Origin of the sequence: Thermophagus xiamenensis (assembly GCF_900112795.1) — a bacterium.
Lineage (GTDB): Bacteria > Bacteroidota > Bacteroidia > Bacteroidales > Marinilabiliaceae > Thermophagus > Thermophagus xiamenensis.
Map to the genome: position 1 here is coordinate 173,014 of NZ_FONA01000002.1, position 57,671 is coordinate 230,684.

Sequence of the window (57,671 nt, forward strand, 5' to 3'; positions counted from 1 at the left end):
GCCGGCTCATTTTATAAAGCCAAATCCCTGATTGACAAGGAATATTTCGATTTAATTTTATCTGATCATCGATTGCCAGACGGAAGCGGACTGGATGTTTTGAGTTATTCCAAAAGCAAAAATCCGGATATTCCGGTTGTGCTAATTACTGCCTATTCTGATATCCGGGTGGCGGTAAATGCCATCAAAAAAGGGGCTTATGAATATATCACCAAGCCGGTAAATGCGACGGAATTGCTTCATATTGTTCAACGGGCGTTAAAAAGCAATTCCCATTCCACATCTTTATCCAACGACTACATCGTTAGTGTAGGGAGCCAATCAAAAGAGATGGACGAACATATTCGTTTAGTAGCCCCAACCGAAGTTGCTGTACTTATCCAGGGTGAAAGTGGAACGGGAAAAGAATATGTTGCCCGTCGGATTCATGAACTCAGCCATCATCGGCAAGATCCCTTTGTAGCAGTAGATTGTGGGGCACTAACCACTGAAATAGCCTCGAGCGAACTATTCGGCCATGAAAAAGGAAGTTTTACGGGTGCAGTTGATGATAAAATAGGTCATTTTGAAAGTGTAGGTAAAGGGACCATCTTTTTGGACGAAGTAGGGAATTTAAGCTACAATGTACAAATTAAATTGCTACGAGCCATACAAGAACGCAGGGCACATCGGGTTGGTAGTAACAAAGAATTTCCCATAAAAGCACGCATTATAGCCGCCTCCAATGACGATTTGAGACAAAAAGCTAAAGAAGGCGGTTTTAGAGAAGATCTATTTCACCGGCTCAATGAATTTACAATACATGTTCCGCCGTTAAGGAATCGCTCAGATGAATTGCCCACGTTTATCAATCATTTTTGTAACGAGGCGGCCAAAGAATTTGGCAAAAATATCCATGGATTTTCGGATGAAGTGATGGAAGTATTTCAGCACTATGACTGGCCCGGAAATCTTCGCGAACTAAGAAATGTGGTTCGAAGGTCGGTCCTCCTCAGTAAAAATGAATGGATTGGCATAGAGGCCATTCCCCCCGAAATAGCCGAACCTCTATCAATGCAGCCTTCTACTCTTATTAAATATACCGAAGCAAAAGAAATAGCTGAGAAAAAACTCATTGAAGAAACGCTTCGAAAGGTTAAACACAACAAAAGCAAGGCCGCCCGCTTGTTAGGCATTGACCGAAAAACGCTATACAATAAGCTTCAAAAACTAAACATCGACTATTAAATTAACACCCTTGTTTTAATACAATTAAAACCAGTAAAATTGATAGTGCATAGAATGAAACGAGCATAACCAAAAGGGTTTGTCACAACAAGAACTTGTGAAAAAAATAAATGCAAAAGTGAACAGGTAAATGGGAGAAGAAGCTTTTTATTGATTAGTGGTCAGCCAATAGTATTCGTTTCTCTGGCAACGATTAACTAACCCCCAAAAAATATTTTTAAGATTCGGCCAATAGGCTAAATAAATTTCATACGAACAAAAGCTTTACCGATTCAAAAAAACACGTGAAACCTGATAAAGCTTTTTGCAACTAAAAAAATGGAACGATAAATCCATCTGAGAACCACTTCTACCTACAACTCACACAAGCATAAGCTATTCCATCCCCTCCAAAACATTTACCAAATCTTTTTCCACCTGCTTCCAAAGTGTTTTCAACCGTTTTAAGCTCTTTTTTAATTGAGCATAATCACAATGTTTGCCCATCACTTCTATCCCTTTTAAAATTGATATTCCCTCATCAATAGAATATTGACGAAATCCGGTAAGCATTTTATGGGCCAGGTCGGGAATAGGCTCATACTCCTTTTTTCGAACCAAACCAGAAAGCTTTGCTATATTTTCATTGGTCTCGTTAACAAAAACCATCACCACAGAGGCAAAGAAAGCTTTGTCATTTCCGGTAAAGTTAAGAACACTCGTCAAATCGAAAAGAGAAGAAGCTATATTAGGATTTTGATAATCAAATTCATTGACAGCAATATTTTTATTCCTTAACCGGCCCAAGGAATTTATGAGATCACTTTTTGAAAATGGTTTTGGCAAAAATGCAACATTTTTTATTCTTTCTATTTCATCCAAAAGATATTGATTAGCGGCAGCCGAAAGCAACAACATCGGAACATTATTTTTTTCCCGTATCATTTTAATAAAATCAATTCCACTTATTTCCGGCATTCGATAATCGGTAATTATTAGATCAAAAGCTTCTTCTTCGATTATCTTAGCAGCCTCTTTGGGTGAAGAAACTCCCCTAACGTTTGAATGATGCTGAAGAAATCCCTGCAATAATTGCAGAATAAGTGGATCATCATCCACCACCAGGATATTATTAAATCCCAATTCTTCGAGATTTGGAGATTTGGTCTTGGGTTGATTTATTTCCGGCAATTGCAACGGAATACGAAACCAGAAAGTACAACCTTTATCTTTGTTATTTTGATAGCCAATGGCCCCCTCCATTGCTTCCACCAGTTTTTTGCTAATAGAGAGGCCTAAACCGGAACCGCCGGCACTTGCAATAGTTTCGGAATGGAGTCGAGTAAATTCTTCAAATATGTCAGCAGAATCAGATTCGGAAATTCCCGGACCGGTATCGCCCACCTCGAAAAGAAGCGAATTATCCTCTTTACGAAGACATATCCACACCTCCCCTTCATCGGTAAATTTAACGGCGTTACCTACCAAATTAATAAGTATTTGTTGTAAACGGGTTTTGTCGCCTCGGAAAACCGGAACTTCATTTATTACAGAGTAGGTGAAATGAAGATTCTTTTGCCGAGCTTTTCGAATAAAGAATTGCCAAACCTCTTTAATCAGTTCTTCGGGGAAAATGGTTTCTTGCTGAAGCGTCAGTTTCCCTTCATTCATTTGTGACATATCCAGTATATCATTCACTAAAGCTAAAAGATGATGGGCTGAATTATGAATAATTTCTGCATTGGCATTATCAGTTTTTAACAGTTCAGAAAACCCAATGATAGAGGTAAGCGGGGTTCGAATTTCGTGACTCATATTGGCCAAAAAGCGCTCTTTGATTTTCATTAAAGACTCAACCTTTTCTTTTGATTTTACCAGCTGCTCTTTAAGGTTTCGACTTTTTTTCAAATCACGATTAATCCATATAACAAACCCGAAAATGATAATTAGTGCCGATATTCCCAGAAAGATCAACTCATGCAGTAAATCTTTTCGCATAAGCCCCAATCTACTTTGGTATCGATCGGATTCGGCAAGAGCCTCCTGTTGCAGTTGATACAATATTTGGCGGATTGTTTGGGTTAATTGATCATCCAGTTGAGACAAAGCTCTTTCTCTGGTAAGCAACAGGTTAGAGAAATGACGATCCTGTTTAATTAAAACCTGGAGCTGTTCTTTTACTTTTTCAATGGCGGGATCTTTTCTTACCTGCGTAATCAAGGAAGAATCAACTATTTGCCTGATTTTTGGTGTGGGTGCTATCCGCACCGTGTCCTCCTCTTCTTTTGAACCACTTAAAAATCGCGCTATTCGCCCTAAAAAAGAGTTTTTTTCCTCGCCTGATTTGGATTGTTCTGTGGTTTCAACCGAATCGACTCTAAGATGCATATAGGTAATATGACTTATCTGATAGTTAAAACTATCCGGCAGAAGAATTAAAATATCTTCATACCGTTGACGATAACGATTAATATCACTTAACTCAAAAAGTTGCTCTATATGTTGGCATTTTTGATCGTACAATTCTTTAAGGGTATCTACTTTTAATTGGAATACAGAATCTGGGAAATACCAGCCAAGCCTGTTGAGCAAGAGTTGAACCGAATCGTTTAAAGCATGGAAATTGCTACGGTCCCGTTGCCTGCCGGTAAGCACATAAATTCTGGTAGCCCGGTCAACTTCCTGCATTTTAAGAATTAGTTCATTTAGCAATAAAAGCCTTTGCCCCACCGGATCATTTTGCGGATGGCTTTTCAGATGTCTAACCACTCCAAAATAATTGATTCCAAAAGCAAGAACAGCAACTATTAATAACAAAATAAATCCTGCAGTTACTTTAGTATTGATGTATTGGTCTGGCCAATTTTTTCTCATTTTTATTGAATAAATTTTATTCGCATCGAAATTAGTTGTTTATGGTATTGTAAATCTATCATTCACACCTTTAACACTCAAACTAGTGACCTTATCCAGCAACCTAAAAATACATTGTAACGATGTCAATTTGTCAAACCTACACCACTGTATATGTGACCTTTAAGTCATTTTGACGCCAACTCAACCAGTCATTTCTGATGGTCTAAACTTTGTATTGAGGCGTGAAAAATAGATTTAAAAATGCAATATAAAGATTATTACAAAATATTAGGGGTATCCAGGCAAGCTAGTCAAGAGGAAATAAAAAAAGCGTACCGAAAACTGGCAATACAATATCATCCTGATAAAAATCCGGGTGATAAAAGTGTCGAAGAACGCTTTAAGGAAATCAACGAGGCCTATGAAGTACTAAAAGACCCTGAAAAACGGGCAAAGTATGACCAATTAGGAGCAAACTGGGAACAATATGAGCAAGCAGGCTTCGGCGCCAATGAGCATTATGGTTTTGGCGGTTTTAACTGGTCACAATTTGGCTCACAAAACCAAGGTCATAGCACAACTTTCCATTTCGAAGAAGATTTAAAGGATTGGTTTGGTGATAGAGATAGCGGTTTTTCCGATTTCTTCAATATGTTTTTTGGCAATTTTGGAGGTTCTCGATCTCAACGATATGGGAACCGCCACACTACCAAAGGAAAGGACTTGCATGCCGAAATAGAACTATCAATTTACGAAGCTTATCATGGTACAACAAAAATATTGAACGTTGATGGCCATAAACTGAAAATACACACCAAACCAGGGGCCTACGAAGGACAGGAATTAAGGGTTAAAGGAAACGGGCGGAAAGGTATAGGCGGCGGACCTAATGGCGATCTATACCTCAAAATCAGAATTCGCCCTCAATCAGACTTTAAAGTACAGGGACATAACATCCTAAAGGAAGTTCCTATAGATCTTTATACCGCCATTTTGGGCGGGAAAGTTACCATACAGACTCTAGATGGTAGAATTAATATTAACATACCTAAAGCTTCTCAACCAGATAAAGTATTAAGAATTAAAGGAAAGGGAATGCCAATTTATAATGAACCCGGGAAATATGGTGATTTATTGCTCAAATTGAAAGTAAATATACCGGATAATCTCACCGAACAAGAAGAAAGGCTATTTCAACAACTGAGAGATTTACATCGTTACAATAATTAAACAAACGTTACAACATTCGGTCTGTGAAACAATTAAGAAATATCAATTCGAAAAATGGAAAATTTCCCCCGTTTTTAATTGGAGAATATTCGTAAAAGCCCTACATTTGCAACCGCAAAAACAGAAATGGCGAGGTAGCTCAGCTGGTTAGAGCGCATGATTCATAATCATGAGGTCGGCGGTTCAAGCCCGCCTCTCGCTACAAAAAAAGAGTTATAACCTTTGAGGTTGTAACTCTTTTTTTATTGTAGCAAATTACACGAAATCCAATACTAACTTCTTCAAAAAATTCAAAACGCTTAAATTCCCTGAAGAAACATCTTTGAGAAAAAGAAATAAAAAAAGAGGCTGCCTAAAACAACCTCTTTCCCTTTAAATCAGCATTTGCTAACCAAATCCAAGTCTATGAAAAAAATCTACTGTGCAAATATGAGCATTATTATTATTAAGAACAGCAAAACTGCCTTAAAGCTTGTTAACTTCACTAATTTTAGAGCGTAATTTAGCTTTCAACAACAAAAAAAGGACAGCTACTATGAAGCACTGTCCTTTCCCCTTAAATCAGCTTTGTTAACCAAATCCAAATCTATGAAAAAAAATCTGTTACAAAGATATGCTTAAATCCCCTTAAAAAGACACAAAGGCGGTTAAACGAGGTTAAAAATACAACTGGAAAAAGGAACCACTTAAATCAGGTTCCTTTACCCAGTTATTTTAAATCTAAGTTTTATGAAAAAATCCCATTTACAAATATGACTAATAATTAAACAAAACCCCCAACAAAATAAGTTAATTAATGTTAACCCCAAACATAGAAATAACAGAAATTCAACAGTTACCCTTCGTCAGACAAATTTAGAAATCAATGATTTTATGTAATAAAACAAATCAATAAATATCCATTAATGCTCTTCTACCAAGGATTTTTTTCGTCTAACCAAGAAATAAAATATTAAGAGAGAAAAACCACCAAAGAACAAAACCATAGAAATATATGCCACTGCATCAGAAAGATAACCATTAACAGCCAATAAATCACCCACTATAAATCCTATAGCCAATCCCAATAAAAATATGCCATATTTCAAAGAATTAATCATATTCTTTTTCCCTTCTTCCTTAAAAATAGAGGCATCTCTTCCTGACGCTATAAGTGCCGTTCGTTCAATACGCCTGTTTCGAAAATAGGATACCAAAACTGTTATTCCGAAAATCATACTAAAAAATGCAACCGGTACTATTACTTCAACTCCCATAATTTCTTATTTTTAAATTGTTCATAAATCTTTATTTGTTTTGCCTATTGGACGCGTCCAATTTTCCATTGGTTACAAAAAATTCCTAAAAAAATTATCGGATAATCTGTAACCAGAACCCTTGTTAACACGTCTCACTTTCACGATGCGCACAAAAGATGACAAAATTATTATTAAACAAGTTTTAAAAGGAGATGTAGCCGCTTTTTCGGTACTTATCGATCGGTATCGGCATATGGTTTACACTTTAGCATTTCAAATAACCAAAAATAAATCTGATGCTGAAGAGGTGGCCCAGGATGCATTTCTAAAAGCCTTTCAGGCATTAGCTAGTTTTGAAGGAAGAGCGTCCTTTTCCACATGGATTTATCAAATTACATTTCATCAGGCTATATCTAAAATCAGACAAAACAAAAAACATAATCTTTCATATAAAGAAAATATATCAAACGAAAATAGTCCGTTAACTGATGATAACATTACAGGTCAATTATTAGAAAGAGAAGACCGAAAACGCTTTTTGAATGAAGCACTCTCCCGTTTAAAAGGAGAAGAATCTTTTATTTTAATATTGTACTATTACGAAGATCTTAATATAGAAGAAATTGCTAAAATTACGGGATATTCAGCAACCAACGTAAAGGTAAGACTGTTTAGAGCTCGGCTTAAACTACATAACGAATTAAAAATATTACTCAAATTAGAGACCAATTCGCTTTTGTAGGCTCCTAAAATAGCAATCGAGAACATTTTTCTTAAGGTTTAAATTGTAGACAAACAGAAAAGACTATGTCTAAAAAAGAATTAATACAAGAGGATCAAAAGTGGAAACAGTTATTCCAAAATAGTTTTCAACCCGAGAAAATACCTTCACCCGACTTCAACAAAAAAGTTATGGATCGAGTATTACACGAATGGATTTCTCAATCAGAATATTTTACACCGGTAGTCAATAAACGGAATCGTTTTTGGATCATTTCAGGAATTGTTGTTGTTTTCATAATCGGTTTTTTCATGGATGCGGGAGTTTTTCGTCAGGATGGTTTACAGCTGTTGAATAACCTCAATGATTCTTTTCGCTTTCTATTTTCATGGATAAAACCGGTCCATTTAATATTTGTAGGTACATTTCTGGCGGTGGGATTATTATTGGCATTGGATTATTTCTTCAGGAAACTCTCCAACATATAATTTGCAAACATTCATCAAGCACATTTAAGCAGGGTGGCAAAGTAAAATTCTCCCAATCAAGATATCACCAATCTTTTGGTTAATTTTGCAAAAAACAAAAGAGACGTGATTTATCCGGAAACATTTGAAACCAAGCTTTATTTTCATAAGATTCGTGAATACATTCGTCAGGGCTGCTTAAGCCCTATGGGGAAAGAGCGCATCGACAAGATGACCTTTTCCAACCATTTCAGCAATGTTGAGTTATGGCTCCGTCAGACACATGAAATGCTTCATATTGAAGATGACGGACAAGCCATGCCTGCCGAACACTTCTTTGATCTTCGAGAACCATTAAAAAAACTAAAAGTAGAAGGTCTTTTTCTGGAAGCTCACGAACTCTTTGATTTGAGAAGATCGTTAGGTACGATACGAAATATTGTACGCTTCATACAATCAAAAGACAAAGAACTATATCCTTCCTTACATGAGCTATCGGCCACCGTTAAGGTTTATCCTGCCGTACTTGAAAGAATTGATTCAATCATTAATAAAAAAGGTGAGGTTAGGGACAATGCCAGTGCAGAGTTGTACCGCATCCGCCAAGAGATACGACACAAGCAAAAGAGTATTTCGGGCAAAATGCAGGAAGTATTGCGTAAAGCTCGTCAGTCGGGTATAGTTGACGCCGATGCCTCGGTTACTATCCGTGACGGAAGAGCAGTTATTCCGGTAAACTCAGCTAACAAAAGAAAAATACAGGGCATTGTACATGATGAATCGGCAACAGGGAAAACAGCCTATATCGAACCTGCCGAAATTGTTGAAATCAATAACGAAATAAGGGAGTTGGAATACGCTGAACGACGAGAGCTCACGAAAATTCTTTCTGAACTATCCAACTTTTTGCGTCCCTATTTGGAAGAGATGTTGCACGCCTTCAATTTTTTGGGGATTATCGATTTTATTCGTGCCAAAGCCCGATTTGCCAAAAGCATAAATGCTGTTGTACCACCAATGCGACATGAAACCTCCTTTCGCTGGGAAAAGGCAGTACACCCTCTTCTATATCTTCAGCACCAATCATCCGGGAAGCCGGTAGTTCCGCTCGATATAGAACTAACTCAACAAAACCGAATTCTACTTATTTCGGGGCCCAATGCCGGTGGAAAATCGGTATGTCTTCAAACTGTAGGACTACTCCAATATATGTTGCAGTGCGGTCTTCCGGTTCCGGTAGGTGAAAATTCTCAGATGGGCTTCTTCGATCGAATTTTCATGGACATTGGCGACGAACAATCTATAGAGAACGACTTGAGTACTTACAGTTCCCACCTTATGAACATGAAATATTTTTTACGTCATTCTAATAACCGCACTCTATTACTTATTGATGAATTTGGTACCGGCACAGAGCCAATGCTGGGGGGCGCCATTGCCGAAGCGGTATTGGCTCAGTTAAACAAACAAAAAGTTTTTGGAGTCATTACCACCCATTATACTAACCTCAAACATTTTGCTTCCGAAAACAAAGGCATCATTAACGGCGCCATGCTTTTCGATACTCATAAAATAGAACCGCTCTTTAAATTAGAAATAGGCCAACCTGGTAGCTCTTTTGCCTTTGAAATTGCCAGAAAAACAGGATTGCCTGAGGAAATCCTTCAATCGGCGAAGAACCAGTTGGGAGAAGAACATATAAATTTTGACAAACACTTACGTGAAATCATTCGCGACAAACGCTACTGGGAGAAAAAACGCGAAATGGTCCGCGAACGCGAAAAAAAATTGGAAAAAGTTCTGGCCAAATACGAAAAAGAACTTGAAAAGTTAAAAAACGAGAGAGACCAAATTATAGAAACTGCCCGAAAAGAAGCAGGTGATTTACTGGCTTCGGCTAACAAAGAAATTGAAAAAACCATACGCGAGATCAGGGAGGCTCAGGCCGAAAAAGAAAAAACCCGAACCATAAGAAAAAATATTGACCAAATTAAGGAGGAAATTAAACATGCCTCTATCGATAATGACACCCAAAAACAATTAGAGAAAAAAATCCAAAAAATCAAGGAACGGCAGAACAGGAAAAAACAAAAAAAACCAGATGAGCAAGTAAGCAATAAACCAATTAACGATACAGAAAACACCCAAAATGAAATCAGGCAACTGGCACCCGGCGATCCCGTAAAACTAGAAGGACAATCGATTCCCGGAGAAATTATTGAAATTAATAAAAAAGAAGCTGTTGTGGCTTTTGGCCAGCTCATAACAACTGTTAAAGCCTCTCGGCTCGAACGTATTAGTAAAAATGAATTTAAAAAAGCTATTCGGCAAAACAACGTTGTTAGCAGTAATATTTCCGAAAAAATACGAAGCAAAAAAATAAATTTCTCGCCCGACATCGATGTCCGGGGGTTGCGAGCAGACGAGGCCGTAGCCAAAGTTCTCGAACATCTCGATGAAGCACTTTTATGCGATATTCAAACGGTAAAGATCCTTCATGGAAAAGGCAACGGTATTTTGCGGGAACAAATTCGACAACATTTAGCTACCTTACCATTTGTTTCTAATTTTAGAGATGAACATGTTCAATACGGTGGTGCCGGAATCACTATTGTAGAATTGGGTTAATTACCTGGAAATCTGTTAAAAGACAAAGCATACCAAAGGCTTGATAAAACCAGTCTGGAAAATATGACATGCCATAATGGGATGCTGCACATAACGTTAACAGATAGTATTCCTATTTCAGCTATAACAAGCATTCCTGGTCAAGATCGGTCCTTACGGTTTATACAGAAAAAATTGACACAAAAATAAATAAGGAACATTTTTTTATTCCAACCGTTAACAAAAAGCATATATTTAACTAAAATAAATTAGAAAGAACAAGTTTATTTTAATACCCTGCCAAACATTAAACATTATGGGGAATTTTTATTCAATAAAAGCAACTATTCGTCTTCACTTTTTATGGAGTATCTTTTTCCTGATGTTTTATTCACAACCGGCCAGTTCTGTCGGTGCTCTCCCCTTTCCACAAAAGATCATACAGCCCGACGGATCAGTAATTACCATAAGAATTCATGGCGATGAATGGTTTAACTGGCTCACGACCATTGATGGCTACAGAATCATTAAAAATAAAATTGGTTTTTTTGAATATGCCTCTCAATTAAAATCAGGTGTTATTACGCCCTCAGGAATTCGTGCTTCCGATCCGGAGCAACGTGATGATGATGAAAAACAATTTCTTTCCACAATAACCAAAAACATCGGAGTTACCAAAGATAAAATATTGGAAAAACGACAGTTACGCTACAACAAACTGCTCAAAAGTTCAATAATGACCACTTTTTTCCCTTCAAAGGGGGAGCCTTCGTTATTGCTTATCCTTGCCAATTTTCAGGATACCAACCCTTCCTACTCTACATCCGACTTTAACGCATTTATGAACGAAGAAGGTTATAGCAACACAGGAAGTTTTAAAGATTATTACAAAGAAGTAAGCGGTGGATTATTAAACGTTCATACAACGGTTACAGAGTGGGTTAACGTCCCTGGAACCCACGACTATTACGGCCCTGAAGACAAATGGAAAGAATTTGCTCTACATGCCATTCAGGCAGCCGCTGATGCAGGTATTGACTTTTCCGCTTTTGACAACGACGGCGATGGCGTGGTTGAAGGAGTGGCCATCATTCACCAAGGGCCTGGACAGGAGGTAACCGGCGACACAAGCGATATATGGTCACATTCTTTTTCCTTTTCATCATGGGGAGTTCCCGAAGCACAACGAACTTTTAACGGAGTAGTTGTTGACCAATACACCATCCAGCCTGAATTGCTAGGTTATACGGAGAAAATGAACAGCATAGGTGTAATTTGTCACGAATTTGGGCATAATCTCGGACTGCCTGATTTCTATGATGTAGATGAAGAATTGAATGGTCAATATACCGGAACAGGCGATTGGGATATTATGGCCAGCGGAACTTACAACGGATCGCCCATTGGCTCATCACCGGCACATCATAATCCCTTTTCAAAAGCAGAATTAGGCTGGATTGATGTATCTATCATCAACCAGCCGGCAACCATTCAACTCGCACCCATATACTCCTCCAAACAGGCATTGCGTATTAATAGTCCCGTAGAGGGTGAATATTTGCTACTTGAGAACAGACGTCGAATCGGATTTGATGCTTTCATACCGGGAAGCGGCCTTTTGGTTTACCATGTTGATGAAAACCTAATAAATCAAAGACGTTATGTCAACACAATCAATATAGATAACCATCAAGGCTTCTATCCTATTGCAGCCAATGGGACAATTAACGATCCCTCCTGCCCGTTCCCCGGAACCGCTCAAGTTACTGAACTTACCGACTACAGTACCCCCTCCACCCAAACCTGGGATGGACAAAGTTTTAACAGAAGCTTAACCAATATTTCTCTTACCGACAGCGTTATCTCTTTTGACTTCATGTTTATACAGGACGGGACACCGCTCTATTTCAATGCTTCTGCCCGAAATCATCAGTCTATTGAACTTATGTGGACACCCTCTTCCGAGAATCATCCTGTATTGATAGCCTGGAGTGAAGATGGTTTATTTGGTAACCCTATTGATGGACAAGAATACAATATTGGAGAGACCATTGATGGGGGCGGAACTGTACTATTTTACGGCAGTAGTGACACCAGTTACGTTCATTTCGGCCTTTCTTCATCAACTCAGTACTATTATGCGGCCTGGAGTAATAAAGGCACGGGTTATTCCCAGAGCTTAAAAGATAGTAGTGTTACCGATCCCCCACCAATCACCTCTCTTCCATGGTCTGATGGCTTTGAATATGGGCTCACTGAATGGGTACAGGAATTTATTTCGGGCGAAATAGCATGGTCGAACAAACAACTATATGTTAATGAGATAATTGTTGATCCATGGAGTGGTGAAAGTTATGCCTCTTTTTTTTCAAATAGTTATATTCCTCAAACAACAAGACTTGTCTCGCCCACTCTTGAATTGGAAAGCAACAAAACCTATTTTCTTCGTTTCCGTCACTTAATGCCTGTATGGGAAGGCGACCAGGATGAATTGAAAGTTTTAATAAAAAAAGAATCAGAAACACAATGGGAAGAAATTGCCTACTTTAACAATCATACCCCTGAATGGACCGAACGAAGACTAGAAATACCCTATTCCGAACCATTGAAAATAGCCTTTGAAGGAACTAGTAATTACGGACATGGAATAGGAATTGACAGTGTGGAGGTTTTTTTGGCTTCCGATTGCAATATTATTCCTAATATTTCCACTTCAAACGTTGCGGCGGATAATATTACAAAAAGTTCTATGCATTTAACATGGACCAGAGGTAATGGCGATGCTGTATTAATACTAGCCAGAAAAGGTGCAGCCATCACAGAAATTCCCCAAAACGGGGTGGCATATACTGCAAACAGTGAATTTGGGGAAGGCGATGCGCTTCCTAACGACACCTATGTTATTTATAACGGAACGGAAACCTCTATGACCCTTACCGGACTCGAACATACATCTGACTATTATTTAAGTTTTTTTGAATACTATACCCCATTTTATTGTTATGAAATCACCGGTTCATCAACCACTTTTAGTACTCAGGCCAATATTTACGAAATCACCGTAACAGTCATTGATTCAGATGGTAATCCGCTCGAAAACGCTTTGATAGAATATGGTGAAGATACATTATATACTAACGTAAATGGCGAAGCCACATTAAAGGCAATTCACAATGAATATCAATATGAACGTTTTAATATCACCAAAGATGGATATATAGCTGTTTCCAGAAGGTTTATTCCAAATCAACCTCAAACCATTACGGCAACTTTACGTAATTTTGTTCCTTTACCTCCCACCCACTTATCCGCAACCAAAAACAATAGAACTATCAGTTTGGAATGGTCGCCGGTCATAAACGAAAATTTTGAACGCTATATTACTTATTCCAAAGAGATAAGCGGATGGCAATTCCTCGACAAAGACGGGGCGGACACCTATGGCATACGAACCATCACCTGGCCGGGTGAAAATGATCCAATGGCATTCATGGTATTTGACGTTTACTCAGATGAGGTATGTCAGATGGATTACGACATCACTGCCTGGTCTGGCAGTAAGGTGTTAATAGCATTTTCTGCCCAGGAAGTTCAGAGTAATGACTGGTTGATTTCCCCACCAACCCTTATACAAGAAGGAGATTACTTTTCACTCATGGCCCGAACGCTGGATGCCGGTGATTGGGGCCGCGAAGTTATCAATATTAAAGTGCGTCCAGAGGGCGAAACGGAATGGACAACATTGTTAGAAAACGAAGAAGTTCCGGAATCCTGGACACACTACCAACTTCCTTTAGGGTCTGATTTTAATGGCCAAAACATAGAAGTAGCTGTTCAAAGTATCGGTTATAACACCTTTGCACTTCTTATCGATGATATCAAAATAGGTCCACCAACAGAAACCCCTGAACTGAAGCAGTTAACTTCTTTAAATCTTTCATCGAAATCAATCACCCCACCCAGAGATTCAGGAAATTATTATTCCTATAAATCCCCAAAAAAAGAAAACAGGACAATTGGTTACCAAACGCCTTCTCTCTATAATGGAAATGTTGAATATATCATTTACAGAAATGAGACTGAAACAGACCGGACTTATGGTTTCACACAAAATTCATTTATCGATGTAGTTCCGGAATGCAGAGAATATGAGTATCAAGTCAGAGCTTATTATCCTGACGTAAAAATGGAATCAGAACCCACAGCATCAATTTGGATCGAACCCTGCCTTTCAGTCCTTTTTATTGTTAAAGATTCGGAAAATAATCCCATAGAAAATGCAGAAATTACCTTCAATAACGAAAGTAAATCAACTGATAGCAACGGCGAAGCCTCTTTTTCAATGGTCGGCAGCGATAGTCTATTGGCATACACCATATCTGCAACCGATTTTCAGGAATTTCAAAATCAATTATTGATCAATTCCGATACTCTGGTTGAGGTAGTTCTAGATTCACTGAGCACCAACATTGAAGAGCCATCTCTTTCTTCCGTTTCTTTTTCCCCCAATCCGGTTACAAACAAGGCCACCCTTAGCAATTTACCAGATCAACCATGCACACTTTTCTTTTACGACATTACAGGTAAACCCGTTAAAACAATGCAAATAAACAGTGGCCCTGCTGTTACTATTAATTTGTCGACCTTTAAACCCGGCATTTATTTACTATTAATAAGAGCCAATAATAATGAAACCCATCGTATAAAGGTAGTTAAGCAGAGCAATTTATAATCATATAGTCAATATTGCTTTGGGCAAACTAACCTTAATTGAACTTAAATTTTACCAGGTAAGCAACAATATACCATTAAAAGATAAAAGAGATTCAAGATTTACTTAAAGAAGAATTCGAATATATTAATAGTCAAAAAATGTATAATCGAGTAGGAAAGGGTGTCTAAAAAGTCCTTGATATTTTTTGTCAATACCGAACAGCGTACTATAAATCTTGTTGTTGCACAGTGTTACACAGAGTAACCTCTGTGTGGCACAGAGCGAAACAAGGATGATCAAGAGGGTATATCACAACAAAAGCATATTTTACCAGGCAGGCACACAACAAAAAAGGCCCTGAACCTAATCAGAGCCTTTAATTTACTTGATTTTCAAGCGAGCCAATGACGGGAGTTGAACCCGTGACCTCTTCCTTACCAAGGAAGCGCTCTACCACTGAGCTACATCGGCAACATTAGAGCGGAAAACGGGACTCGAACCCGCGACCCCGACCTTGGCAAGGTCGTGCTCTACCAACTGAGCTATTTCCGCAATTCTATTATCAGTTCGTTTTTCTGATAAGCGCTGCAAAAGTATAAAAAATTTGGTTTCAACAAAACGGTTTTAGTCAAATTTCTTTCAAAAAAATGGAAAAGCCGCTGCAAACGTTTTTGCAACGACTTTTGCCTATGGAGAGCAGAATTAAAGATTATCAAAATTTTAGCTATTATGACCTGTCAAGGAAATAACCCGAGGCTTCATTAAAAATATTTTTAAATGAACGGTCTACTTTCCAAGAAACAGCATTATTTGCTATGGGAAATGGAGCCTCATGTGAGTAGCTAAAGTCAAAATCTATTACTCTAACATTACTTTTTGGATCTATTTTCAATGTTTTATAAATGGCTTCACCCGGTATTACTAGATCTTTTTTCAATCCAATGGCTTTGATATTTTGAATAACCCTCTGTAGCGTTTTCACCGGTTTTTTTCTGAATCTCTCCAATGAGATCACAGAAGTAAACGCATCCCAGATCATTTCGCCCACAGGCATTAGGAAGCCTGGGAATTTTCTTTTTAACGCGGAAAAATCGGTTTGAAGGAGAAAAGTTTTTAACCGTTCAAAAGCCCGGTCGTCCAATATGGTCCTGGAACGACCATCCATTTGATCAAACGTAGACCCTCCGCAAAAGAAAAAGGCACGACTATCATCATATAAATTAAACGGGTTGGAAAGCAATAAAACTTCAGTTACAAAAGCTCCGATCGAATAGGAAAAGAAATCCACTGCTGTACCAGCATTAAAGAGGGGATGTTTCCCCCTAATTATTTGTTGCGATAATGTAACCAAATCGGCCACTGATTGAATTCCCGAATAAACGAATAACTCGGGGACCAAATCCATTCGTTCACTTAGTGCTGCATTCACAAAAGTACTATTCCTGATTTTCCCATAGCTTTTTTCTCTCAACCCCACAACTTTAATCATCTGCCGTGGAACACTCCATGAAATGGGCGACCTGTTAATATGATTGGCCAGGGGGAACAATATTACAGGAATCCCTGTCTCTAATGCCAAAACATAGGCCCATGACAAATATTTCTCCCATGAACGCTCATTCAACCCATGTAATAATAGTATTGCCCTATTACGGTCTTGTCTCTTTACCGGCTCAAAAACCGAATATCTGAAATATTGATTTTTATTATTATTGATATCAAATAAATCCAGACTGTTAATTGAATCATCAAAATTACTGTTCAACAACACACTAGATTGATCCTTTAATGATTTTGATTCAAAAGGGAAGGTATGAATTACCACATTGTCATCCACAGGATGAACAGGTTCATTTAAATTAAATTGTTTTTTCAGTTGGATATGTAATTCTTGAAATATGAACATGCAATTCCTTCCTTATTAAAATACAACTTCAAAATAGCATTAAAATCTCCAAACAATCATCTACAATGTAGGATACGACACCATTATGGGATAAATGGAGTCCACCGTGGGATAAATGAAATTATTGTGGGGTAAATGGTTTTTATAAAAAAATCACCATATTTGCATGAAACGAATTAAAATAAATGATTCTCATAAATTTGCCAACTCAATGTTAATCAACAATAAAAGAAACCAAAAGCATTTCTTTCTCAATAATTGAAAATACAGCGATGAAATTGCAGTGAATTTATCTTATCGTCCAGAAGAGTAGAAAGTATGGAAATTCCCTAAAATATGATTTAAAAATATGTTTTATTAGTATTTTTTCACAATTGAAACGAGCAGGCGACGGTATCCATTATCATGTATAACAAACGCGCAGACACAAGAAAAAAAGAATTGGTGATTAGGCTACCCAGCATGACTAACAAAATTAAATTAATTGTTTACCTCAATCACAAAAAAATCAAAAATTATTAACTGAGACCTAATTCTTAGGTCCAACCAATCAAGTAAATAATTAAATACTTTATAGAAATGCCATATGCTCATTAAAAAAGATCAGTAGGATAGTAAAATTGATGATTTAATTATAAACAAGTTTTTTCCTATGAGCAAGAGAAAACAAATACCAGCATACTTTGTAACCAGGAAAAATACTATATTACAAATACTTTTCACCTCTTTTTTTGCCTACGTATTTATCAACATCTATAAACCTTTTGGTTCAGGAGAATGGTTCAATATATCGTGGTGGGAATTCTCTTTTTACTCTGGACTACTGGTTATAGTCGGAATGCTTGTAGTCTTGCTAAGCCGTATATTTCTGATGTTTCTAATAAAAAAGAAAAAGCCAGTAACTATACGCTACTACGTGTTAATGGTATTTGGGGAAATTTTCTTTATGGGTATTTTATATGCCTCACTTCAGAAAACAGTGATGCATGATCAGCGTACATTTTTCTATCTTCTTTTACGTGCCCTCGAAAATACATCTCTAATTTTGTTAATTCCATATATAATTAGCCTTTTATATTTTGCCTGGAAAGAAAAGACCATCAGTTTCAACAACTTGCTTCAACAAATCAGAAACAACACCAGTTTTATATCGTTTCATGATGAAAAAGGAATATTGAGAATTTCCTTAAAAATTAATGATCTTCTTTACCTGGAATCATTAGACAACTACGTTTCTATAAAATATACTCAAAACAATCAGCTCAAAAATGCGTTAGTCAGGAACACACTTAAAAATATAGAAAAGGAATTTGGAGATACGATATTATTAAGGTGTCACCGATCTTACATGGTTAATGTCAACAAAGTAACTACGGTAAAAAAGGTGGGAAACAACCTTAAATTACAAATTGAGTGTCCCCATGAAAGCATAAATATTCCTGTATCCAGAGGATATGCACCTACAGTAAAGAGTTTTTTTGAAAGGCGTAAACAATCAAATCATCGACATGTATAAAGTAGTTATTGTAGATGATGAGCCCGGCGCCCTTTCGGTGCTCAGTAAAATGGTAAACAGTTTTTTCAATTATGAAGTGGTTGCTACTTTTTCAACCTCCGATCAATTACTCCAAAATATTTATCAAATTAAACCGCATGTTCTTTTTCTCGACATTCATTTGCGAGAAAAATCAGGATTAGATATTGCCCGAGAGTTATTTTTTCATGAATGTAACACAAAAATTGTTTTTGTATCGGCTTATGACAAATATGCCATAGAAGCCTTTGAATACAATATCATTGACTATATACTAAAGCCGGTCAGCCAGGAACGTTTACATAAATGTTTACAAAAAATAAACAAGTTATTAGAGATTGAACTTAATGCCTCAGCCAAATTATCCCAAAATTCAACACCCCAACCTCATTTGATAAAATTCAATACTTTAAATGGCTTTATTTTGATAGACCCCTCCGATATCATTTATCTCCAAGCCGACCATATGTACACTAAAATTGTTTTTGCAAGTCAGGAAGACCAATATATCACCCAAAATTTAGGAAAAGTATTACCGCTGCTCAACAGAGATTATTTACTACGAATTTCTAGATCTGTTGTTATAAATATTAACTATTTGCGAGAAGTCAATCGAACCCAAAAACAATGCGTCATGTTCGATGGCGAAAAAGATATTGTCCTGAAAATTTCCAAACCGGGAATTAAACGAATGGATGATTATTTCAAATAATCTCTGCTAGCTTGCCATAGGTTAAACAGACTTCCTTTCTTAAAAATATCATTTTCATTATTTTAATCAATTCAAAAATAACTTAAGCCCCTCTTCCACTTTAATCCATACCACTAAAAAATCAATTTTTTATCGTTGACCAGTTTCCGGTAATCCCCAAACAACGATTTCAAAAAAACATTCTACCTTTGCAGCAAAAGTTAGCCTTATGCAATTGGTACCGAAATCTACTTACTGCTTTAAGCCGTTGAAGGGATACGAACATTTCGAAGCCACAACCCAAATCATTATCGAAGAAATACAAAAAAGGTCCCTCCCTTTTGAAATTATTGATCCTGATAATAACCTTATTGCGGTTCAATATAAAAACAAAGAATACATTATTCACGAAGGCACTATCTCGGATGCCAATTCTTTGATTGCTTATTGGATTTCCAACGACAAATGGATGACCAAACAATTTCTGAAAAGAAATAACATCCGACATGCACATGGACTTCTACTAACAAAAGATATTGACACGAAACAACTGCCAGAAATCCAATATCCGGTAGTAGTAAAACCGGCAAATACCGATCATGGCATTGCTGTAAGCACGAATATTCAAACCCAACAAGAGCTTTTGGCAGCACTCTCACATGCCTTCCGATATTCATCCAAAGCGATTATTGAGGAATATTTTCCTGGCCGGGAATATCGTTTTTTAGTCATCGATTTTCAGGTAAGAGCAGTTGCTTTTCGAGAGCCTGCCAATGTGGTAGGTGATGGAAAACAAACCATTGCCCAACTTATCGAAGAAAAGAATAAATATCGTGGTGACGATTATACTCATCCACTTCTAAAAATTAAGATTGACGATGAAGTAAAACGACATTTAGAAGTACAGCAATTAACAACCGATAGTATTCCTAAACGAGGCGAGAAAATTTTCTTACGAAAAAACTCTAACCTCAGTACCGGTGGCGACAGTATTGATGTAACAGATGAAATGCCTAATTTTTACAAACATATAGCAATCAAAGCGGCCAAAGCTGCAGGACTTAAAATCGCCGGTATCGATATTATTATTAAAGATATTGAAGCTGAACCGTCAGAAAATAACTACATCGTTGTAGAGTTAAATGCCCCCGCCATGCTCTCGATGCACAACTATCCATATATCGGAAAAAATCGACATGTAGAAAAATATGTATTGGATTGTATTTTAAATTCTAAATAACCTGTTTTGGGGTCTTCAGATCAAACAATCGTTAATGAAACATGGTGACTATAGCCAAAGCAAAAAAATTTTCAGAAAGAAGAGTGAAAGCCAAAAATGAATCTAGCAGTCACATGCCTTGCAGGAAAAATAGTTTCCCCAATCGATCAGGCTTATGCAAAGCAAAAAATTCGCAATAACCCATTCAAATGCGATGACATTAACTTGGTCGAATGTGAGTCAGGGAAGCCAATATTGACCATTACAAACTATAAAGTAAAACAGCAAATTAACTTTACACGAATAAGCATAAATGGCAATAGCCTTTACCGATATTTATAAACATTTTCTGATATGAAAGATAAGGAAAACATCATCGAGCTATCCAATAAAAATCAGCTCATTGAATATTTTGAGAGAGGGAGTAAACAACCAGAACAGTGGGGAATTGGTACCGAACATGAAAAATTTCTATACAACAAACAAACCCTTAAACGTTTAGGCTATGATACCCATCCGGGCATCCGACAAATTCTGAAACTTTTTCAGGAAAAAGGATGGAAACCTCTTTTCGAAAACGAGAACCTTATTGGATTAACCAAAGATGGAGCATCTATTTCCTTAGAACCCGGAGGGCAATTTGAACTGTCTGGCAAAAATTTTCACAACATACATCAAACCTATTGTGAAACGCGAAGACATTTCGAAGACCTCAGCCTGCTTTGTCGTGAGATGGGTGTTATTTCGGTTGCCCTAGGTTTTGACCCTATCAGCAAATCCGAAGACATTTATTGGATGCCTAAAGAGCGATACAGAATCATGAAAGCTTATATGCCCACTAAAGGGGATCTGGGCCATGACATGATGACACGTACTGCCACTATTCAGGTCAATCTGGATTATAGTTGTGAAAAGGATATGATTCAGAAAATGCGTGTTTCACAAGCCCTTCAACCTGTGGTTACCGCATTGTTTGCCAACTCACCTTTTTCCGAAGGAAAACCCAATGGCTATTTGAGTTATAGAGCTCATATATGGAATCATACCGATCCTGACCGTTGTGGGTTTCTACCCTTCCTGTTTGAAGATGATTTTGGCTTTGAAAGGTGGGTCGATTACTTGCTGGATATCCCCATGTACTTCATCATCCGGGATGGGAAATATCTAAATTGTAACAACATCACTTTTCGGGCATTCCTAAACGGCCAACACAAGTTAAAACCCACGCTGAACGATTGGGAAACACACGTATCAACCGTTTTCCCGGATGTTAGATTAAAAAAATATATAGAAATGCGCGGGGCAGATGCCAGTTGTGTATCACATATCGCTGCCTTATCGGCCTTTTGGGTCGGCCTGTTGTATGATCAGGAGGCTTTGGATGAGGCATATTCCATCATTAAACAATGGGACCTGCTTTCCATTAAAAAATTAAGAGAAATGGTTCCCGTAAAAGCGCTGCATGCTGCTACCAATGAATTGAATGCCAGAAACATTGCCTCTAAAATATTGAAAATATCTGCGGAAGGACTTTCCCGAAGAGCCAGGAAGCTAGATATTGATAACGAAGATCGGTACCTTTGGCCGATAATGGAAATTGCTGATTCGGGGATTACCCAGGCTGAAAAAATTTTACATAAATACAAAAACGAATGGAACGGCGATTTTTCCAAATTAATGGAATGCATGCCACAAGAAGAACCGTCAAGCCACTAGAAATATGATATCTAAACTCGCCTTTTTGTTAAAATATACTTATAGGTACAGATGGTGGTACTTGGGAGGTTTTATTTTCCTTGGCCTCACCATTTGGACATCTGTCACCATTCCAGATTATATTCGCAGAAGTATTGATACCATTAACAAAGGGGCTTTAGCCAATCACCAAGAATTTTACCGCTATATCATTATTCTTTTTGCTCTGGCATTTGTCCTTATCATAGTCCGAACACTTTCGCGCATACTTATCTTTGTTCCGGCTCGCCTAATTGAAAAGCAACTAAAAGGCGAATTATTCCGGAAATTATCCTCATTTGGAAAAGATTATTTTGATCAAAACAGTACCGGATCAATAATCTCAAGAGTCAACAACGACATTAACGGAGTCAGATTAATCACCGGATTTGGATTACTCCAACTGGGAAATATTCTCTTTTCACTTTCGGTAACTCCCTACAAAATGTGGCAATTATCCCCTACTCTAACACTCTATTGTTTTATTCCTATAGTGACTATTTTTATTATTGTCAGAGTTGGACTAGTGATAATGGTTAAGAATACGCATCGACGAATGGACGCTCTCCAAAAACTATCGGGAATGACCATTTCCTTCCTTTCAGGCAATAGTATTATAAAAAGTTATAACGTTTTCAAATGGGCAGAATCAGAACAAAGCAAAGTAAACTTATCGCTATTTAAGTACACCATGAAAATTACCTGGGTTCGCTCATTTATTATGCCTCTTCTGGGCAATTTGGAACAAATCCTCAAAATAGTAATTCTTTTTTCCGGGGGCATTTTTGTTATAAAAGGATCTTTTACCATTGGAGAACTCACTGCCTACATTGCTTATTCAGCTCTTCTGACCCATCCTATCATGGGACTTGGATGGGTATTAACCATTATGCAGCAAGGATTTGTGGGCATATCCAGCCTTCAAACCATTTTGAACCGAAAAGGAGTAGATTCGGATAAAAAACCTTTGCCTCCCTACAAACAAAAAAAATTATTGAATAAAGGCATTACTTTAAAAAATCTAACATATACCTACCCTAACGGTAATCATTCTGAACTAAAAAACATCTCATTTACCATAAAACCCGGCCAAACCATCGGTATTACCGGGAAAGTAGGGTCGGGAAAAACAACTTTGATTAACATTCTTAATGGGTATCTGCGGCCAGATCCGGGCCAAGTTTTCTTTGGAGAAATTGACATTACCGAACTCACTGGTCAAGATATTCGATCCGTGGTTAAGACTGTATCGCAAGACCTCTTTCTTTTTTCCGACACTATCGAAAACAATATTCGCTTTGGTTCCAAATATAAAAATGTAACACTACCACTTAATGAAGTCCTTTTCAGAAGTGCATTGGCAGAAGAACTGACCCGATTTCCCCAACAAGAGAAAACATTGGTCGGCGAAAAAGGCATCATGCTTTCCGGAGGACAAAAACAACGCATCAGCCTGGCCCGAGCGCTCTATTCCCCATCCAAATTGCTAATTTTGGATGATGTGTTTTCTGCGGTTGATACTGACACCGAACGGTTCATGATTCGCGAATTATTCGACCACCGACCGGCAGAGACTTTGATTATCGTATCAAATAGAATTAGTGTTTTGGAAAAAACAGATTTTACTGTAGTGCTCAACAATGGAACCATCGAAGCCATCGGGTCCCATGAAGACCTATTAAAACAATCAGACTTTTACCGAAAAACCTGGGAAATTCAAAAATAGTTCAAGACAAAGAGATTTTTAAAATTGGAGCACCGCAATAATATCATAAACATTAAACTTAAATAAAGCCACCCATTTTTATGTCTAAAATATTGACAAATAAAGACTGGCAACTAATAAAGCAATTTGGACGTTATTTTATCCCACACAAAAAATGGGTTATTCTTAGTTTTTCGTCCATACCGCTTTCAACTGCATCAGGTATAGCATTTCTGTGGCTCGTTGAAAGAATTATTGACGACTATATTGTACCCGGAGATGTTACAGGGTTAAAACTACATGCCATATTTTTGGCCGGCGTATTGTTGCTTAACCTTTTATTAGATGGTTTATATAGTTATTCCTTTTCAAAGGCAGGCGGATTAGCCATTGTCGACATACGAAACGAACTTTTTGGTAAAGCCTTAAGGTTTCCCATGAGCTATTATGACCAAAATCCCATAGGTGTAACACTCAGCCGGCTTACCAGCGATATGGAATCCATTAGTGAATCATTTGCCGCAGGCATCTTAGGCCTTTTATCCGAAAGCATCAAAACCACTGCCTTGGTTAGTTATCTTTTCTATCTCAATTGGCGTCTCACCCTAATTCTTCTTATAGTCACCCCACTAATTATTATCACCATGCGCTATTTACGGCGAAAGATGCGAGCTGCATACAACGATTCAAGGAAATTTCTTGCCAAGTCGGCCGCTTACTTGCAAGAATCACTCACCGGTATGAAGACCATTCAACTATACAATGCCGAAGAAGAAGCATGGGAAAAATACAACCAGCTCAACAAAGATTTCTGTGATGCCCAAAACCGTTCTAATGTATATGATTCGGCACTATTCTCAATTGTTGAAGGCATCACATCAATTGCCACAGCTTTGGTTTTATGGTATGGTGCCATCCAGATTTGGGATTTTGGCTATACCATGGGACTTTTGGTGGTTTTTGTTACCACTCTGGGCCGGCTATTTATTCCTGTTCGGCAATTTGCCCAACAAATTTCTACCATTCAAAGATCTCTGTCGGCCTTTGAACATATTAGCCACCTTTTTCAACAAAAGACTGAAGAACAACAATATAATGAATCCGCCACCATCACCCAGCCCATTTCAATTCGAGAAATTGTTTTTGATAATGTATCGTTTAGCTATTCCCAAAATGGACCGGACGTATTAAAAAACATCTCGTTCCGGATGAAAAAGGGCGACCGAATTGCACTGGTTGGCACAACAGGATCAGGAAAATCTACTATCATTAAAATTCTCAATAAATTTTACACAGGTTACAGAGGATCCATAAAAATAAACGGTATGGAACTTCGCGATATTCCTCTTTCCACTATTCGCCGAACCATATCGCTTATGCAACAAGACCAGTTTTTATTCAATGAAACCATCCGTTTCAATATTTCTTTAGGCAGAGAAGGTATATCAGAACAAGACGTTAAAAATGCCGCCAAATTTGTTTATGCCGACCGATTTATAGAACAATTGCCGGGAAAATATGATTTTGTTATACAAGACAACGGCGACAACCTTTCCCAAGGACAAGCCCAGTTGATTGCCTTTGCCCGCGCAATCTGCGGAAACAACGAACTTATTATCCTTGATGAAGCTACCAGTGCTGTCGATTCGCTAACAGAGCAATATATACAAAAAGCTATCGAAAACATATTCTCAACTCGAACCGTTATTGCTGTTGCACACCGTTTAAGTACCATCAAACATTCGGATGTGATTTTGGTTTTAGAGAATGGGCGTATTATTGAACAAGGAAACCATGAACAATTAATTCTTCAGGGAGGCAAATATGCTCAATTAGTCAATACGTGGAACTCCAATAACTTATAAAGTACTTTATGCCGCTTTAGAAATTTTGGCATGTATTTTTTTTTCTGGATAAATCCACTATATTGTAACCGAAAACATAAAACATTATTAGCAATGGCAGACAATTTAGAAAAAATTGAGCTTGAGTTTTTACTCAACACCTCTCCGGCCATCCTTTTTAACCGACTGGCTACACCCAGTGGTCTTTCAGAGTGGTTTGCCGATAATGTGAACGTTAAGGGAGATATTTTTACCTTTATTTGGGATGGTAGTGAACAAAAAGCTCAGCAAACCCATCGTAAAGAAAACAAAATGGTGCGTTATCAATGGCTCGATGAAGATATGAACGAGTCCTGGTTTCAATTTGAAATCAATATTGACGAATTGACAGGCGACGTGGCCCTCATTGTCACCGACCACGTAGATCCCAATGAAAAAGATGACGCCATTGAGCTTTGGAACCAACAAGTGGAGACTTTAAAACATGGGCTGGGATCAGCATAATCCCGTTTTGCCTGATTAATATTTAAAATCTTTAAAGTAAAAAATATTGCAGATTGAATTTTTCTTATTTCATTGGTTTGTTAATTTCCACACGGATAAAAACATTAAGTCACCATTTGTTTTATATTATAACACAGTCGATACAAACTCTCATATTAAGCTAATTACCTGTATTTATTCACAGACCATTTCCCAAAAGTGGTCATGAATAAAACAAAAAGAACCCATGAGGCTGTCTAAAAACTTTGAGGTACTTTGAAAAGATTTTATTCAGGTGTGTCATTTAACACACTTTTCAACAAGCACTCTTAACCTCTTACTATAAGTTATTTACCCTCTTTAGACAGCCTTTTTACATTCTATACCTTCTAAGAAATCATAGATTTGTACAAAACCTAAACAACTCTATTGCAGCAGCTAATAACTCTTCTTATAGGTATAAGCTTGTTTAGTCATACACGTTTCGCTAACTTTGCCATCAAAATTTGGCCCCTGTTTTGTATGCATTTAAAGTCTCTTCCCTCCTCAAAACATTTATATTCCGATGAAGAAAGTACATCTTTTCATACTAAAGAGTTATCTAGGCCCCTTGATCATGACCTTCTTTATATCCATGTTCATACTGGTCATGCAATTTCTATGGCGATACGTAGATGATTTGGTAGGGAAAGGCTTGGAATGGCATGTTCTTGCTGAATTGCTTTTTTATGCCTCTCTTCAAGTTGTGCCAATGGCTTTACCTTTGGCCATATTGCTAGCAAGCTTAATGACTTTCGGCAATCTGGGAGAAAATTACGAGCTCACCGCCCTCAAATCGGCCGGTATTTCGTTGCCCCGAATTATGCTGCCATTAATAATACTGACGGTTTTAACCGCCATTGGTGCCTACAAATTTTCCAACAACGTTTTGCCTGTTGCCAATCTCAAATTGGTTTCTATTCTTCATGGAGTCAAAGAAACCCGACTTGAGCTAGACATCAAAGAAAATGTTTTTTATCAGGGAGTTGATGATTTCAGTATCAAAGTAAAGAAGAAGAATCCGCAAAAAAATATGCTATATGATGTGATGATCTATGATCATCGAGATCGTAAAGCCCGGAATAGTAATGTTACTTTGGCCGACTCAGGCAAACTGATGATGTCGAATGACAAAAAGTTCCTGAAACTAACTCTTTTTGACGGAGTAAGGTATGATGAAAAGATTGGCTTGCAGGATCAAAAAAATGATTCTCCGGAAGAGATGTTCCGTACCGATTATTTTAAGCAACAAACCGCCATTATACCTTTAAAAGGTTTCGACTTTTCAAAAACCGATGAAAATCTGTTTAAGAACAGCGACCGAATGAAAAATCTTAAACAGATAAGGCACGACTTAGATTCTCTGAGTTCTGAAAAAAATAAATTTGTCAACAATTTAAGGAGCCGGTCCAAGTCTTTTTATTTTACACAAATTACCCTGTTGGCCAACAAGAATCGGAAGAATCTGAAAAATCCCCAAAGTCATCTGACTATAATCGATTCCACGCGAATGATTGAGCCCGACAGCCTCTTCAACTCTTTTTCAGATACCCAAAAACAGATGGTACTGGAAATGGCCATGCAAAAAGCCCGTACCACAAAACAAACCATAGACGAAAGAATGCGTTTGATCGAGCTTAAAGACAGAACCATCAGAAGACATAAAATGGAATTACATCGCAAATTCACGCTTCCTTTTGCCTGCCTTATTTTCTTTTTCATTGGTGCACCACTGGGTGCCATCATTCGAAAAGGCGGATTAGGGATGCCTGTAGTTATCTCGGTCCTCTTTTTTGTGGCCTATTACATTATCGATACAATGGGTGCCAAACTAGCACGCGAGGGAGTATGGCTCGTATATCAGGGCATGTGGTTATCTTCTGCCGTTTTATTGCCTTTGGGTATTTTCCTTACCTACAAGTCTGCGACCGACTCTGCTATTATGAATGCTGATGCTTATATTATTTTCTTTCAAAAATTGCTTGCCAAATTCAAGTCAAAAAAGAAAGATAAAACGTCAACCATTTCTTAGCCATGAAATATCAGAGATTCCATTAAAATTATCATGGTTACTGTATATTATTTATGTAATTTTGTAATCTTTAATTGACAATTTAAACAATAAAATGGATACCCATTCAGAATTTCAACTTAATACCATAGAAGAAGCAATCGAAGCTATCCGAAAAGGCGAACTTGTGATTGTTGTTGATGATGAAGATCGTGAAAATGAAGGAGATTTTATTACCGCCGCCGAACTCATCACTCCCGAGAAAGTAAATTTCATGACTAAATTTGGTCGAGGACTTATTTGTGTTCCATTGATTGAAGACCGATGTGATGAACTGGAACTCGACTTAATGGTGGGCAAAAACACCTCACTACATGGAACTCCGTTTACCGTATCAGTGGATCTACTTGGTCATGGCTGCACCACTGGCATATCCGCATCAGACCGTGCCAAAACCATTAAAGCACTTAGCGATCCTAAAACCAAACCGGAAGATTTAGGTCGACCCGGCCATATCTTTCCTCTTAAGGCTAAAGAAAAAGGGGTATTGCGTCGTTCCGGACATACCGAGGCAGCTGTTGATCTTGCTCGCCTGGCCGGTCTTCAACCCGCCGGAGTTCTGGTTGAAATTATGAATGATGACGGAACCATGGCCCGGCTCCCGCAACTGGTTGAAATAGCACGAAAATTCAACCTTAAAATCATTTCTATAGAAGACCTTATTGCTTACCGGCTCAAACAGGAAAGCTTGATCATTAAGGGAGTACAAGTACACCTACCTACAGCCTATGGCGATTTTCAGTTTATCCCCTTCAAACAAAAATCCAATGGGTTGGAACATATGGCGCTTATTAAGGGAACCTGGGAAAAAGATGAACCCATTCTTGTTAGAGTTCATTCTTCGTGTGCTACCGGTGATATTTTCGGGTCTCTGCGCTGCGAATGTGGAGAACAATTGCATAAGGCCATGCAAATAATTGAAAAAGAAGGGAAAGGTGTTATCGTTTACATGAATCAGGAGGGTCGCGGCATTGGCCTCATGAATAAAATGAAAGCCTACAAATTACAGGAACAAGGTCGTGATACCGTAGATGCCAATACCGAATTGGGGTTTGAAGCGGATGAACGTGATTATGGCGTTGGTGCTCAAATACTGCGAGAATTGGGTGTCACAAAAATGAGACTGATGACCAATAATCCCATTAAACGTATTGGACTGGAAGGTTATGGACTCAAAATCGTTGAAAATGTTCCTATTGAAGTAAAACCCAATCCTTACAATGAATTTTACTTGCTCACTAAAAAAGAAAAAATGGGACATAACCTGAAATTCTTTAAATATCTGGACGACGAAAAATCAAATGGTTCAACGAAAAAAGGTAATAATTAGTGCTGGATTAGTTTAATATATTCCTGATAATTTGACATATGCCAGATACCATATGGATTCTGGCCATCCTCTTTTGTTGCCATTTTTCCTATATTTGTTGAAAACAAGACCACGATGCAAGACTTGAAAATTGTTTTCATGGGTACCCCCAACTTTGCCGTCGAAAGCTTGAAAGCGTTGCTTGAAGCACAAATGAATATTGTAGGCGTAATAACGTCTCCTGATAAACCTGCCGGGAGGGGCCGTAAATTAACCTCATCACCCGTAAAAAACTTTGCAACAGAAAAAGGACTCAAAATACTACAACCCACAAACTTAAAAGATCCTCGCTTTTTAGAGGAATTAAAAGATTTAAAGGCCGACCTTCAGGTAGTAGTCGCCTTTCGTATGTTACCCGAAGTGGTTTGGAATATGCCGCCCTTAGGCACTTTTAACCTTCATGCTTCTCTCCTTCCCGATTACCGTGGTGCCGCCCCCATTAACTGGGCAATTATCAATGGTGAAGAAAAAACCGGAGTAACTACCTTTTTTCTCCAACACGAAATCGACACCGGCGACATATTGTTCCAGGAAGAAACACCTATCCTTCCTGAGGATAATGCCGGAAGCCTGCACGACAAACTAATGGTTCAAGGTGCCAACATGGTTGTAAAAACTGTTAAGGCCATAGCCAATCAAACCATTACTCCCCAACCACAAGCTCACAAACAAGGAAAACCGGCACCCAAAATTTTTAAAGAAGATTGTAAAATTGATTGGTACAGAGAATGTGATACCGTCCATAACAAAATAAGAGGACTTAGCCCTTACCCCGCAGCCTGGACCGAACTATCATATCCAAATGAAGAAAGAAAACAATCAATAAAAATTTTTCGTACCGAAAAATCAGGTTCTGCAGGCCTTAATCCCGGCGAAATATATTGCGACCAAAAAAAAATCATCCTAGTAGGTACCCGTAATGGTGATCTAAAAATTAAAGAGTTACAAATGGCCGGAAAAAAAAGAATGACTACCGAAGAGTTTTTGAAAGGGAACAAAATCCCTGAAGGGGCTTCATTTGGATCCTAACTTTTCCTTTTACAAACTGCTTTTACCCTAACGAACATATTGGGACAATAAATTAAATTCTATTTTTTCTTTTATAGCATTTCGTTGACTGCAGGCAGGCGATTGTGTCGACAAAATTTTTAAATTTCCACAAATGCTAATACACAGTAAAAACGCCTATTTCTCGGAATCGAGTATACCCCCCAAAAGCGATTTAACAAAAAGATTTGTAAAAAGTGCACCGTCCAAAGTCAGGTGAGCCCATAGGGCAATGACTATGAAAACTATAAACCATGTTCTTAAACTCGTCCTATTTACCCAACGAGTTAAGTTTATTTTGAGCAAATAAAATACACCGTTAAAATCACCCGAGACTCACACATGTATTTCATCAAAAATTTAATTTTTTACTTTTTTTCGAAGGCTCAATCGCTCACCGGGTTTGGCTTCCTCACCCTCGTTCATATTATTCAGTTTATACAGCTTTCGAAGTTTAATGCCATAAATTTGCGAAATTTCGAACATCGATTCACCCTCTTTCACCACATGCCACGGATGGTCCGGATGTGCTTTATTTCGTTTAGGCTCAATATACAAATAATTATAATCGGTGGCCTTCCCGGCAGATTTAAGGTCATTATATTTAGGCAATTCCCAATCTCGAAGGTTAAATTCCTGGGCAATAGAAGAAAAAGTATCTTCCGGTTTAACCTTGATATACCGAACCCCATTATTGAATAAAACTTCATGGCGGGTATAAGGGTCAATTACATGCCTCCCCGAAGTGGAAGTTCCTTTAGAACGTTTCCAGGCGCTTCTTCCGGCACCTTCCCTATCGAACTCATAAAGCTTATATCGTTCAATAATATCAATAAGTCGTTTAGCATAGTTGGGGTCAGTGGCATAGCCAGCCTTTTTTAACCCGCGTGCCCAACCCTTGTAATCGGTAATATCCAGGTCAAAAAGAAAAGCGTATCTCGAACGGGTAGACAAAAATTGCGCATGGTCGGCATATGAGTCGTATACTGTATTGTATTTTCTGAAACATTCGTTGCGGCGATCATCATGATGGTAAACTTTTTCACCGGTCCAATCGTGACATTTTATACCAAAATGATTATTGGCCTCTACAGCCAATCTACTATTTCCGTTTCCGGACTCCAACATACCTTGAGCCAGAGTGATACTGGCCGGCACCCCACTCCGCTTCATATTTAAAATTGCCCATTCGTGATATTTATCGATATATTGTTGGGGCGTCAATTCAGATGATATCTGTCCAAAGGTCAAACAAACAATACAATTAATAAAAACAGTCAAGAGTACAAATATCTTTTGCATAACCAATCTATTCAAAAAATGAACAATCTTTGTAAAATTATTTACTAAAAGACCCATGTTCCGACAAATATATAAAACAGAACGACAAAAACGCGACCATCAATAATTATTTCGAATCCTGGTTCCTTATTGTTACTTTCAAAATCCTACCAATAACCAGCATCTTTAATCAGTATCGATTTGTAAAAATCAATTCATGATGCTAAATTGCAGCCGTGATGACCAAAAACGAAAAATATATTCAGTTTCCTTATCGGGAATATACATCGACGGCTCAATTAAACCAACAAGAGGAAAAGCTTATTGAGCTTGCCGTAGAAGCCTCATTCATGGCTTACAATCCCTATTCAAAGTTTAATGTAGGGGCTGCCCTACTCCTGGATAATGGCAAAATAATTACCGGGAACAACCAGGAAAACGCAGCCTACCCATCCGGTCTCTGCGCCGAGCGGGTTGCCCTTTTTTATGCATCTTCTCAATATCCAGAAGCTGCTGTCCGCATTCTGGCTGTTGTGGCCACCAAAAACCGACAGGTTATAGATATGCCCGTGCCCCCTTGTGGCAGTTGTCGGCAGGTATTTATCGAATGGGAAAACCGTTTTAAAAAACCCTTCGCCGTTATTATGGCCGGAAAAGAAAAAATCATAAAAGTAGAAAAAGCCGAATGGTTGATGCCTTTTAGTTTTCAGTCCGATTTTCTATAACATGTTGGAAGGTTACTCCTCTTCCATCTCTTTTAACACTTTTTCCACCTCTTCTTCGGTATTCTTTAATTTATTCCGGCAAAAGCGAACCAGTTCCGAAACCCGTTTCACTTTACCTGCAAGTTCATCCACATCCAACTCCTCATCTTCCATTTGCTGAAGAATTTCCTCTATTTCGGTGATAGCTTCACCGTAGGTTAATTTTTTCCTGGCTGTCATAATTATTTAGATAATTAGATTTAAGATTTTTAGATAACAGAAAAACAACAATTTCAATTTTCCCCTGAAAATTATAAAGATTGCACATTTTTGAATTGACCGACTATTCATTCTTTCTTACCCAATTTTGCGACATGCTCTACTGTACCACTCACCCGGCCGTCAATAAACCTGGTGGTAATAGGATAGCCTTTTTTTATCATACCAATATTTTTCACCAGCTTGCCATCCTGATAAGTGAGTGAATATCCCCGTTTGAGCAATCTTACCGGGTCATTGGCATTTTTTGCCTGCTCAAGATAATCCAATTTTTGCCGCGATGCATTTAACAACCGTATTGGATATCGCCTGAGCGATTGATAGTATTGATTAAGCAACTGCTGACTATTATTAACTTTATGCTTAGATGCCACCACCATTTTCTCCTGAAAACGTTTCAATTGATAAGCAGCACTTCCCAACCGTTTTGTAACGACAACGGGCAAATGAGCGACCATTTGTTCTAAATTGGACCGTCTTCTTTGCAATGTGGTTTTGACCGTTGGAACATATACTTTTGAAAGGTTTTCAATGGTTTGTTGTTCATTTTGAATCTTTTCACGTGCCAAATCGGCCACCTGAGCGGCGGCCTCATCAACCCGCTGCAAAAAAACAGCAGCCCGCTCAATTAAAAAGGCGGCTACTGCTGTAGGCGTTTTTAACATGGTATGGGCAACCATATCGGCTACCGACTCATCTCTTTCGTGACCAATCCCCGTTATTACAGGCAACGGGAACTGGGCAATATGATAAGCAACCCAATAACTGTCGAAGCAGAGTAAATCGATAGTAGCTCCTCCTCCCCGTATTAAAACCACAGCATCAAAAAAAGAGGAATGGTCAAAGATTTTTTCCAGGGCTTCTACAATAGAATTTTCAGCTTTTTCGCCCTGCATAAGGGCAGGAAAAAGATGGAAATAGAACTTGATTCCGTAAGGGTTATTTTCCAGTTGGTGAATAAAATCACCATATCCGGCTGCAGTAGGCGATGAGATGATGGCAATTTTTTGAATTACAGCGGGCAACTCCAGCTCTTTATTCATTTCAAAGACGCCCTCTTCGATAAGCCGATTAACTACCTCTCGCCGCTTTTGGGCCAGGTCGCCCATCGTGTAGGACGGGTCGATATCAGTAATTATTAAACTTAATCCATATACTTCCTGAAACTGTACCGAAGCTTTTACCAAAACTTTTAATCCGGTAGTTAAGGGTCGTCCGGTGGAAGATTCAAAATAGGCTTTGAGTAATCTGAAATTTTGAGCCCATATCATTCCCCGGGAACGTGCAACCAAGCTATCATTCTCAGGATTCTTCTCCACCAGGTCAAGATAGCAATGACCGTTTCGGTTGACACGTAACTCCCCTATTTCAGCCTTTACCCAGACCGAATTTAACCCGGCATCATCAATGATGCCTTTTATTATTTGATTAAGCTGTAAAAGCGTAATGGCTTCCTGACCCATAAAAAATAGTTTAAAAATTCCGGATTAATTCATCGGGATTATTCATGTATTTTTCCGGATCTTCGAACCGCTCTTTATTCTGCTCATAAAGGTTATATTCCTGACGTTGTAGACTATCTAATTTATCTTTATTCACTGCAACTCCATCCTTATACATCAATGAAAATTTTTCGCGCCCCAAAGCATCATAGAAAATCCATAAACTATCTTGTTTCCCGTCCTTATAATAACCGGTAATCTCGTGTTTGCCATCGGGATAATAGACAGTATAAGCCCCGTCAAATTTCCCGTCTTTGTAATTTATGTAAACTCTTGGAGAACCGTCGGGATAATATTGCTTTTCCAGCCCCTGTTTTTTACCTTCCCAGTAGAGGACCTCGGCAGCCAGAGTCCCGCTATCATAAAAAATTTCCGATAGTCCCTGCTGAAGATCGTTCTCAAAGGTTTCACGAGACCTGAGGCGCCCTCGTTCATCAAAGAATTCCCAAATACTATCCTTCTTCATATTGTTATAAAAACCGGTAGCTATCAGCTTCCCCTTTTCAGAAAAAAATCGAGCTCTTCCCAATCGATTATTATTGTCAAAAACAATTTCGACAAATTTCTCTCCGTTTTTGTAATATCTAATAAGGGTGTCAACAGGAATGTCATCTTTAAATCGGGCCCTATATGCAGGATTTCCATTGGGATGAAACCTCATCCAGTATCCTTGACGGCGACCTTGTTCATCCCTAAGATTCTTATATTTGGGATCAGTTTTAACTACTTTTTTAGCTCGACTTTCGGGTTTTTCAAAAAGTTCGCTCTGCGATTTAGCATAAAATGTCAACAATAATAAAACACATAAATTCAATAACCTCAGCTTCATTGGCATTAAAATTTCAATGATAACAATCGTTAAGCCACTTTAAATTAAACCTGTCATTAGTGTAGATAAAAGTGGTAAAATTTTTTTAGAATTCCATCCAAGCATTGGGAACAATTCTTTTCATCTTTAAAATAACACAAAAGTATTCATTTCAGACGAAACGAAAATCACTTACCAAGCTTGTATCAAAAATTAAAAGAACAACAAAAAAGGCTGCCCCAATTGAAAAGGACAGCCTCTTAATAAAATAATAATAAACCTTTTATTTAACCTCTTCAAAGTCTACATCGGTCACTTCATCATCTCCGCTTTTCTTCGATGATGAATCAGAAGCTTGTTGTTGAGCCCCTCCTGTCTGAGCTCCTTGCGCTTGTTGGCTGGCGTTATACATTTCCTGTGAAGCAGCCTGGAACACTGAGTTGAGTTCTTGTGTTGCCTTATCAATGGCATCGATATCCTGTTTCTTATGAGCCTCTTTCAGTTTAGCCAAGGCATCTTCTATAGGCTTTTTCTTGTCGGCAGGTATTTTATCACCAAATTCTTTAAGCTGCTTTTCGGTTTGGAATATCAAACTATCTGCAGCATTAAGTTTGTCGATTCTTTCTTTGGCTTTTCTGTCGGCTTCAGCATTAGCTTCTGCCTCAGCCTTCATCCGTTTGATTTCATCATCCGACAAGCCGGAAGAGGCTTCGATACGAATACTTTGTTCTTTGCCGGTAGCTTTATCTTTGGCGGTTACATGAAGAATTCCGTTGGCATCGATGTCAAAAGTCACTTCAATTTGAGGAACTCCGCGTGGTGCCGGTGGAATACCATCAAGGTGGAATCGACCAATAGTTTTATTATCCTTAGCCATAGGTCGTTCACCCTGCAACACGTGAATCTCAACCGATGGTTGGTTATCGGCCGCAGTGGTAAATGTTTCCGACTTTTTGGTTGGTATGGTCGTGTTGGCTTCAATCAATTTGGTCATCACGCCACCCATGGTTTCAATACCCAATGACAGCGGTGTAACATCCAACAGAAGCACATCCTTAACCTCACCGGTAAGCACACCACCTTGAATAGCGGCACCAAGAGCAACCACCTCATCGGGGTTAACCCCTTTTGAAGCCTTTTTGCCAAAAAAGTCTTCAACTACTTTCTGAATAGCAGGAATACGAGTAGAACCACCTACCAGAATAACTTCATCTACCTCGGAAGCACTAATACCTGCATCTTTCAATGCGGCCTTACAAGGCTCTAAACTTCTTTGAACCAGATCGTAAGTCAACTGATCAAACTGTGCACGCGTAAGTGTTTTCACCAAGTGTTTAGGCACACCGTCAACCGGCATGATATAAGGAAGGTTGATTTCGGTGCTGGTAGAACTGGAAAGTTCAATTTTAGCCTTTTCGGCAGCATCTTTCAGACGCTGCAAGGCCATTGGGTCTTTCTTCAGGTCAACTCCTTCGTCCTTTTTAAATTCATCGACAAGCCAGTTGATAATGGCCTCATCAAAATCATCTCCACCAAGATGGGTATCCCCGTTGGTTGATTTAACTTCAAAAACGCCATCGCCAAGTTCCAGAATACTAATATCAAAAGTACCGCCTCCAAGGTCATAGACGGCCACTTTCATATCTTTACCTTTTTTATCAAGGCCATAAGCCAAAGAAGCAGCGGTGGGTTCGTTAATAATTCTTCTCACCTTTAAACCGGCAATTTCTCCGGCTTCTTTAGTTGCCTGGCGCTGAGAGTCGTTAAAGTAGGCCGGCACAGTAATAACAGCTTCAGTAACTTCTTGCCCTAAATAATCTTCAGCCGTTTTCTTCATTTTTTGAAGAATCATGGCTGAAATTTCTTGAGGGGTATATTGTCTGTCATCTATTTGAACACGAGGAGTATTATTGTCACCTTTCACCACTTTATAAGGTACCCTTTTAACTTCATTGGGGATTTCATCATACATGGTACCCATAAAGCGTTTGATAGAGTATATCGTTTTTTGAGGATTGGTGATAGCCTGGCGTTTGGCAGGATCACCCACCTTGCGTTCACCATTTTCTACAAAAGCAACAATAGATGGCGTGGTACGCTTACCTTCACTGTTTGGAATAACAACAGCATCGTTACCCTCCATTACCGCCACACATGAGTTGGTTGTTCCTAAATCAATTCCAATTATTTTTCCCATTGTTTTTTTTATTTTTCGTTCTCAATAATTTTCTAAAAATCGTGCAACACTTAATTCAAAGGATATGCCAATTTGCTTTTATAACAAAAAGATATAATAAAGATGTAAATATGACATCGACAATAAAAGACAATAAGGGGCATGTCATGATAGTAATGACAAATCGGCAGAAACTTTGACAACAGAATTCAAACTATTGAGAATCATAAAGCTTATTTATTGAATCTTCGAATATCTTGCGTCCTTTTCTTTCATCGGTAAGGGAACAAGGTCCGGAGAGGCAACCTCCCTGGCAGGCCATCACTTCAATAAAGTTTCCGGGTGCTTTCCCTCGAGCATAAGCTTTCAGCATATTCAAAGATTTTTTGTCTAAACCATTTATCACCACCTCTTTAATAAAGACATCGTTGCTGGCTTTTTTCACTGCGTTGACCACACCTGTACTTTTGGCAAATCCTCTGGCTTCAAGTGGCACCTCGGTCAACTCCGCCTCCAACGCCAGGCTTGAAACTGAGATATCCAATCCCTCGAGGATAGCATCCAGTTCTTCAAAAGTGAGCACATAATCTACCAAACCAGAATCGCGCGCTTCTTTTCGTTTTGCCACGCAAGGGCCAACAAATACGGTTTTGGCACCCAGGAACCGTTCTTTTACTTTACGTGCCGTGAAAACCATAGGCGAGGGGGTTTCACTTACAAGTTTCTTCATTGCCGGAATATGCTTATTTACAGCTTCTACATAAGAGGGACAACATGAAGTGGTCATTAAAGTACACCCTTTTTCGAGACGTTCTCTGAATTCGGCTGCCTCTTCACGCGCTGTATCAACGGCTCCTTCTGCCACTTCCATTACATGATGAAAACCAACTTTTTTGACGGCATTAAGAACCTGTCCGGGCTCTGCCTGATATTGCCCATACAATGATGGTGCAACCATAGCCACCAGTTGCTCGCCTTTTTTTATAGCATTCAACACATCTATGGTTTGCGATATTTCGAATATGGACCCAAAAGGGCAAGCGTTAATACACCGACCGCAGAGAATACATTTTTCTTCATCAATCTCCTCAACGCCATCATTATTCTTTTTAATAGCGCCAACCGGACAAGCTTCCTCACATGGCACGGGAACATAAATTATAGCATGGTAAGGGCATGCTTTATGACAGATACCACAACTAACGCAAACCTCTTCACGAATATGGGCTTTACCATCGGCATTAATAATAATGGCATCTTTAGGACAATTCATTTGGCACGAACGCCCCACACATCCGCGGCAAAGGTTACTTACCACATAATTAACCTTCACACAACTGGTACAAGCCTCATCAACCACTGTAAGCATGCTCTTCCCTGTTGGCTGCCGACGACTTAGTGCTACATTGGCATATTCGGATAAAGGGGTCAGTTCATCTTCTTCCTCATCGGGTCGAAAGCCCAACAAAGGCATGGTTTTATATTTAATTACCGCCCGCTCTTTATGTACGCAACACCGACGGCGCGCCCCCTTTTCCTTTGGTGCCATTTCCAGCGGGATACGGTCAATTTTTTCGGGTAGTAGATCTTCTTTCATCAGTCGGGTCAATCGCACGAGCAGCTCCCGGCGAATAACCATAGTGTTTTGGATGTAAGCCATAAAATTTGAAGGGATTACTTTGGTTTAATTTTTCGCCGCAAAAGTAGAGATTATTAAAGAATTTTCTCCGTAATTCCTGTTAAAAAAGAAAAATTTCTTTAATCATATCTCCTCGCAGTGAAAAGCAAACATCACCGGCGATTGTAACAAAAACCACAATACCTATTCATCCATATTTCCCTACTTCCGCCTGGCTATTGGATACATATTTTAATGAATAAGGTGTAGATGCTGCCTCATCCACTCAAACAGGCAAACGGCTGCGGCATGCGACACGTTCATCGACTTTACCGGTCCCAACATGGGAATATGAACGTCCATCTGACCGTGGAAGTTAACCTCATCAGGTATCCCTGACCTTTCGCTACCTACCATTAGGGCCATTTTGTCAGGCAATTGGGTATTCAGAAGATTAGTGGACCCGGGAGCAGTTTCCAGTGCCACAAAAGAATATTGCGGGGGAATGTGTTGAAGAAGGTCTTCTGAACGACAGAAAGACCAGTTAACCATCTCATAGGCTACCCCTGCCACATATTTCATTTTGGCCGTTTTAAAGACCGCTTCCTCCTTATTTTTTACAAACAAAACCAACCGGCACCCCACATTGGCAGCCAGGCGTAAAAGACTGCCTGCATTTTGAGGCGTTTGTAGATGCCAACCTATTAGTATGGGTGCCACCTCCTCAGGAAATGGGCGATAAAGTTTATCCGAAAAGAATTTATTGGCCTGATACAAAATATTAAGTGTTTTAAATTCAGAAATTGGGATTAGAGCAATCTATTTTTAACCCATATTGTTCCAACAACCGGGAACAACGAGCTAAAATTTGTTGGAAAACAGTGAAGTTTTCGACTAAAATATTTATTCCTTCAACACGCTCCTTCAGGTTAGAAGGATATTCATGAGTAATCTCATTTCGGATTTTTCTTAACTCTATCCAGTTTTGTGTTGAATCAATAATATTTAATTTCTCCATCCGGTTTAAAATATCAATAAAAGCTTTATCCTCCACAGGTTCAGCCAGAACTTGAAGTATTAATGGGAAAATTCGGGAACCAATGAGATCTTGTGCTTTTGAAAAGCGAAAAATATATTGATCAAGAAATCCAATGGTATCATCATCTAAAGATAAATAGTTATCAGAGGTAATTGGAAGAAATTTTTTCACTTTAGACAAAGCAAAATTCATTCTTTTGAGGTGTATATAACCGGTATCAAAAGCTTCTGTCAAAGCATCCTTTAAATCCTTATTATTCATAACAATAGTTAAATCATAAAATCACACCTTCTTTTTGGGCTGTTTGGATAATTGGCAGATCCTCATTTTGAGGTGTATGTATAATAGCATCAATTTTTTGTTCTCCCAACAGCATCTCCAATTTGGCCAGAAAAGCAGCCTTTTGACGCACAAGCTCATGAGCAGATTTCATCTCAGACAACCGTATGTACAAATCAATATCACCGCCTTTTTTTGTGTCATCGGCACGTGATCCAAAAAGATAAATAGTAGCACTATTCCCCCAAACTTCTTTAGCTGCTTGCTTAATAGATTTCCTTTCCTTTTCTGACAATCTCATGATTTCCTATTAAAGGAGTCCAAATCAAATATACAAAAATCGACACAATGGATTTATTATGCTGCAATTAGTTTGATTCTATATGCATTAGACATTTGTCGATTACCGTTTCTCCTATCCCCCAAAAATAAAATTCCTTAAACGAAATTTCCTTACAATCAAAACAAACATCAGCCCTTCAATCCCATCTCTTTCCCTTTCTTCAGCATGAATGTTCTGGCTTCTTCATAATCGTTGTGTATTGTACCTTCCAATATAGCTTCTTTAATGGCAGATTTAATTTCACCAACTATTTTACATGGGGGCAAGCCAAAGGTCTCCATAATTTCTTCACCGGAAATTGGCGGCTGAAAGTTTCTGATACGGTCTTTCTCCTCTATTTCCTTTAATTTTTGCCGAACAATTTTGAAGTTACGCAAAAACTTACGCACCTTCACCTCGTTCTTCGAAGTAATATCCGCCTCACAAAGCGTCATTAAACTGTCAATGTCATCCCCTGCATCAAACAATAGCCGTCTGATAGCCGAATCAGTCACCCCTTCTTCGCTCAGCACAATGGGGCGCATGTGAAGTTCCACCATTTTTTGCACAAACTTCATTTTTTCATTTTGGGGCAGACGTAGTCGCTGAAAAATTTTGGGAACCATTTTCATCCCCACATAATTATGAGAGTGAAAAGTCCAACCTACTTTTGGGTCGAACCGTTTAGTTCGGGGCTTGGCAATGTCATGCAACAAAGCAGACCAGCGCAACCACAAGTCATCCGAACGTTCTGCCAATTGGTCCAGGACTTCCAGAGTATGATAAAAATTGTCTTTATGCCCAATCCCATTAATTTTCTCTACTCCCTTTAAAGCCTGTAATTCCGGTAAAATAAGAGGTAACAAACCGGTTTTTTCGAGGAGTTTGAAACCCATTGATGGTCTTGGCGCCATTAACATTTTATTAAGTTCCTCAGTTATTCTTTCTTTCGAAATAATCTCCAATCTTTCCTTTTGAGAAACAATGCCTTCAAATGTCTTTTCTTCAATTCTGAATCCCAGCTGAGTGGCAAATCGGATGGCACGAAGCATTCGCAAAGGGTCGTCTGAAAAAGTAACCACCGGATCCCTCGGAGTACGAATAATGCCAGCTTCAATATCTTTAACCCCCATAAAAGGGTCAATCAACTGCCCAAAACTTTTTTCATTTAATGACAAGGCCAGCGCATTAATTGTAAAATCTCGCCTATTTTGGTCATCCTCAAGAGTCCCATCTTCTACAACCGGTTTTCTGCTATTTCTGTGATATGATTCTTTTCTGGCGCCCACAAATTCTATTTCCATCCCACGGTACTTAAACATGGCTGTACCAAAATTTTTAAACACAGAAACTTTTACTCCGCCCAATTTCTTCGCCACAGCTCTTGCCATCTCTATACCGCTACCAACAACCACTATATCAATGTCCGTAGTTTGTCTTTTCAATATCAAATCCCTTACAAAACCTCCAACAACATATGTCTCCCTCTCAATACTATCGGCTACTTGTGATATGGCCTTAAACACAGGCGTTTGTAAATATTGCTTCATAATATCTTTTCCGCGACTATTTTTCATCTAAGTTATTGATTCATCCGTATAAAATTTACTTACTTCATTGATATATTGTTTCTTAAAAGCAGCCATTAGTGGTTAGTCGTTAGTCACTAGTCCATTAGCACTAATGACTGTTGACTAATGACTATTGACTTCTTCTGCCTTATGCCTGTACATTATTTATATTTATTCTTACCGTGACAACCTTCTTCTGCAACCTCTACCTATTTCCTGAATTTGATAAAGCACCCACGTTGTTTAAACAGGATATAAAAAATAAGCCTTCCCCAAAAACAACATTCAAATGTAAATGTTATAAATTATAATGATATTTTATACTGTAATACTATAAAACAACTTTCTGCACAGACCGTTTCCTTAAAGAAACATATCATCATAATTGTCGATTGCCGGACCAAACACTTAAACAACAATAAAACAGAGCATTCATATTTTTAGCCAATGATAAATAATTACAACCCTAAATTATTACCTGGCCTTATTTTTTATCAAATGAGCGTCAAAATTACAAATATAATCCCAATAGAAAGGGCCGTTGACAAATCTCAGTTTTTTGGCACAATGATTGCATTAACATATTTACAAATTTAGATATTTTGAAATTGAGATAAAAAATCACTATTTTTGAACCAATAAAAAAAGAAACATTATGGTTGAGCATTTAACAAAAGAGACTTTTAAAGAAAAAGTATTTGATTTTGAAAACAACAAAGAATGGAAATTTGAAGGTGATAAACCTTGTTTAATAGACTTTTATGCTGATTGGTGTCAACCCTGTAAGATGGTGGCACCAATTTTGGAAGAACTGTCGGAAGAGTACGACGGAAAATTAGACATTTATAAAGTAGATACCGAGGCCCAGCAAGAATTGGCCGGGATGTTTGGTATTCAAAGTATTCCGTCGTTACTGTTCGTTCCTGTCGATGGTCAGCCTCAAATGGCACAGGGCGCATTACCCAAAGACACGTTTGAACGAGCTATTAAAGATGTTTTAAAGGTAGAGAAATAACATCTCTACCCTATCTGTTTTCTAACCCCTTCAAAGTCAATAATCATGAGAAATTACTTAGCATTATTTTCGGTTGTCGTTTTGTTTCTCTTTTCAGGAACCCAAACAACAAAAGCCCGAACAGGCGGGAATGAAGCCGAGTCTAAAATCATCCATTTAGACAAACAGGCTTTTATCGAGAAAGTGTTTGACTACGAAAACAACAGTGAATGGGTGTACAAAGGTGACAAACCGGCTATTCTGGACTTTTACGCCGACTGGTGCGGACCCTGTCGAATGTTAGCTCCTGTATTGGAAGAAATTCAAGAGGAATATGGCGGAAAGCTTCAGGTTTATAAAATTGATACCGAAAAATCACGTGAATTATCGGCGGCATTCGGCATTAGAAGTTTACCAACCATAGTTTTCATTCCTATGAATGAAAAACCGCAGGCAGTGCTGGGTTTCGTCCCTAAAGAGCAGTTAACCAAAATGATTAATGAAATTCTTAAAGTATCTAAGTGATTCTCAAATGGGTTAATTGAAAAAAGAAATATTAATCAATAATTAGCTAATCAGTTTTTATTCTTTTTGATAGGTGCTATAAATTGGAAGCAACTTAAGAGAAATTGATTTTTACTGATTGGTTTATAAAAATATAAAGGGATTGTCAACGATGGCAATCCCTTTTTTGTTTCCTATTTCTGAATTCACTAAATTTAACTGACTAAAAAACATACTTCATGACACCCAACACATCATCAGCAACAAATAGCGGAAAAGCCCTTCTGGAAGAACGACTCAAAGGATTGGACCACAAGAACTTCAACTGGCAAGCCTGGAAAAAAGGGACACTGCTGGTCTTGAAAAGAATCTTCGGTCCCGACAGCATCTACGTGCGCGAACTGGAAAATACCGATTATCAATACAACAGCTGGTCGTTACGCGACACGGCCGGAAGCGAAGACCCGGTAAAGGAAAGCGTCAGAGAACTGCTCCGGATTTGTATTACTGAAGCCAATCTTAACGAGCCTCTTAAATCCAACCCAACAACCGATCTCTCACAGGAACTTAAGAATATTTTGTCTCAATATTTCGACCATGCCACTTTGGCAGAAATCCAAAAAATTGCATCGGCCGAGATGCCGATGGTGGCAAAGGAAGAACAAGTAGGAAAAATTATCTCGGATAAAATACCGAAATATCAAACAGCCTTGCTGGGCAAAATCTTATTGTGGGCTGCCAACAGATAACTTTTTGCGAACCTGTTTCTAACTTTCCCTCCCCAGAAATGCTTAAAACACTTTTTTATTCCTCATTAGTTATCATTATTTTAACATGCACTCATTGCAAACAACTGCCGGTGCATGAAAGAAAGCTATTAAACAAAGCAGAGTCATTGCTTTATAAAAATGTAGACAGCGCTATTATTCTGTTAAATTCAATACCCCATCCTTCCCAATTGCCCCAAAAAGACTTTTACAGATTTTTTTTACTAAAAGCAGAGGCTAAACACAAGAAGGATAGGGACATTTCATCAGATACGCTTGTCTTTTTAATTGAAGACTTCTTTGCACATAAAAAAGACTTTCATAATGCTGCAAAGGCAGCCTACCTCGCCGGGACAATATACACCCTTCATGAAAAACTTGAAAAAGCAACCCAAAAATTCCTGGAGGCAGATAATTACAGTAAACTCGATACTGACTATAATCTAAAAGGACTAATAAATGGTGCTTTAGGAAATGTATACTACGGTCAGCTTTTAAAAGATGAAGCGATTGTCAGGTACAAAAAAGCAGTCCGGTATTTTCATGAGGCAAACAACCATAAAAACTTAAGTATTGCCCTGAACATGATTGGCAACTGCTTTTTGCTCAAAAACATGCCCGATAGTGCCATCGCGTTCTATCATAAAGGATTAACTATCGCAGACAAATACAATTTAACAAGTGAAAAAATCAGCATTCAACAATGCCTTGGAGTTACCTATCGCGAAACGGAGCGATGGGATAAAGCCAAAAATATTTTTTCAAGTACTTTATCCCAGACCGGTGACTCAACTGAAAAAGCACGAACTTATTACAATTTAGCCAACGTTTTTGCCGGAACCAAGCAATATGATTCGGCACTGGTCTGTCTTAACACCGCCATTAATTTACTCAACTCAAAAGAAAATATTTTTCTGTTAGCCAACATTTACAAATCACTTTCCTTAGTTAATGAACAAAAAGGAGATTTTAACAGCGCATTAAACAACCATAAGCTTTACAGCGAATACCTGGCTGCTATACTGGAAAAAAATAAGAACAGCGCCATTTTGGAAATTCGCGAAAAATATAATATTCAAACGCTTTTGGCCAAAAACCGGCTACTAATTATCCAGCGACAACGCAATATTATTATTATTTCCGGTCTTTTGCTGACTCTTGGTATCTTTCTATTTGTCTACTATCTCCAAGACATGAACCGTAAAAAAGAACTTCTGGAAATTGAAAAACGCATTTATCAATTGAAAGAGATGGCACAAACCGCCCAAAAAGAAAAAAATTCATTCCGCTCGGTATTGCTTGAACAATTTGGTATTTTAAAAAAGGCAGCTTTGCTGGAAATATACCTCCGTAACGACAATGGACAATCAGGAAGACATTTTATAAAAACCTTTAATAAAGTAGTATACGGCCAAGAAGAATTAGACTGGAATAAATTTTACAGAACTATGGATTCTGCATACAACGGGCTTTTTACTCAAATGAAACAGGAACTTCGAGAACTCAATGAAACAGAATTCAGAATTTGTTGCCTCGCCTATGCAGGACTTTCTAATACCGAAACAGCTGTAATTCTGGGCTATAGCCCCAACACCATCCAAGCCAAAAAATCTTTAATCAGGAAAAAACTTAAAGTCGGTAAATTCGCCAATTTCAAAAGCTTCCTGGACGAAAAAATCAAAGAAAACCGGCAAAATAAAAATTAAAGATTGGTATCTTTTTAGATATAAGATGTAAAGAGATAATTTACATTTAGATACCATTGTTGTGGATTTGCAATTCACTCCGGTGTAAAGTCCGAAAACCAATCCTACTCTGCTCTTAGGGATAAATAAACTAAGAGCACAAATCGTTTTAACATTAATTCCATTCACCACACATGGCCACCAAAAACAATATCACTATTTTCCCAAACTCCTAATATACAACCCATTGACACACAAACACACTACAAAAAACCAATATTGGCAATAAAAACTATTGCAAGCGAGATTACAAGGGAATAATTTTGCTATTGTTAATCACTTAAAACCCATAAACATGCTAAAATACATCTTAACCCTTGTCTTTTTAAACAGTGCCATTTTACCGTTTTGTTCTTTGGCTTATCAAGATATTCTTCTAGCAGTAGATTCAAAAAAAGAAATCGAACTCTTGGGCTCACTATCCACACCCGGACTCAAATCGGCTTCAAACCCTATCAGGGCTTTTATTCTCAATAATCAATTAAACATCAGTTTCCTCAAAAAAAAATTGGGAACCATTAGCATTGTCATCAGTTCTTCCTCAAATGTAGTAAAATGGGAACAAAGCATCAATACCTCCATTACAGCCAATGTCATCATTGACATTTCGTTCTGGAATAAGGGTATTTACGAAATTCATTTTATCGATAGTAAAGGCTACTACCTCTATGGACTATTCAATATTGACTAAAAAATATCCTCTTTTTGGCAGGGCTGGCAACCCTTGTTAAAAAGAAAAAGGAACCCTTGCACAGTCGGTTCCCCTAATTACACACCTACACAATTGTCACCTAAACCATACAAAGGCTAACAAAGATAATCAAACACACGAAAATCAGAAGGCAATATTGCCAGTTTTCGGAAGCAGTCAACGGTAATGGATAACTTCCTTGCCTGTAACGGTATAGTTTTCCGGCGAAAGCTTTTAAAAATAGCCGGAACGGTTCCCGAAAAGCGTTTTGAGTATGAGAATAAAACTAAGTTTAATCAAAAATCTTTGTGTCATGAAAAAAACAGGATTAATTTTTACAATGATAATCACTATGCTGACTGGCACGGCAGGTATCAATGAGGTTTCTGCCGATTGTGTAACTGTAGCCATTGATTGTAATAATGGAAAGGGTACTGTAACATCAGCATGCGGGACAACTGAACAAGTTGCCGAAATAATCAAAGAGGTCATAGAGATAACCTGTTAAATTCCAAGAATATAAAAATCAGTTTCACCCTTTTCTGAAATTGGATGTGGCTATCCAAAATTTCCGTTTCCGGAAATAAAAATATTCCGGTTAAATGGGAATCTTGGAAGCCACAATTTAACTCACTATTAAAATAGATTTCCTCAGAAATAAAAAATGAAAACACCGGGTATTATTATCAAATATGTATTTCTCTTGCTACCCATTTTGACATACTCACAAGAGCGAGAGATTATTGACACTGTAAAAACAGAATTTGTTTACGAATATATGTTTCAGCAAGACTCAATGTCAGAAAGCTCAATAAAAAGCCAACTTATGGTTTTGCAATTAGGGAATCGATTTTCGAGATTTACAGGAGAAAATATTCCTGCACAAGACTCCATATTTGAAGCCAATAAAAATACCGATACTCAACACATTATTAACCAACTGTTACCACTTATGACCTCACAGCCGGGAAATATCCTGGCCGATTATTCTATTTACAAAAGTTTCCTCGAAAAAGGAAGCATTGAGATGACCTCTGTCCTGTCGCCGGATAATTATTATAGGGTTGTTCAAAAAATCAGGTACCAATGGTCAATCATCAACAGTGCCGACACTATTATTCTTGGATATCCCTGCAAAAAAGCAAGGACTCACTTCGCAGGCCGCGATTACACTGCCTGGTTTACTCCAGAAATACCAGTTAGCGATGGGCCTTACAAATTTTACGGACTACCGGGGTTAATAGTACTTATTGAAGATTCACAAAAGCAACACCGTTTTGAATTGTTAAGTACTCGAAAGCCAAAATATCTAAAACCTATATATTACCAGCATAAATCATACATCACCATAACTCCCCAACAATACATCAAAGTTATTGAACAGGTGAACAACCATCGATATGAAAAATTTTCTAACATGTCGGAGTTTTCAGAAGAAAATTTAGGACAAGTTTTACGCAGAACTAAAATGAGAAACAACTTTATTGAACGATATTAAAAATCATTTGATTTAAACAAAAAACTAAAGCGCATTAAACCCATTCAATAAATTTTGGATTCGATATGACTGGAGAAAATAGCTAACATTCTTCTCTTTTGAATTACACATCCATTGCTTTTGTCCGGTGTGGATTTGCAGTCCATACCGACGTGGAACCAATTTAATAAACCTCACCGCAATAATAAGTATGAATACCTTTGATAAGAAAAGGCTGTTCTGCCACCTTTATATAACAACGTTAATATTTCTATTACAAACGCTTGCACCTTCTCTTGCTCAGGTTACAATAAGTGGCACACTTGTTTCATCAGATGCAACAAGTGTCAATGGCGTCAATATCATATTTCATCCTCCCAATAATTTCCAACAAATAATTGCTTTCGGATTTTCTGATAACAAAGGATATTTCAGCGTAGAAATAAATTCAAAAGAGGATTCTATTGCATTGACGGCAAAATCATTATCCTTTAGAGACACAACACTAGTATTAGCAAACAAAAGCCAAAACCTAACGCTGCACCTAGTGAGCGAAACCTTTAATATAAAAGAAGTAACGGTAAAAGGATATCCCATTATCTCGGGGAAAGATACCACCACATATATAGTAAATGCATTCGCACAAGAGAAAGACTTTTCTATTGGCGATGTCATAAGCAAAATGCCCGGTTTTGAAGTGAGTCCTTCCGGCAAAATTTCCTATATGGGTCGCGACATTCAAAAATACTATATCGAAGGACAGGACCTGCTTGGCAGAAGATACCCACTGGCTAACAAAAATTTACCATACGAATCGGTCAGTGCCGTAGAAGTGCTTCACAACCACCAGCCCATTAAAGCTATTGATGGCGTCATTGCCACAGATGCAACCTCCATCAACATCCGCTTAAAAAAAAATGTTACAATTACAGGAACAGCCCAGACCACCGTTGGTTTTAGCCCTTTGCTTTGGGATATCAATCTCACGCCTATGCTGTTTCAAAAAAATCAACAAATAATAGCTTCCTGGCAAACCAATAACATTGGCAATAACCTTCAATTTCAGCATCAACCCCTAACCTACAGTAACGGAGAACTCAATGGAATGATAACGCTAAAACCTCAATTAATTTCCATTCCCAACATCTCATTTCCGAACATCCCCCAAAATAGATATCTTGATAATAATGCACATCTGGTAACATATAACCATCTTATCAAACTAAATTCCGATACTGAACTTAAAATTAACGGCTCTTATTACAGAGATAATATTGACGATGTACAATCTATTACCACCAAGTACTTTTTAGAAGATTCCGCCTTAACCATTTCAGAAAAACAGTTTAACAATTTATTCAGAAACAGTTTAATTTCCAACCTTACACTCACACGAAATGTTTCTTCCGTCTATTTGGAAAACCAACTAAGCTATGGCTTGTTTCGAGACAAAAATGCTGCTAACATTTTTAATTCCGAAATGCAACAGATAAATGCTGAGCTCTATCACCAAACATTATCCAATGATTTTCAAATACTCATCCCAATAAAGAAAAACTTCCTGCAAATAAATTCGGTAATTGACTTCAATCATTCCCCGCAACAACTCATCTTTGAACCGGGTGTTCATTCTTTGGTGGTGGAAGATAGTGACGGCACCGTACAACAAATACTTAACAAAAATTTGATAACAGAGAATGAAGCCAGGTATGGTCTTTCTTTTGGAGATTTTATCCTTAGTTCGTCCTTAGCTTTGAACCATGAAATTCAATCCCACGAAACAAAAATAAAAAGCAATGGATATCTGATTGATTCCGACTCCCTCAAAAATATGCTTAAATGGCATCAAACAACCCTAGAATTCAGAGAATCCATTGAATACAAAAAGAAAAAACTCATCTTAAAAATAGGATTTCCCCTGAGATATATCATCTTAGATATTGACGACCACATACACAGCGCCACCAACAAAACGTACAATTTACTGGGAAATCCTTTTATCTCGGCAAACTACAAACCATCAGGATATATCTCAGCCAACTTCTCGGCTAATTACTCAAAAACACTGAGCGACCCAAACAAGCTAACACAAGGTTACATTACTATTAGTCACCGACTTATTCAAAAAAACGATATGGAAATAGACCTGGTCTCTTCGGCCTCATACCAAACAAAAGTTAACTTCAGAAATCCTTTAGCCGGTCTTTGGGGAACACTTAGCTGGCAAGAATCGGTCAACTCAAAAAAATTCCTGACCAACCAAATATCCAATGACGACGGAACCTTTTTATATCAAGCTGTCAGATACGACAACCGCAGCCACTTCAGAAATCTGTCGTCAGAATTCACCTGGTTTATCCACGACCTAAAGACAACATTAGGGATGAAGAGCAGGTTTAACCAAACTATATCCGATTATTTTCTGAACGGACAGCCTAGCAAAATGCAACAAAAGAAATATGAATTGGTTCCCAAAATCCTTTATACCGGAAACAGGTCATGGACTGTCGAATATTCCTGTCACTTTTCAAAAACTTCATTACAGTTATATCAATCAACATCCGACATTACAGAAACCGGCCATAATCTTAATTTCTTTTTTTATCCTAATAAACAACACTCGATAGGCTTCGAAACAGAATATTTCATTTTTGGAAGAGAAAATATGAAAACAGTAGAATCTCTGTTCTCCAATATTGTTTACCGTTTTAACCCCAATGGAAGGCGAATAAACATTAAACTCCAATGCCGAAATATTTTTAATACTCACAAAATTGTCAAAACCCGCGAATCAAATTTAGCCTATTTACAAACCGAATATTCCCTGCGCCCAAGAGAATTCTTAATAACGGCTTCCTGGTCTCTTAGAAATCCAAAACATTAAGGTCATCAAAAGCCAAGGGATGAAGAATTTACATCCTTCGCTGTGCATCTGCAATTAGAAATGCAAAGCCTATCCAACAAATACATTAATTTTATACAAAAAAATGAAAGAAGAAAACCATTTTGATTTATTGCGAGAGCATCTTGCCAATGAACGGACATTTCTGGCTTGGATACGAACCAGCCTTGCCCTGATGGGCTTTGGTTTTGTAATCATTAAATTCTCGTTTTTCCTTCAGGAACTGGCTTTATGGGTAGAGCCGCAGAATGATGCCACTGTCGAATTTTCAAACCACCTGGGAATTATCATGGTAGCCGCCGGAATTGTTTTATCGCTTTTGGCATGGATTCGTTTCAGGAAGATAGGGAAACAACTTAACAACCGAACCTACTCCACATCATTTGTTCTTTCCATGCTTTTAACCATTATTATTATCCTTATTGGATGCTTTGTATTTGTGATTTATTTGTTTCCAATGGTTTAAATCGGTTGGCCCCAAGAGGTGTAGTGTTGAAATCCACACCAACGTTGGGGCTGCTAATATTCCTAAAAACGGCTTATATGATTCTCTGAAGCGGCTTTCAAAGTTCTTGTTTAAGGCTTGGAAGCGTATCACATAAATTAACCCAAAGACCTGGCATGAACTCCGCCCAATGAGAAAACCATCCCGAAATAATAAACTTTAATTACCCCCCTTTCTGCCTGTGCACTTAATGCATGTTATCTTTGTAACAAAAAATTATTTCAAAATAATTTGTCAGGAATGGGGTATTCCCCCGACAAATTCCCGACTCATTAAAAGGAGAACCGGCAGCACCAAACAATATGGCATGCCAATCTCTTTAAATTAATAATTCGTACAAACATTAATGATTCAAACAGAATATGAAAACATACGCCTTTTGTCCCATATCGCCACATAAGATCAATGAAAACGTTGCAAGAATCAACGGGGCATTTACCTTTCTAATATTGTTAGCTTTTGTCTATAGTGGATGGTTCTGGCTCATGGCCTTTCTGGCACTCGATTTTTTGTTGAGGTCAACCAGGCTTTCGCCATACAGTCCGATAGGAATTATCTCCCGACAAATGGTAAAGCAATTGTCTCTACCACCACGGATGATCAATGCCGGACCAAAGATTTTTGCTGCGCGCATCGGTCTTCTCTTCAGTGTTGCCATACTGGTGACGACCATACTTCAATACCCGGCAACAGCCATTATTCTGACCTCCATCCTTGGTTTGTTTTCTTTTCTGGAAGCGGCCTTTGGCATTTGTGTGGCCTGTAAAATTTATCCTTTTGTATATAATAGTCTGTATAAACCGCAAGGATAAGTCATTCGAGTTTCATGATGAAAGGAATACAGATAAGTTCATAGGGATAAAAAATCTTTTTTACCTTTAACCAATGGTGACAAAGCCAATGGCCATCAGAGTAGCGCCTGACAAAAACACGTTGTGGTATTTAAATTTCTTCATAAATGTCAGTGGAAAAGAGAGTAGACCTCACCCATCTGGTAGAGAGCTATGCCGGTGATTTATATTCCTGGGCATTACATAAAGTTTCCGATAAGGAACCATGTCGTTGTGGATTTGTAATCCACAACGTCTTAATCCAGGGATTTGCAATCCCGGACTAGAACAATTTTCCTTCATTTTCTGAAATTAGGACTTACTAATTATCTTTCAATTTTTTCCATCAACTTTTCTTTGGATTAATTTTTGGGGGGATTGCAAATCCAATGTTTTTTCCGGCGTGGATTACAAATCCACGCCTACGAGATAGCTAAAACAATAATTCCACTTGCAACAAGCCGGGCTCACCCGCATAATTTTTCGCAGAGCTATATTTATATTCATGAGGCTCGTCAACTATTTCTGCGACTACAGGATTCATATGAATGTAATTTAATTTCTGCTTCAAAAAATCCTCAAGAAATATCTCTTGTTCAGCATTTCCCCTCTGCCAAACGGTGAAATTTTTTATTTTTTTATTATACCGCCCGGCTTTGTAAAAAATATCCAACATCCACTCTCTCCGACTTTCTGCTTGTGTTTTAATAGCCTCAACTATCTTTTTGCTGGTAAATTTTTTAAAATCCCTGATAATATCAGAATGTTTTACACCTTCTTTTGCTCCTGAAATCAAATGAAGATGGTTACTCATCAAAACCCATGCATACAGTATTAACCCTTTATTTTCCTGACAGTATTTCAAGGCATCAACTATGATATGCTTATGACAAGGTCGAGTGAATACATCTACCCAGTTTACAACAGTCATGGTAGAAAAATATATCTCACGGGTTATTCTGCGAGCTATATCCATACCTCATTCTTTTCAATCTGTTTCCTCTCGATTACAAATCTATAATTTTTATTCTGTGAAGAATTCCTTTATTTTTCACTTAGCTATCGTCGTTGTGGATTTCCGAATCCACAACGCTTTATTTCCGGGATTTGCAATTCCGTTTTAATTACTGTTTTTCCCAATTAACCATGTCGTTGTGGATTTGTAATCCACAACGTCTTAATCCAGGGATTTGCAATCCCGGACTAGTCCAATTTTCCTTCATTTTCTGAAATTAGGACTTACTAATTATCTTTCAATTTTTTCCATCAACTTTTCTTTGGATTAATTTTTGGGGCTTGCAAATCCAATGTTTTTTTCCGGCATGGATTACAAATCCACGCCTACGAGGGGTTTTTCCACTTAGCCCTAAATTATGATTCACTGGCTTTTATGCCTGCTATATCAATATCTTTTTATTGGAATTTGTTTTTGTGGATAGTAAATCACGCATACTTCACAAACCATCTCATCATCGAACCACGCCCCAAAAGTTAACACCTATTAATTTTTCTTAATCTTTTGTTAAAATAAATTTTCGCTGTCAGGAAAAAGAAAATGCACCGACCAATGTAGTAAATCAAAACAAGTCTCACTTAAAAATAAACAGTTATGACAAAGATTGCCATTTTAGTGTTTTCTGACACCAACAGTGCAGAAGCATTAGGAAAAGTTGCCAATGCCTTTACCCTGGCCAGTGAGGCCACTGAAGCCGGCGACCAACTTAAAATCATTTTCGAAGGCGCCGGAACCAAATGGATTGGTGAACTCGAAAAAGAAGACCATAAAGTGCATGCGATGTACAAGGCGCTAAAGGATAAAATAACAGGCGCTTGTTCGTTTTGTGCCAAGGCTTACGGTGTAAAAAGCCAGGTGGAAAAGGCCGGTATTCCCTTATTAAGTGAATACAAGGACCATCCCAGCATTCGCACCCTCATAGCGGAGGGATTCCACATTATAAGTTTCTAAACATCAACTTTTTAAATAACAAAACGAGCAGCCCAAACTAAGTTTTATATAAAAAAGCAAGGGCAATAGACTGTTAGGCGATTAGGCCGCCAGAGTGCTTCAAACAACTTTGAACTACAATCTTTGAACTTTTTTGTTCATGCTTGTTTCATTCAACCAATAACTAAATAAAATTTTACAATTATGAAAGCAAAATCAATTTTAGTAACTCTGACACTCTTCCTTTTGGTATCCTTGTCGGTCCTATCACAATCAGATGTAAAGGTTTTAGCAGTGGTGAATCATGCAGAATGGTGCCCCACCTGTCAACACAATGGTGAACGAGCACAGGAAGCCTTTAAAGAAGCGAATACCGATGGAACTATCAAATTTGTTGTCAATGACCTTACCAATGACGACACCAAGGCACAATCGGCACAGGCCTTAAAAGATGTAGGCCTCGATAAGGTTATGACCCAACATAAAGGGACCGGAGTGGTCTATCTGTTTGATGCAAAAAACAAAACGTTTATTAACAAAGTCAGTGTCGCCAAAAGTAACGAAGAAATCATAAAAGCTCTGCTCAGTGCTAAAAACAAGATAAACTAAGTTATTTTTCCCAAAATTGAGCTGTCCCGGAAAATAGGGACAGCTTCATTTTTGTAATTTTGGTTTTGCCAAACAATTTAAACCACTTTTAAAAGGATATCCAAGTTAAAAATCTTATAATATGAAACTGCAATCAGGTAATAACGCCATCGATTTTACGGCCCAAGACATTCATGGCAAGGAAATACGTTTATCAAATTATCGGGGCCAGAAAATCATATTGAGTTTTTTCAGAAATGTAAATTGTCCTTTTTGCAACCGCAGAGTTCATCAATTGATGTTTAACAATATTCATTTTAAAAATGCGGGGGTACAACTGGTTCTTTTATTCGAAAGCTCCAATGAGAAACTCCTATCCAGCTCTTTCCATCGCGGTATCAGCCCATGGCCATTAATTGGTGACCCGGAAAAGAAAATTTACAAACTTTACGGGGTGGAACAATCTACGATAAAAATGATGAAAACCATGTTTGTGGCCAATTTAAATCAGGCTAAAAAGGAAACCAAAGAGCTGAATCTACCTCAGGATAAAGATGCAAGCATGAATCTTATTCCGGCCGATTTTCTTATCGATGAAAACTTTAAAATTGTCAAAGCCCATTATGGCAAACATCTGGATGACCATATCGATTTCAATGAATTAAAAGCCTTTGCCGGTATTGGTAATCAGTTTAAAAAGACGAGTTAACCAATTTTTTATATCCATTTTCGAAGTTTTAACTGGAACTTCTCTCCCACCTTATTCCCTACCCCAAATTATTTTTCCCCATTTTTCCATTATGGCTTACAAATTTCCCCAAAGTCCGTACTGGACCAATAAAATTTACCACACTAATTGTCAACAAAATCCTTACTCGCGGAAAAATTAATGGCTATTTTTTTCAGATTTTTGGCGGAAATGCGTACTTTTGCGCATCCTTTAAAACGGTCCGTAGCTCAGCTGGTAGAGCAGCTGACTCTTAATCAGCGGGTCCAGGGTTCGAGTCCCTGCGGACCGACCATTAAAGACGATTCGTAATTTTACGGGTCGTCTTTTTTTATAATCCCTGTTGTTATAGCTTGCAATCAACAACAACGTGTCAAATGGGACTTGTATTTGAACATTCGGAGTTGGCTATTTCGGTCAGACTATGCCACCGATTTCGGTCAAAATGTGCCAGTGTCGGAGATAACCTTTCCCAATACTTAGGATAACCTTTCCCGACATCCGGGATAACCTTATCCCGACACTTGGGATAACCTTTCCCAACACTTGGGATAACCTTATCCCGACACCGGGGATAACCTTTCCCAACACTTGGGATAACCTTTCTCAACATCAGAAATAACCTTACTACTACCATCCCACCTGTTTCACATTCAACCGCTCATCGTCGTTGTGGATTTCCCAATCCACAACGCTTTAATACCGGGATTTGTAATCCCATTTAAATTACGTTTTTTTCCACTTAGCAAAAAACTATAATTCATTGGCTTTTATGCCTGATATATCAATATCTTTACCTTTGGTTTTGCTTTTGTGGATTGCAAATCCACTTAGTTCTGCGTGGATTACAAATCCACGCAGACGTGAGATAACCTTTCCCAACATCAGGGATAACCTTTCCCAACACTTGGGATAACCTTTCCCAACATCCGGGATAACCTTATCCCGACACTTGGGATAACCTTTCCCAACACTTAGGATAACCTTTCTCAACATCAGAAATAACCTTACTACTACCATCCCACCTGTTTCATCGTCGTTGTGGATTTCCTAATCCACAACGCTTTAATACCGGGATTTGTAATCCCATTTAAATTACGTTTTTTCCACTTAGCAAAAAACTATAATTCATTGGCTTTTATGCCTGATATATCAATATCTTTACCTTTGGTTTTGCTTTTGTGGATTGCAAATCCACTCTTTAGTTCTGCGTGGATTACAAATCCACGCAGACATGTAGGTTACAAAAAAAATTCCGGATAAGTTAAGTGAAATTTTTCTCTCTGCCTTATGCAAAAAATTTCCTGTAGGTTACCGGAAAAATTTCTCGTAAGGCTTAAAGAAAAATTTTGGTTAAGGCTGCCAAAAAGTTTCGTTAACCTAACGAAAAAATTTCCGTAAGGCTACCGAAAAGTTTCGTTAAGGCTGCCAAAAAATTCCGTTAACGCTGCCAAATTTTTTCTGCCTGCCTTATGAAAAATTTTTCCTGCTAACCTATGAGAAAAAATTTTTGGTAAGTTATGAGCAATTTTTTTACGGTTTTTCCACCAAAGAGATTATAAAACCCTTGGTCGTTGTGTATTTACAATCCACAACGCCCTAATAACGGGATTTATAATCCCGTCCTCATATCCGAAAAAATTAAATTGTATTTAAACCTTCAATAATTTTCGTGTTGGATTGGGAAATTTTTCAATGTGAATTGCAAATCCACGCAGACGTAAGGAGACAATTAG

General features: G+C 38.1%; 47 protein-coding genes and 4 tRNA genes (1 of these 51 running past the window's edge). 33 read left to right on the plus strand and 18 right to left on the minus strand.

All coding sequences use genetic code 11. From position 1 onward, the window contains the following. On the plus strand, nucleotides 1–1,227 hold the 3' portion of the coding sequence (locus BM130_RS01735; RefSeq protein WP_010528701.1) for a sigma-54-dependent transcriptional regulator. 93 nt of this gene lie to the left of the window's left edge; only the last 1,227 of its 1,320 coding nucleotides appear in the window; its start codon lies beyond the left edge, outside the window; its stop codon occupies nucleotides 1,225–1,227. A 375-nt stretch (nucleotides 1,228–1,602) separates the two neighbouring features. On the opposite strand, the gene BM130_RS01740 is transcribed toward BM130_RS01735, so the two are convergent. Further along, nucleotides 1,603–4,080, minus strand: coding sequence for a hybrid sensor histidine kinase/response regulator (locus BM130_RS01740; RefSeq protein WP_010528702.1), 2,478 nt, complete (start codon nucleotides 4,078–4,080; stop codon nucleotides 1,603–1,605). Nucleotides 4,081–4,323: 243 nt separating this feature from the next. Here BM130_RS01740 and BM130_RS01745 point away from each other — a divergent pair, with 243 nt between their 5' ends. Together BM130_RS01745 and BM130_RS01750 are read left to right on the plus strand one after the other, a co-directional pair. Continuing rightward, nucleotides 4,324–5,292 carry a DnaJ C-terminal domain-containing protein gene (locus tag BM130_RS01745; protein WP_010528703.1) on the plus strand — a complete coding sequence of 323 codons (969 nt, stop codon included), beginning with the start codon at nucleotides 4,324–4,326 and terminating at the stop codon, nucleotides 5,290–5,292. Nucleotides 5,293–5,420: 128 nt separating this feature from the next. After that, nucleotides 5,421–5,494 (plus strand) — tRNA-Met (locus BM130_RS01750). Between the two features lie 700 nt (nucleotides 5,495–6,194). Here BM130_RS01750 and BM130_RS01755 read toward each other — a convergent pair. Further along, complete coding sequence (locus BM130_RS01755) at nucleotides 6,195–6,548, minus strand: DUF6249 domain-containing protein (protein WP_010528704.1); 354 nt, start codon at nucleotides 6,546–6,548, stop codon at nucleotides 6,195–6,197. 145 nt (nucleotides 6,549–6,693) lie between these two features. Between BM130_RS01755 and BM130_RS01760 the strand changes: the two genes are divergently transcribed. From BM130_RS01760 to BM130_RS01775, 4 genes are all read left to right on the plus strand, one after another. Then, nucleotides 6,694–7,272, plus strand: a complete 579-nt coding sequence (locus BM130_RS01760) for an RNA polymerase sigma factor (RefSeq protein WP_010528705.1) — start codon at nucleotides 6,694–6,696, stop codon at nucleotides 7,270–7,272. Nucleotides 7,273–7,337: 65 nt separating this feature from the next. Beyond that, nucleotides 7,338–7,739, plus strand: coding sequence for a hypothetical protein (locus BM130_RS01765; RefSeq protein ID WP_010528706.1), 402 nt, complete (start codon nucleotides 7,338–7,340; stop codon nucleotides 7,737–7,739). 105 nt (nucleotides 7,740–7,844) lie between these two features. Beyond that, entirely contained in the window at nucleotides 7,845–10,346 is a 2,502-nt protein-coding gene (locus BM130_RS01770) for an endonuclease MutS2 (RefSeq protein ID WP_010528707.1), read from the plus strand. A gap of 295 nt (nucleotides 10,347–10,641) precedes the next feature. Further along, the gene (locus BM130_RS01775; RefSeq protein WP_010528708.1) at nucleotides 10,642–15,057 is read left to right on the plus strand and encodes a M6 family metalloprotease domain-containing protein; all 4,416 of its coding nucleotides are present in this window, start codon (nucleotides 10,642–10,644) and stop codon (nucleotides 15,055–15,057) included. 381 nt (nucleotides 15,058–15,438) lie between these two features. Here the strand turns inward: BM130_RS01775 and BM130_RS01780 are convergent. The 3 genes from BM130_RS01780 to BM130_RS01790 all read right to left on the minus strand — a co-directional run bounded on the left by BM130_RS01780 (nucleotide 15,439) and on the right by BM130_RS01790 (nucleotide 16,945). Further along, nucleotides 15,439–15,510: transfer RNA gene (locus BM130_RS01780), tRNA-Thr, on the minus strand. An 8-nt stretch (nucleotides 15,511–15,518) separates the two neighbouring features. Further along, a tRNA-Gly gene (locus BM130_RS01785) sits at nucleotides 15,519–15,591 on the minus strand. A gap of 175 nt (nucleotides 15,592–15,766) precedes the next feature. Beyond that, nucleotides 15,767–16,945, minus strand: coding sequence for a DUF6051 family protein (locus tag BM130_RS01790; protein WP_010528709.1), 1,179 nt, complete (start codon nucleotides 16,943–16,945; stop codon nucleotides 15,767–15,769). Nucleotides 16,946–17,597: 652 nt separating this feature from the next. Between BM130_RS01790 and BM130_RS01795 the strand changes: the two genes are divergently transcribed. From BM130_RS01795 to fmt, 10 genes are all read left to right on the plus strand, one after another. After that, nucleotides 17,598–18,461: a LytR/AlgR family response regulator transcription factor gene (locus tag BM130_RS01795; RefSeq protein WP_010528710.1), complete on the plus strand. Its 864-nt coding sequence runs from the start codon at nucleotides 17,598–17,600 to the stop codon at nucleotides 18,459–18,461. Beyond that, nucleotides 18,454–19,191 carry a LytR/AlgR family response regulator transcription factor gene (locus BM130_RS01800; RefSeq protein WP_010528711.1) on the plus strand — a complete coding sequence of 246 codons (738 nt, stop codon included), beginning with the start codon at nucleotides 18,454–18,456 and terminating at the stop codon, nucleotides 19,189–19,191. The genes BM130_RS01795 and BM130_RS01800 overlap by 8 nt, the downstream gene beginning before the upstream one ends. 208 nt (nucleotides 19,192–19,399) lie before the next feature. Further along, on the plus strand, nucleotides 19,400–20,410 hold the full coding sequence (locus BM130_RS01805; RefSeq protein WP_010528712.1) for a hypothetical protein: 1,011 nt from the start codon (nucleotides 19,400–19,402) through the stop codon (nucleotides 20,408–20,410). Between the two features lie 333 nt (nucleotides 20,411–20,743). Beyond that, nucleotides 20,744–22,105 (plus strand): glutamate--cysteine ligase, encoded by a 1,362-nt coding sequence (locus tag BM130_RS01815; protein WP_010528713.1) that lies wholly within the window; start codon nucleotides 20,744–20,746, stop codon nucleotides 22,103–22,105. 4 nt (nucleotides 22,106–22,109) lie between these two features. After that, nucleotides 22,110–23,849, plus strand: coding sequence for an ABC transporter ATP-binding protein (locus BM130_RS01820; protein WP_010528714.1), 1,740 nt, complete (start codon nucleotides 22,110–22,112; stop codon nucleotides 23,847–23,849). Nucleotides 23,850–23,929: 80 nt separating this feature from the next. Then, entirely contained in the window at nucleotides 23,930–25,693 is a 1,764-nt protein-coding gene (locus BM130_RS01825) for an ABC transporter ATP-binding protein (protein WP_010528715.1), read from the plus strand. 93 nt (nucleotides 25,694–25,786) lie between these two features. After that, complete coding sequence (locus BM130_RS01830) at nucleotides 25,787–26,176, plus strand: START-like domain-containing protein (RefSeq protein WP_010528716.1); 390 nt, start codon at nucleotides 25,787–25,789, stop codon at nucleotides 26,174–26,176. 544 nt (nucleotides 26,177–26,720) lie between these two features. Then, nucleotides 26,721–28,226, plus strand: coding sequence for an LptF/LptG family permease (locus BM130_RS01835; RefSeq protein WP_029626729.1), 1,506 nt, complete (start codon nucleotides 26,721–26,723; stop codon nucleotides 28,224–28,226). Nucleotides 28,227–28,320: 94 nt separating this feature from the next. Beyond that, complete coding sequence (locus tag BM130_RS01840) at nucleotides 28,321–29,595, plus strand: bifunctional 3,4-dihydroxy-2-butanone-4-phosphate synthase/GTP cyclohydrolase II (protein ID WP_010528718.1); 1,275 nt, start codon at nucleotides 28,321–28,323, stop codon at nucleotides 29,593–29,595. A gap of 114 nt (nucleotides 29,596–29,709) precedes the next feature. Further along, nucleotides 29,710–30,663 carry a methionyl-tRNA formyltransferase gene (gene fmt, locus BM130_RS01845; RefSeq protein ID WP_010528719.1) on the plus strand — a complete coding sequence of 318 codons (954 nt, stop codon included), beginning with the start codon at nucleotides 29,710–29,712 and terminating at the stop codon, nucleotides 30,661–30,663. Nucleotides 30,664–31,041: 378 nt separating this feature from the next. On the opposite strand, the gene BM130_RS01850 is transcribed toward fmt, so the two are convergent. After that, nucleotides 31,042–31,983: a glucosaminidase domain-containing protein gene (locus BM130_RS01850; RefSeq protein WP_044138847.1), complete on the minus strand. Its 942-nt coding sequence runs from the start codon at nucleotides 31,981–31,983 to the stop codon at nucleotides 31,042–31,044. Between the two features lie 218 nt (nucleotides 31,984–32,201). Here BM130_RS01850 and BM130_RS01855 point away from each other — a divergent pair, with 218 nt between their 5' ends. Next, nucleotides 32,202–32,687 carry a cytidine deaminase gene (locus BM130_RS01855; RefSeq protein WP_010528721.1) on the plus strand — a complete coding sequence of 162 codons (486 nt, stop codon included), beginning with the start codon at nucleotides 32,202–32,204 and terminating at the stop codon, nucleotides 32,685–32,687. A gap of 12 nt (nucleotides 32,688–32,699) precedes the next feature. Here BM130_RS01855 and xseB read toward each other — a convergent pair whose 3' ends face one another. From xseB to BM130_RS01900, 9 genes are all read right to left on the minus strand, one after another. Then, nucleotides 32,700–32,906 (minus strand): exodeoxyribonuclease VII small subunit, encoded by a 207-nt coding sequence (xseB, locus tag BM130_RS01860; protein ID WP_010528722.1) that lies wholly within the window; start codon nucleotides 32,904–32,906, stop codon nucleotides 32,700–32,702. A gap of 107 nt (nucleotides 32,907–33,013) precedes the next feature. Continuing rightward, entirely contained in the window at nucleotides 33,014–34,408 is a 1,395-nt protein-coding gene (xseA, locus tag BM130_RS01865) for an exodeoxyribonuclease VII large subunit (protein ID WP_010528723.1), read from the minus strand. A gap of 10 nt (nucleotides 34,409–34,418) precedes the next feature. After that, nucleotides 34,419–35,276, minus strand: coding sequence for a toxin-antitoxin system YwqK family antitoxin (locus BM130_RS01870; protein ID WP_010528724.1), 858 nt, complete (start codon nucleotides 35,274–35,276; stop codon nucleotides 34,419–34,421). A gap of 262 nt (nucleotides 35,277–35,538) precedes the next feature. Continuing rightward, the gene (dnaK, locus tag BM130_RS01875; protein ID WP_010528725.1) at nucleotides 35,539–37,452 is read right to left on the minus strand and encodes a molecular chaperone DnaK; all 1,914 of its coding nucleotides are present in this window, start codon (nucleotides 37,450–37,452) and stop codon (nucleotides 35,539–35,541) included. 193 nt (nucleotides 37,453–37,645) lie between these two features. Beyond that, nucleotides 37,646–39,091: a monomeric [FeFe] hydrogenase gene (locus tag BM130_RS01880; RefSeq protein ID WP_044138848.1), complete on the minus strand. Its 1,446-nt coding sequence runs from the start codon at nucleotides 39,089–39,091 to the stop codon at nucleotides 37,646–37,648. 210 nt (nucleotides 39,092–39,301) lie between these two features. Next, complete coding sequence (locus tag BM130_RS01885) at nucleotides 39,302–39,826, minus strand: TrmH family RNA methyltransferase (protein WP_010528727.1); 525 nt, start codon at nucleotides 39,824–39,826, stop codon at nucleotides 39,302–39,304. A gap of 19 nt (nucleotides 39,827–39,845) precedes the next feature. Further along, nucleotides 39,846–40,349 carry a hypothetical protein gene (locus tag BM130_RS01890; protein WP_010528728.1) on the minus strand — a complete coding sequence of 168 codons (504 nt, stop codon included), beginning with the start codon at nucleotides 40,347–40,349 and terminating at the stop codon, nucleotides 39,846–39,848. Between the two features lie 13 nt (nucleotides 40,350–40,362). Further along, nucleotides 40,363–40,668: a nucleotidyltransferase domain-containing protein gene (locus BM130_RS01895; protein WP_010528729.1), complete on the minus strand. Its 306-nt coding sequence runs from the start codon at nucleotides 40,666–40,668 to the stop codon at nucleotides 40,363–40,365. Nucleotides 40,669–40,838: 170 nt separating this feature from the next. Then, nucleotides 40,839–42,239, minus strand: a complete 1,401-nt coding sequence (locus BM130_RS01900; protein WP_029626731.1) for a CCA tRNA nucleotidyltransferase — start codon at nucleotides 42,237–42,239, stop codon at nucleotides 40,839–40,841. Nucleotides 42,240–42,915: 676 nt separating this feature from the next. Here BM130_RS01900 and trxA (BM130_RS01905) point away from each other — a divergent pair. The 11 genes from trxA (BM130_RS01905) to BM130_RS15350 all read left to right on the plus strand — a co-directional run bounded on the left by trxA (BM130_RS01905) (nucleotide 42,916) and on the right by BM130_RS15350 (nucleotide 52,962). After that, on the plus strand, nucleotides 42,916–43,275 hold the full coding sequence (gene trxA, locus BM130_RS01905; RefSeq protein WP_010528731.1) for a thioredoxin: 360 nt from the start codon (nucleotides 42,916–42,918) through the stop codon (nucleotides 43,273–43,275). Nucleotides 43,276–43,320: 45 nt separating this feature from the next. Beyond that, nucleotides 43,321–43,779 carry a thioredoxin gene (gene trxA, locus BM130_RS01910; RefSeq protein WP_010528732.1) on the plus strand — a complete coding sequence of 153 codons (459 nt, stop codon included), beginning with the start codon at nucleotides 43,321–43,323 and terminating at the stop codon, nucleotides 43,777–43,779. Nucleotides 43,780–43,997: 218 nt separating this feature from the next. Then, a complete protein-coding gene (locus BM130_RS01915) occupies nucleotides 43,998–44,507 on the plus strand; it encodes a hypothetical protein (RefSeq protein WP_010528733.1) in 510 nt (169 codons plus the stop codon). A 110-nt stretch (nucleotides 44,508–44,617) separates the two neighbouring features. Beyond that, complete coding sequence (locus BM130_RS01920; protein WP_044138849.1) at nucleotides 44,618–46,231, plus strand: tetratricopeptide repeat protein; 1,614 nt, start codon at nucleotides 44,618–44,620, stop codon at nucleotides 46,229–46,231. A 334-nt stretch (nucleotides 46,232–46,565) separates the two neighbouring features. Beyond that, nucleotides 46,566–46,961: a DUF3244 domain-containing protein gene (locus BM130_RS01925; RefSeq protein WP_010528735.1), complete on the plus strand. Its 396-nt coding sequence runs from the start codon at nucleotides 46,566–46,568 to the stop codon at nucleotides 46,959–46,961. A gap of 313 nt (nucleotides 46,962–47,274) precedes the next feature. Beyond that, nucleotides 47,275–47,469: a hypothetical protein gene (locus BM130_RS01930; RefSeq protein WP_010528736.1), complete on the plus strand. Its 195-nt coding sequence runs from the start codon at nucleotides 47,275–47,277 to the stop codon at nucleotides 47,467–47,469. A gap of 156 nt (nucleotides 47,470–47,625) precedes the next feature. Continuing rightward, nucleotides 47,626–48,459 (plus strand): GLPGLI family protein, encoded by an 834-nt coding sequence (locus BM130_RS01935; RefSeq protein WP_010528737.1) that lies wholly within the window; start codon nucleotides 47,626–47,628, stop codon nucleotides 48,457–48,459. Between the two features lie 190 nt (nucleotides 48,460–48,649). Next, nucleotides 48,650–51,322: a hypothetical protein gene (locus tag BM130_RS01940; protein ID WP_010528738.1), complete on the plus strand. Its 2,673-nt coding sequence runs from the start codon at nucleotides 48,650–48,652 to the stop codon at nucleotides 51,320–51,322. 103 nt (nucleotides 51,323–51,425) lie between these two features. After that, the gene (locus BM130_RS01945) at nucleotides 51,426–51,806 is read left to right on the plus strand and encodes a YidH family protein (protein ID WP_010528739.1); all 381 of its coding nucleotides are present in this window, start codon (nucleotides 51,426–51,428) and stop codon (nucleotides 51,804–51,806) included. Nucleotides 51,807–52,207: 401 nt separating this feature from the next. After that, on the plus strand, nucleotides 52,208–52,657 hold the full coding sequence (locus BM130_RS01950; protein ID WP_010528740.1) for a DUF4395 domain-containing protein: 450 nt from the start codon (nucleotides 52,208–52,210) through the stop codon (nucleotides 52,655–52,657). Nucleotides 52,658–52,803: 146 nt separating this feature from the next. Further along, on the plus strand, nucleotides 52,804–52,962 hold the full coding sequence (locus BM130_RS15350) for a hypothetical protein (protein WP_175560414.1): 159 nt from the start codon (nucleotides 52,804–52,806) through the stop codon (nucleotides 52,960–52,962). 146 nt (nucleotides 52,963–53,108) lie between these two features. Here the strand turns inward: BM130_RS15350 and BM130_RS01955 are convergent, their stop codons facing one another. After that, nucleotides 53,109–53,651, minus strand: a complete 543-nt coding sequence (locus BM130_RS01955; RefSeq protein WP_074964236.1) for an REP-associated tyrosine transposase — start codon at nucleotides 53,649–53,651, stop codon at nucleotides 53,109–53,111. 633 nt (nucleotides 53,652–54,284) lie between these two features. On the opposite strand from BM130_RS01955, the gene BM130_RS01960 reads away from it, so the two are divergent. The 4 genes from BM130_RS01960 to BM130_RS01975 all read left to right on the plus strand — a co-directional run bounded on the left by BM130_RS01960 (nucleotide 54,285) and on the right by BM130_RS01975 (nucleotide 56,230). After that, nucleotides 54,285–54,641: a DsrE family protein gene (locus BM130_RS01960; RefSeq protein ID WP_010528324.1), complete on the plus strand. Its 357-nt coding sequence runs from the start codon at nucleotides 54,285–54,287 to the stop codon at nucleotides 54,639–54,641. Nucleotides 54,642–54,824: 183 nt separating this feature from the next. After that, complete coding sequence (locus BM130_RS01965; protein WP_010528323.1) at nucleotides 54,825–55,229, plus strand: thioredoxin domain-containing protein; 405 nt, start codon at nucleotides 54,825–54,827, stop codon at nucleotides 55,227–55,229. A gap of 121 nt (nucleotides 55,230–55,350) precedes the next feature. Then, entirely contained in the window at nucleotides 55,351–55,917 is a 567-nt protein-coding gene (locus BM130_RS01970) for a peroxiredoxin family protein (protein WP_010528322.1), read from the plus strand. A 237-nt stretch (nucleotides 55,918–56,154) separates the two neighbouring features. Further along, a tRNA-Lys gene (locus BM130_RS01975) sits at nucleotides 56,155–56,230 on the plus strand. 78 nt (nucleotides 56,231–56,308) lie between these two features. Here the strand turns inward: BM130_RS01975 and BM130_RS01980 are convergent. Further along, entirely contained in the window at nucleotides 56,309–56,572 is a 264-nt protein-coding gene (locus BM130_RS01980; protein WP_139217715.1) for a hypothetical protein, read from the minus strand. A 116-nt stretch (nucleotides 56,573–56,688) separates the two neighbouring features. After that, a complete protein-coding gene (locus tag BM130_RS01985) occupies nucleotides 56,689–56,955 on the minus strand; it encodes a hypothetical protein (RefSeq protein ID WP_139217716.1) in 267 nt (88 codons plus the stop codon). Between the last annotated feature and the right edge of the window lie 716 nt (nucleotides 56,956–57,671).

Bases quoted from the DNA above. Each gene is read 5' to 3' on its own strand.
- BM130_RS01775 (WP_010528708.1), top strand. From the start codon at position 10,642: ATGGGGAATTTTTATTCAATAAAAGCAACTATTCGTCTTCACTTTTTA.
- BM130_RS01870 (WP_010528724.1), bottom strand. From the start codon at position 35,276: ATGAAGCTGAGGTTATTGAATTTATGTGTTTTATTATTGTTGACATTT.
- BM130_RS01745 (WP_010528703.1), top strand. From the start codon at position 4,324: ATGCAATATAAAGATTATTACAAAATATTAGGGGTATCCAGGCAAGCT.
- BM130_RS01925 (WP_010528735.1), top strand. From the start codon at position 46,566: ATGCTAAAATACATCTTAACCCTTGTCTTTTTAAACAGTGCCATTTTA.
- BM130_RS01840 (WP_010528718.1), top strand. From the start codon at position 28,321: ATGGATACCCATTCAGAATTTCAACTTAATACCATAGAAGAAGCAATC.
- BM130_RS01820 (WP_010528714.1), top strand. From the start codon at position 22,110: ATGATATCTAAACTCGCCTTTTTGTTAAAATATACTTATAGGTACAGA.
- BM130_RS01900 (WP_029626731.1), bottom strand. From the start codon at position 42,239: ATGAAGCAATATTTACAAACGCCTGTGTTTAAGGCCATATCACAAGTA.
- BM130_RS01940 (WP_010528738.1), top strand. From the start codon at position 48,650: ATGAATACCTTTGATAAGAAAAGGCTGTTCTGCCACCTTTATATAACA.
- BM130_RS01850 (WP_044138847.1), bottom strand. From the start codon at position 31,983: ATGCAAAAGATATTTGTACTCTTGACTGTTTTTATTAATTGTATTGTT.
- xseA (WP_010528723.1), bottom strand. From the start codon at position 34,408: ATGGGTCAGGAAGCCATTACGCTTTTACAGCTTAATCAAATAATAAAA.
- BM130_RS01980 (WP_139217715.1), bottom strand. From the start codon at position 56,572: ATGGTAGTAGTAAGGTTATTTCTGATGTTGAGAAAGGTTATCCCAAGT.
- BM130_RS01815 (WP_010528713.1), top strand. From the start codon at position 20,744: ATGAAAGATAAGGAAAACATCATCGAGCTATCCAATAAAAATCAGCTC.
- BM130_RS01800 (WP_010528711.1), top strand. From the start codon at position 18,454: ATGTATAAAGTAGTTATTGTAGATGATGAGCCCGGCGCCCTTTCGGTG.
- trxA (WP_010528731.1), top strand. From the start codon at position 42,916: ATGGTTGAGCATTTAACAAAAGAGACTTTTAAAGAAAAAGTATTTGAT.
- BM130_RS01960 (WP_010528324.1), top strand. From the start codon at position 54,285: ATGACAAAGATTGCCATTTTAGTGTTTTCTGACACCAACAGTGCAGAA.
- BM130_RS01965 (WP_010528323.1), top strand. From the start codon at position 54,825: ATGAAAGCAAAATCAATTTTAGTAACTCTGACACTCTTCCTTTTGGTA.
- BM130_RS01830 (WP_010528716.1), top strand. From the start codon at position 25,787: ATGGCAGACAATTTAGAAAAAATTGAGCTTGAGTTTTTACTCAACACC.
- BM130_RS01835 (WP_029626729.1), top strand. From the start codon at position 26,721: ATGAAGAAAGTACATCTTTTCATACTAAAGAGTTATCTAGGCCCCTTG.
- BM130_RS01855 (WP_010528721.1), top strand. From the start codon at position 32,202: ATGACCAAAAACGAAAAATATATTCAGTTTCCTTATCGGGAATATACA.
- fmt (WP_010528719.1), top strand. From the start codon at position 29,710: ATGCAAGACTTGAAAATTGTTTTCATGGGTACCCCCAACTTTGCCGTC.
- dnaK (WP_010528725.1), bottom strand. From the start codon at position 37,452: ATGGGAAAAATAATTGGAATTGATTTAGGAACAACCAACTCATGTGTG.
- BM130_RS01955 (WP_074964236.1), bottom strand. From the start codon at position 53,651: ATGGATATAGCTCGCAGAATAACCCGTGAGATATATTTTTCTACCATG.
- BM130_RS01760 (WP_010528705.1), top strand. From the start codon at position 6,694: ATGCGCACAAAAGATGACAAAATTATTATTAAACAAGTTTTAAAAGGA.
- BM130_RS01795 (WP_010528710.1), top strand. From the start codon at position 17,598: ATGAGCAAGAGAAAACAAATACCAGCATACTTTGTAACCAGGAAAAAT.
- BM130_RS01935 (WP_010528737.1), top strand. From the start codon at position 47,626: ATGAAAACACCGGGTATTATTATCAAATATGTATTTCTCTTGCTACCC.
- BM130_RS01880 (WP_044138848.1), bottom strand. From the start codon at position 39,091: ATGGCTTACATCCAAAACACTATGGTTATTCGCCGGGAGCTGCTCGTG.
- BM130_RS01895 (WP_010528729.1), bottom strand. From the start codon at position 40,668: ATGAGATTGTCAGAAAAGGAAAGGAAATCTATTAAGCAAGCAGCTAAA.
- BM130_RS01945 (WP_010528739.1), top strand. From the start codon at position 51,426: ATGAAAGAAGAAAACCATTTTGATTTATTGCGAGAGCATCTTGCCAAT.
- BM130_RS01915 (WP_010528733.1), top strand. From the start codon at position 43,998: ATGACACCCAACACATCATCAGCAACAAATAGCGGAAAAGCCCTTCTG.
- BM130_RS01890 (WP_010528728.1), bottom strand. From the start codon at position 40,349: ATGAATAATAAGGATTTAAAGGATGCTTTGACAGAAGCTTTTGATACC.
- BM130_RS01970 (WP_010528322.1), top strand. From the start codon at position 55,351: ATGAAACTGCAATCAGGTAATAACGCCATCGATTTTACGGCCCAAGAC.
- BM130_RS01805 (WP_010528712.1), top strand. From the start codon at position 19,400: ATGCAATTGGTACCGAAATCTACTTACTGCTTTAAGCCGTTGAAGGGA.
- BM130_RS01740 (WP_010528702.1), bottom strand. From the start codon at position 4,080: ATGAGAAAAAATTGGCCAGACCAATACATCAATACTAAAGTAACTGCA.
- BM130_RS01790 (WP_010528709.1), bottom strand. From the start codon at position 16,945: ATGTTCATATTTCAAGAATTACATATCCAACTGAAAAAACAATTTAAT.
- xseB (WP_010528722.1), bottom strand. From the start codon at position 32,906: ATGACAGCCAGGAAAAAATTAACCTACGGTGAAGCTATCACCGAAATA.
- BM130_RS01765 (WP_010528706.1), top strand. From the start codon at position 7,338: ATGTCTAAAAAAGAATTAATACAAGAGGATCAAAAGTGGAAACAGTTA.
- BM130_RS01950 (WP_010528740.1), top strand. From the start codon at position 52,208: ATGAAAACATACGCCTTTTGTCCCATATCGCCACATAAGATCAATGAA.
- BM130_RS01930 (WP_010528736.1), top strand. From the start codon at position 47,275: ATGAAAAAAACAGGATTAATTTTTACAATGATAATCACTATGCTGACT.
- BM130_RS01985 (WP_139217716.1), bottom strand. From the start codon at position 56,955: ATGGTAGTAGTAAGGTTATTTCTGATGTTGAGAAAGGTTATCCTAAGT.
- BM130_RS01825 (WP_010528715.1), top strand. From the start codon at position 23,930: ATGTCTAAAATATTGACAAATAAAGACTGGCAACTAATAAAGCAATTT.
- trxA (WP_010528732.1), top strand. From the start codon at position 43,321: ATGAGAAATTACTTAGCATTATTTTCGGTTGTCGTTTTGTTTCTCTTT.
- BM130_RS15350 (WP_175560414.1), top strand. From the start codon at position 52,804: ATGTCAGTGGAAAAGAGAGTAGACCTCACCCATCTGGTAGAGAGCTAT.
- BM130_RS01755 (WP_010528704.1), bottom strand. From the start codon at position 6,548: ATGGGAGTTGAAGTAATAGTACCGGTTGCATTTTTTAGTATGATTTTC.